General features: G+C 69.0%; 54 protein-coding genes (2 of these 54 running past the window's edge). 20 read left to right on the top strand and 34 right to left on the bottom strand.

The window, feature by feature from the left end; all coding sequences use genetic code 11:
• A protein-coding gene (locus tag LTV02_RS25765; RefSeq protein WP_233041709.1) for a 5-(carboxyamino)imidazole ribonucleotide synthase crosses the window boundary here: on the bottom strand, positions 1–94 show its beginning. The gene continues 1082 nt to the left of window position 1, outside the view; 94 of the gene's 1176 nt are visible here — the first part of the coding sequence; its start codon is at positions 92–94; its stop codon lies off the left edge, out of view.
• 125 nt (positions 95–219) lie between these two features.
• On the opposite strand from LTV02_RS25765, the gene LTV02_RS25770 reads away from it, so the two are divergent.
• Positions 220–762 (top strand): GtrA family protein, encoded by a 543-nt coding sequence (locus tag LTV02_RS25770; RefSeq protein ID WP_067720594.1) that lies wholly within the window; start codon positions 220–222, stop codon positions 760–762.
• On the opposite strand, the gene LTV02_RS25775 is transcribed toward LTV02_RS25770, so the two are convergent.
• From LTV02_RS25775 to LTV02_RS25800, 6 genes are all read right to left on the bottom strand, one after another.
• Positions 734–1996: a HAMP domain-containing sensor histidine kinase gene (locus LTV02_RS25775; RefSeq protein WP_233034427.1), complete on the bottom strand. Its 1263-nt coding sequence runs from the start codon at positions 1994–1996 to the stop codon at positions 734–736. The two genes, LTV02_RS25770 and LTV02_RS25775, sit on opposite strands and share 29 nt — an antisense overlap.
• On the bottom strand, positions 1993–2685 hold the full coding sequence (locus LTV02_RS25780) for a response regulator transcription factor (RefSeq protein WP_084535640.1): 693 nt from the start codon (positions 2683–2685) through the stop codon (positions 1993–1995). Before LTV02_RS25780 ends, LTV02_RS25775 begins: the two co-directional genes overlap by 4 nt.
• 38 nt (positions 2686–2723) lie before the next feature.
• Positions 2724–3098 (bottom strand): hypothetical protein, encoded by a 375-nt coding sequence (locus tag LTV02_RS25785; protein WP_233034429.1) that lies wholly within the window; start codon positions 3096–3098, stop codon positions 2724–2726.
• Between the two features lie 125 nt (positions 3099–3223).
• Positions 3224–4543, bottom strand: coding sequence for a sensor histidine kinase (locus tag LTV02_RS25790; protein ID WP_067720598.1), 1320 nt, complete (start codon positions 4541–4543; stop codon positions 3224–3226).
• An 84-nt stretch (positions 4544–4627) separates the two neighbouring features.
• Complete coding sequence (locus LTV02_RS25795; RefSeq protein ID WP_067720599.1) at positions 4628–5305, bottom strand: response regulator transcription factor; 678 nt, start codon at positions 5303–5305, stop codon at positions 4628–4630.
• A gap of 9 nt (positions 5306–5314) precedes the next feature.
• On the bottom strand, positions 5315–5863 hold the full coding sequence (locus tag LTV02_RS25800; protein ID WP_233034431.1) for a PH domain-containing protein: 549 nt from the start codon (positions 5861–5863) through the stop codon (positions 5315–5317).
• 164 nt (positions 5864–6027) lie between these two features.
• Here LTV02_RS25800 and LTV02_RS25805 point away from each other — a divergent pair, with 164 nt between their 5' ends.
• The 3 genes from LTV02_RS25805 to LTV02_RS25815 all read left to right on the top strand — a co-directional run bounded on the left by LTV02_RS25805 (position 6028) and on the right by LTV02_RS25815 (position 9872).
• Positions 6028–6981, top strand: coding sequence for an acyl-ACP desaturase (locus LTV02_RS25805; RefSeq protein WP_233034432.1), 954 nt, complete (start codon positions 6028–6030; stop codon positions 6979–6981).
• A 59-nt stretch (positions 6982–7040) separates the two neighbouring features.
• A complete protein-coding gene (locus LTV02_RS25810) occupies positions 7041–8321 on the top strand; it encodes a serine/threonine-protein kinase (protein ID WP_233034433.1) in 1281 nt (426 codons plus the stop codon).
• A 120-nt stretch (positions 8322–8441) separates the two neighbouring features.
• Entirely contained in the window at positions 8442–9872 is a 1431-nt protein-coding gene (locus LTV02_RS25815; RefSeq protein WP_233034434.1) for a serine/threonine-protein kinase, read from the top strand.
• A gap of 33 nt (positions 9873–9905) precedes the next feature.
• Here the strand turns inward: LTV02_RS25815 and LTV02_RS25820 are convergent, their stop codons facing one another.
• From LTV02_RS25820 to LTV02_RS25840, 5 genes are all read right to left on the bottom strand, one after another.
• The gene (locus LTV02_RS25820) at positions 9906–10703 is read right to left on the bottom strand and encodes a biotin--[acetyl-CoA-carboxylase] ligase (protein WP_233034435.1); all 798 of its coding nucleotides are present in this window, start codon (positions 10701–10703) and stop codon (positions 9906–9908) included.
• Between the two features lie 62 nt (positions 10704–10765).
• Positions 10766–11113, bottom strand: a complete 348-nt coding sequence (locus LTV02_RS25825; protein ID WP_233034436.1) for a hypothetical protein — start codon at positions 11111–11113, stop codon at positions 10766–10768.
• Positions 11113–11517 carry a DUF1707 SHOCT-like domain-containing protein gene (locus tag LTV02_RS25830; RefSeq protein WP_067720605.1) on the bottom strand — a complete coding sequence of 135 codons (405 nt, stop codon included), beginning with the start codon at positions 11515–11517 and terminating at the stop codon, positions 11113–11115. The genes LTV02_RS25825 and LTV02_RS25830 overlap by 1 nt, the downstream gene beginning before the upstream one ends.
• A gap of 125 nt (positions 11518–11642) precedes the next feature.
• A complete protein-coding gene (locus tag LTV02_RS25835) occupies positions 11643–13439 on the bottom strand; it encodes an ATP-binding protein (RefSeq protein ID WP_233034437.1) in 1797 nt (598 codons plus the stop codon).
• Positions 13440–13621: 182 nt separating this feature from the next.
• The gene (locus LTV02_RS25840; RefSeq protein WP_233034439.1) at positions 13622–14521 is read right to left on the bottom strand and encodes a sulfurtransferase; all 900 of its coding nucleotides are present in this window, start codon (positions 14519–14521) and stop codon (positions 13622–13624) included.
• A gap of 174 nt (positions 14522–14695) precedes the next feature.
• Between LTV02_RS25840 and LTV02_RS25845 the strand changes: the two genes are divergently transcribed.
• Positions 14696–15532: a helix-turn-helix transcriptional regulator gene (locus LTV02_RS25845; RefSeq protein WP_233034440.1), complete on the top strand. Its 837-nt coding sequence runs from the start codon at positions 14696–14698 to the stop codon at positions 15530–15532.
• Here the strand turns inward: LTV02_RS25845 and LTV02_RS25850 are convergent.
• From LTV02_RS25850 to LTV02_RS25875, 6 genes are all read right to left on the bottom strand, one after another.
• A complete protein-coding gene (locus LTV02_RS25850) occupies positions 15461–16111 on the bottom strand; it encodes a Maf family protein (RefSeq protein WP_067720607.1) in 651 nt (216 codons plus the stop codon). The two genes, LTV02_RS25845 and LTV02_RS25850, sit on opposite strands and share 72 nt — an antisense overlap.
• Before the next feature lie 5 nt (positions 16112–16116).
• Positions 16117–16431, bottom strand: a complete 315-nt coding sequence (locus tag LTV02_RS25855) for an acyl-CoA carboxylase subunit epsilon (protein ID WP_233041710.1) — start codon at positions 16429–16431, stop codon at positions 16117–16119.
• A 215-nt stretch (positions 16432–16646) separates the two neighbouring features.
• On the bottom strand, positions 16647–18284 hold the full coding sequence (locus LTV02_RS25860; protein ID WP_067720609.1) for an acyl-CoA carboxylase subunit beta: 1638 nt from the start codon (positions 18282–18284) through the stop codon (positions 16647–16649).
• A gap of 160 nt (positions 18285–18444) precedes the next feature.
• Positions 18445–19638 carry a YVTN family beta-propeller repeat protein gene (locus LTV02_RS25865; protein WP_233034441.1) on the bottom strand — a complete coding sequence of 398 codons (1194 nt, stop codon included), beginning with the start codon at positions 19636–19638 and terminating at the stop codon, positions 18445–18447.
• A 175-nt stretch (positions 19639–19813) separates the two neighbouring features.
• On the bottom strand, positions 19814–21154 hold the full coding sequence (lat, locus tag LTV02_RS25870; RefSeq protein WP_233034442.1) for an L-lysine 6-transaminase: 1341 nt from the start codon (positions 21152–21154) through the stop codon (positions 19814–19816).
• Positions 21155–21219: 65 nt separating this feature from the next.
• Positions 21220–21672: an Lrp/AsnC family transcriptional regulator gene (locus LTV02_RS25875; RefSeq protein WP_067720610.1), complete on the bottom strand. Its 453-nt coding sequence runs from the start codon at positions 21670–21672 to the stop codon at positions 21220–21222.
• A 58-nt stretch (positions 21673–21730) separates the two neighbouring features.
• Here LTV02_RS25875 and amaB point away from each other — a divergent pair, with 58 nt between their 5' ends.
• Complete coding sequence (gene amaB, locus LTV02_RS25880; RefSeq protein ID WP_233034443.1) at positions 21731–23260, top strand: L-piperidine-6-carboxylate dehydrogenase; 1530 nt, start codon at positions 21731–21733, stop codon at positions 23258–23260.
• Positions 23261–23488: 228 nt separating this feature from the next.
• Here the strand turns inward: amaB and LTV02_RS25885 are convergent, their stop codons facing one another.
• The 3 genes from LTV02_RS25885 to LTV02_RS25895 form a co-directional block, all read right to left on the bottom strand.
• Positions 23489–24340 (bottom strand): SDR family oxidoreductase, encoded by an 852-nt coding sequence (locus LTV02_RS25885; protein ID WP_233034444.1) that lies wholly within the window; start codon positions 24338–24340, stop codon positions 23489–23491.
• Entirely contained in the window at positions 24337–25296 is a 960-nt protein-coding gene (locus LTV02_RS25890) for a patatin-like phospholipase family protein (protein WP_233034445.1), read from the bottom strand. The genes LTV02_RS25885 and LTV02_RS25890 overlap by 4 nt, the downstream gene beginning before the upstream one ends.
• A gap of 78 nt (positions 25297–25374) precedes the next feature.
• Complete coding sequence (locus LTV02_RS25895) at positions 25375–25920, bottom strand: histidine phosphatase family protein (protein WP_233034446.1); 546 nt, start codon at positions 25918–25920, stop codon at positions 25375–25377.
• A gap of 325 nt (positions 25921–26245) precedes the next feature.
• On the opposite strand from LTV02_RS25895, the gene LTV02_RS39755 reads away from it, so the two are divergent.
• From LTV02_RS39755 to LTV02_RS25910, 3 genes are read left to right on the top strand one after another with little or no spacing between them, the layout of a single operon-like run.
• Positions 26246–31657: an Lhr family ATP-dependent helicase gene (locus tag LTV02_RS39755; protein ID WP_233034448.1), complete on the top strand. Its 5412-nt coding sequence runs from the start codon at positions 26246–26248 to the stop codon at positions 31655–31657.
• Positions 31658–31672: 15 nt separating this feature from the next.
• Complete coding sequence (locus tag LTV02_RS25905; RefSeq protein WP_233034450.1) at positions 31673–32473, top strand: DNA-formamidopyrimidine glycosylase family protein; 801 nt, start codon at positions 31673–31675, stop codon at positions 32471–32473.
• Positions 32474–32484: 11 nt separating this feature from the next.
• Entirely contained in the window at positions 32485–33126 is a 642-nt protein-coding gene (locus tag LTV02_RS25910) for an NADPH-dependent F420 reductase (RefSeq protein WP_233034451.1), read from the top strand.
• Between the two features lie 48 nt (positions 33127–33174).
• On the opposite strand, the gene glpD is transcribed toward LTV02_RS25910, so the two are convergent.
• Positions 33175–34914, bottom strand: a complete 1740-nt coding sequence (glpD, locus tag LTV02_RS25915) for a glycerol-3-phosphate dehydrogenase (protein ID WP_233034453.1) — start codon at positions 34912–34914, stop codon at positions 33175–33177.
• A gap of 133 nt (positions 34915–35047) precedes the next feature.
• Here glpD and glpK point away from each other — a divergent pair, with 133 nt between their 5' ends.
• A complete protein-coding gene (glpK, locus tag LTV02_RS25920; RefSeq protein ID WP_233034455.1) occupies positions 35048–36544 on the top strand; it encodes a glycerol kinase GlpK in 1497 nt (498 codons plus the stop codon).
• 101 nt (positions 36545–36645) lie between these two features.
• On the opposite strand, the gene LTV02_RS25925 is transcribed toward glpK, so the two are convergent.
• From LTV02_RS25925 to LTV02_RS25940, 4 genes are all read right to left on the bottom strand, one after another.
• A complete protein-coding gene (locus LTV02_RS25925; RefSeq protein ID WP_233034457.1) occupies positions 36646–37827 on the bottom strand; it encodes an aminotransferase-like domain-containing protein in 1182 nt (393 codons plus the stop codon).
• 156 nt (positions 37828–37983) lie between these two features.
• Positions 37984–39288, bottom strand: coding sequence for a hypothetical protein (locus tag LTV02_RS25930; RefSeq protein WP_233034458.1), 1305 nt, complete (start codon positions 39286–39288; stop codon positions 37984–37986).
• A gap of 79 nt (positions 39289–39367) precedes the next feature.
• A complete protein-coding gene (locus tag LTV02_RS25935) occupies positions 39368–40573 on the bottom strand; it encodes a hypothetical protein (RefSeq protein WP_233034459.1) in 1206 nt (401 codons plus the stop codon).
• A 197-nt stretch (positions 40574–40770) separates the two neighbouring features.
• A complete protein-coding gene (locus tag LTV02_RS25940) occupies positions 40771–42171 on the bottom strand; it encodes an NAD(P)H-quinone dehydrogenase (protein ID WP_233034460.1) in 1401 nt (466 codons plus the stop codon).
• Positions 42172–42397: 226 nt separating this feature from the next.
• Here LTV02_RS25940 and LTV02_RS25945 point away from each other — a divergent pair, with 226 nt between their 5' ends.
• Both LTV02_RS25945 and LTV02_RS25950 read left to right on the top strand, forming a co-directional pair.
• On the top strand, positions 42398–42877 hold the full coding sequence (locus LTV02_RS25945) for a gamma-glutamylcyclotransferase (RefSeq protein ID WP_067720621.1): 480 nt from the start codon (positions 42398–42400) through the stop codon (positions 42875–42877).
• Between the two features lie 143 nt (positions 42878–43020).
• Positions 43021–43431 (top strand): PPOX class F420-dependent oxidoreductase, encoded by a 411-nt coding sequence (locus LTV02_RS25950; RefSeq protein WP_233034461.1) that lies wholly within the window; start codon positions 43021–43023, stop codon positions 43429–43431.
• Positions 43432–43502: 71 nt separating this feature from the next.
• Here LTV02_RS25950 and LTV02_RS25955 read toward each other — a convergent pair whose 3' ends face one another.
• The 3 genes from LTV02_RS25955 to LTV02_RS25965 form a co-directional block, all read right to left on the bottom strand.
• Positions 43503–44651 carry a M20 family metallopeptidase gene (locus LTV02_RS25955; protein WP_067720653.1) on the bottom strand — a complete coding sequence of 383 codons (1149 nt, stop codon included), beginning with the start codon at positions 44649–44651 and terminating at the stop codon, positions 43503–43505.
• Positions 44652–44758: 107 nt separating this feature from the next.
• Positions 44759–45946: a M20 family metallopeptidase gene (locus LTV02_RS25960; RefSeq protein WP_233041711.1), complete on the bottom strand. Its 1188-nt coding sequence runs from the start codon at positions 45944–45946 to the stop codon at positions 44759–44761.
• Positions 45947–46228: 282 nt separating this feature from the next.
• Positions 46229–46933, bottom strand: coding sequence for an enoyl-CoA hydratase-related protein (locus LTV02_RS25965; protein ID WP_233034462.1), 705 nt, complete (start codon positions 46931–46933; stop codon positions 46229–46231).
• A 148-nt stretch (positions 46934–47081) separates the two neighbouring features.
• Between LTV02_RS25965 and LTV02_RS25970 the strand changes: the two genes are divergently transcribed.
• From LTV02_RS25970 to LTV02_RS25980, 3 genes are read left to right on the top strand one after another with little or no spacing between them, the layout of a single operon-like run.
• Positions 47082–47864 (top strand): purine-nucleoside phosphorylase, encoded by a 783-nt coding sequence (locus tag LTV02_RS25970; RefSeq protein ID WP_233034463.1) that lies wholly within the window; start codon positions 47082–47084, stop codon positions 47862–47864.
• Positions 47865–47873: 9 nt separating this feature from the next.
• Positions 47874–49472 (top strand): phospho-sugar mutase, encoded by a 1599-nt coding sequence (locus tag LTV02_RS25975; RefSeq protein ID WP_233034464.1) that lies wholly within the window; start codon positions 47874–47876, stop codon positions 49470–49472.
• Positions 49473–49480: 8 nt separating this feature from the next.
• Entirely contained in the window at positions 49481–49717 is a 237-nt protein-coding gene (locus LTV02_RS25980) for a hypothetical protein (protein WP_067720626.1), read from the top strand.
• A gap of 5 nt (positions 49718–49722) precedes the next feature.
• Here LTV02_RS25980 and upp read toward each other — a convergent pair whose 3' ends face one another.
• Positions 49723–50346, bottom strand: a complete 624-nt coding sequence (gene upp / locus LTV02_RS25985; protein WP_067720627.1) for a uracil phosphoribosyltransferase — start codon at positions 50344–50346, stop codon at positions 49723–49725.
• Positions 50347–50487: 141 nt separating this feature from the next.
• Here upp and LTV02_RS25990 point away from each other — a divergent pair, with 141 nt between their 5' ends.
• The 5 genes from LTV02_RS25990 to LTV02_RS26010 all read left to right on the top strand — a co-directional run bounded on the left by LTV02_RS25990 (position 50488) and on the right by LTV02_RS26010 (position 54139).
• A complete protein-coding gene (locus LTV02_RS25990) occupies positions 50488–50829 on the top strand; it encodes a type VII secretion target (protein ID WP_233034465.1) in 342 nt (113 codons plus the stop codon).
• A 193-nt stretch (positions 50830–51022) separates the two neighbouring features.
• Positions 51023–52192, top strand: a complete 1170-nt coding sequence (locus LTV02_RS25995) for a C40 family peptidase (protein WP_233034466.1) — start codon at positions 51023–51025, stop codon at positions 52190–52192.
• Complete coding sequence (locus tag LTV02_RS26000; protein ID WP_233034468.1) at positions 52189–52533, top strand: hypothetical protein; 345 nt, start codon at positions 52189–52191, stop codon at positions 52531–52533. Before LTV02_RS25995 ends, LTV02_RS26000 begins: the two co-directional genes overlap by 4 nt.
• Positions 52530–52859: a YbaB/EbfC family DNA-binding protein gene (locus LTV02_RS26005; protein WP_233034470.1), complete on the top strand. Its 330-nt coding sequence runs from the start codon at positions 52530–52532 to the stop codon at positions 52857–52859. Before LTV02_RS26000 ends, LTV02_RS26005 begins: the two co-directional genes overlap by 4 nt.
• A 26-nt stretch (positions 52860–52885) precedes the next feature.
• Positions 52886–54139, top strand: coding sequence for a primosomal protein (locus tag LTV02_RS26010; protein WP_233034472.1), 1254 nt, complete (start codon positions 52886–52888; stop codon positions 54137–54139).
• Between the two features lie 59 nt (positions 54140–54198).
• Here LTV02_RS26010 and LTV02_RS26015 read toward each other — a convergent pair whose 3' ends face one another.
• The 4 genes from LTV02_RS26015 to LTV02_RS26030 form a co-directional block, all read right to left on the bottom strand.
• Entirely contained in the window at positions 54199–54675 is a 477-nt protein-coding gene (locus LTV02_RS26015; protein ID WP_233034473.1) for a hypothetical protein, read from the bottom strand.
• 118 nt (positions 54676–54793) lie between these two features.
• Positions 54794–55885, bottom strand: coding sequence for an adenosine deaminase (locus LTV02_RS26020; RefSeq protein ID WP_233034474.1), 1092 nt, complete (start codon positions 55883–55885; stop codon positions 54794–54796).
• A gap of 112 nt (positions 55886–55997) precedes the next feature.
• Complete coding sequence (locus LTV02_RS39515; protein WP_332909533.1) at positions 55998–56270, bottom strand: excalibur calcium-binding domain-containing protein; 273 nt, start codon at positions 56268–56270, stop codon at positions 55998–56000.
• Positions 56271–56353: 83 nt separating this feature from the next.
• Positions 56354–57056, bottom strand: partial view of a thymidine phosphorylase gene (locus LTV02_RS26030; protein ID WP_408639261.1) — the 3' portion only. The gene runs 626 nt beyond the window's last position; 703 of the gene's 1329 nt are visible here — the last part of the coding sequence; its start codon lies beyond the right edge, outside the window; it ends in the stop codon at positions 56354–56356.

Genomic DNA, 57056 nt, shown 5'->3' on the forward strand with positions numbered 1-57056 from the left:
CCGCCAGTACGCGCAGCCGCTGGCCCAGTGCGATGGCGGCCTGGTGGGTCATGCGCGCGAGCTGACCGCCGCCGATCATGGTGACGGTGGGCATCGCGGAGGAGTCGAAGGCACGGGCGCTCACGTTCGACAATGTTGTCATGACACCCACCGGGGGTTATCGTCGGTGCCCCAGTGCGGGTTGCTCACGGCGCCGAGAAGAGCCGTAGACTCGCCTTCGTGTCATTTGTCGACGACGTGATAAACGTCCTGCCCAAGCCGTTGCGGGACCTCGCAGACCGCCATTCCGAACTGCTCAAGTTCGCGATTGTCGGTGCGACCACGTTCGTCATCGACATCGGCATCTTCTATCTGCTGAAGTGGACCATTCTCGACACCAAGCCGACCATCGCGCGGATCATGTCGGGCGTGATCGCGGTGATCGCGTCCTACATCCTGAATCGCGAATGGACCTTCGACAAGCGGGGCGGGCGCGAGAAGCATCACGAGGCGCTGCTGTTCTTCGCCGTGAGCGGCGTGGGCGTGCTGCTGGCTTCGCTGCCGCTGTGGGTGTCGAGCTATGTGTTCGACCTGCGGCAGCCGAATGTGAGCTTCACGGTCGAGAACATCGCCGACTTCTTCAGCGCGTTCATCATCGGCAACTTGCTGCAGATGGTGTTCCGGTTCTGGGCCATGCGCAAATGGGTCTTTCCGGACGAAATGCAGGAGCTCCAGGAAGAATTCGAAGACCTCGTCAACGAAGAGCAGCTCGGACACAGCTGAGCGTCACGCTCAATCTCGCACCACCGAGCGGGGATTCGGTGATGCGCGCGGTACCGCCGTGCAGCCGCGCCTGCTGCGCGACCAAGGCCAGACCCAGGCCGTTGCCGGGTTCGGATCCGCCGCGATGGAAACGTTCGAAGACTTTCTCCCGCTGGGCTTCCGGGATGCCGGTGCCGTCGTCGTCGATGGTCAGGGTCACCAGATCGGCGGTCGTGTGCGCGGCGATCTCGATATGCCCGGCCCTGCCGTGCCGGATCGCATTGGTGATGGCGTTGTCGATGACCGACCGCAGACCTGCCGCGAGACCGTGCAATCGGACCGGTTCGACCGCTTCGGCGGAGATCGCGGTGTCCGGGTGGGAACGCCGGGCGTCCTCCACCACCTGATCGACCAGCTGCCCCAGATCCAGGTCTTCCCAATCGGATTCCGTGGTCAGATCGCCCATGGCGAGGCGCTCCAGCGCGTACAGCGTGGATTCGATGGACCGCTGGCTGCTCAGCACCTCGTCGAGGATCTCGTCGCGATCGGCGTCGGAGAGTTCCATGGACCGCAGCACCTGCAGATCGGTGCGCATGGCGGTCAGCGGGGTGCGCAGTTCGTGGGCCGCGGTGGCGGCGAAATCCCTTGCCGTGACCAGGGCTTCGTCGGTGTGGCGGCGCTCGGCGGCAATGCGGGTCAGCATGGTGTTCATGGCGTCGGCGAGTTCGCCGGTCTCGCTGGCCATCGGGCCGCGCGGGGTGCGCAGCGACAGCTCGTCCCCCAGATCGGCGGTGGCGGTGGTGAGCCGGCGCAGCGGCGCCACAGCGCGTGAGGCGAAGAACCAGCCCAGCACGGCGGCCAGCACGATGGCCGCGACCCCGACCAGCACGATCCGGATGCGTTGCTGGACAACCGAATCCGTCGCCACATCGTGCGGCACCGCGACCGTCACGGTGGTCCCGTCCAATGCCACGGTGCGCGAGAAGTCCATTTCCGGCTCATCCGGTGCGGTCCGGATGATGACGCCGGGCGATCCGGTCGGCAGCGCGGGCAGGCGTTCGGCGGGCCGCCCGTCCACCGTCGCGGGTTCCAGCGCGATGGCCTTCACCACCCGCCCCACCTGGTTGTTCGCATCGTTCGGCGCGACCGCGAACAGCACCGCGGCAATGGCGGCGACCACGATGGCAGCGGTCGCGGCACTGGCCAGCGCCACCCGGGTGCGCAGCGAGAACGGCCGCCCGGGCGCCCGCCTCACGGTTCGACCCGCAGGACGAATCCGACGCCGCGCACGGTGTGGATCAGCCGCGGTCCGCCCGATTCCTCCAGCTTGCGGCGCAGATAGGAGACGAACACATCGACCACCTTGGTCTGGGTCTCGAAGTCGTAGCCCCACACCCGATCCAGCAGTTGCGGCCGGGACAGCACCTGTCCGGGGGACGCGGCCAGGGCGGCGAGCAGATCGAATTCGCGTTTGGTGAGATCCACGGGGCTGCCGTCGAGCAGCGCGCGGCGCGCACCGGAATGGATGGTGAGCGGGCCGACCACGATGCGATCGTCGGCGGCGTGCGAGGGCGCGGGCGCGCGGCGCAGCATGGCGCGCAGCCGGGCGACCAGTTCGCCCAGGTCGAAGGGTTTGGTGAGGTAGTCGTCGGCCCCGGCTTCGAGCGCGTCGATGCGGTCGGTGACCTCGGAGCGGGCGCTGAGCACGCAGATCGGGATGTCGTTGCCGAGCGCGCGCAGCGCGGTCACCACGCCCACCCCGTCCAGATTCGGCATGTTCAGATCCAGCACCATGGCCTGCGGCGCACCGGCCGCGATATGCCGCAGCGCGGCGGCTCCGTCCGCCGCGGTCTCGACCTCGAAACCGGACATCCGCAGCCCCCGCGCCACCGACGTCAGCACCCTGACGTCATCGTCCACAACCAGAATCCGGGGACTCGTCACATCCACCGACGATACTGATCGCGGCGACCGGACAACTCTCAGCGAACCGGGCGCACGATCGTGACCTGCGGCGCGCCCGGTCCATCCGACACGCCAGGATCGCGCTGGATGATGACGCCGTCCGGCAGCGGGCGGCCCGGCTCCAGCGGAATCGCCGGCAGCGCCTGGACGCCGGGCGGCAGCTCACCGTCGCGGTACTCGGTGACCCGGCCGTCCCGATCCTGGATGACGATCCGGCCGTGTTCGGGTTCGGCGCGGCCGCCCGCGCTCCCGGTGTCCAGGCCGATCTCGGCCGCCGTGGCCGGGGCGGCCGGCTCGGCGGCATTGGCGGTGACCGGCAGCGCCAGCAGGGCCAGCCCGGTCGCTCCGATCAGGCCCGCTCCGACCACCCGGCGCACGGTGAACTTCGGCATAACCACTCCTGTCCTCGCGTCGAGGAGGCGCTCATCGCTCCCTCACAACGAAACCGACAGTAGGAAGCCACTTTTCAGCCAGAACTAGCCGATGGTTAAGGAATCGATAGAAGATCGCCGAGGTTTCAGCGCGGTTCGGCGGCCGGTCCGGCGGGCGGGCGCGACGGGCCGGCGGAGGAGCCCAGGAAGACCGCGAAGAGGGCGGGGCGGCGGCGTTGCAGTTCCAGGCGGCCGCCGTCGGCCTCGATGAGCGCGCGGGCCAGGGCCAGGCCGACGCCGGTGGAGCCGGCGGCCGAGAAACCGCGGTCGAAGATGTGCGGGGCGAGTTCGTCGCGGACGCCGTCGCCCTCGTCGGCCACCTCGACCACCACCAGCGGCTCGCGATCGTCGAGGCGGCCGCCGGTCACGGTGCGCACCGAGACCGTGCAGGTGCCGCCGCCGTGCATGAGGGCATTGTCGACCAGCACCGCGACCGCTTCGCGCAGCCGGGAACCCGTCACGGGCGCTTTCAAGGTCGGGTCGCCGAGCAGCACCAGTTTGCGGCCCGCCTCGGCGAAGGGGTGCCGCCATTCCGCCACCACGCCACGCAATTCCGCGACCACCGGCACCGGATCGCGTTCGGCCGCGCCCTCGTCCCGGGAGGCCCGCACCAGTTCGTCGATGGCGTCGGTGAGCCGATCCACCTGTGCCATGGCCTCTTCCGCCTCGTGCACCACTTCCGGATCGTTGTGCGTGGACAGTTCGTCCAGGCGTAGCCGCACCGCGGTGAGGCGGCTGCGCAGCTGATGCGAGACGTCGGCGACCAGGGCGTGCTCGCGTTGCAGGCGGCCCGCGATTTCGACTGTGGCGGAATCGAGTACGTCCGACACCCGGTCCAGTTCGGTAATGCCGTGCCGGCGCGAATCGGCGCGGAAATCGCCCATGGCCAGCCGGGCCGCGCGCGCCGCCACATCGCGCAGCGGATCGGCCACCCGCCGCGCGGTCACCACCGCCACCGCGATGCCCGCGCCGAGCGAGATGAGCACCAGTCCGACCACCGCGCCCAGCGCCTGCCGCTGCATCGAATGCATCGGCGCGGCAGGGGTTTCCAGGCGCAGCGACCCGGAGGTGCCCATCGCCAGCGATTCCACCAGCGGATCCGCCACCGCGTCCGGCCCGACGTCCAGGCGCGAGGCATTGTCCTGCGGCGTCGGATACACGATGGTCAAACGCCCGCCCGCCGGGATCAGCGGCCGCACCGACCGCAGATCCAGTTCGCCGTGCACCAGCCCGTCGTCCTTCTCCTGGGCCACCACCTCCACCGCGATCCGGTCCAGGCGATTGCGCAGTTCGTTGCGGGTGATGTCCTCCACCCACTGCCACGCCGTGAACGCCAGCGGCACGCCCAGCACCAGGGTGGTGAGGGTCAGCGCGGCCACCATGGACAGCAGGATCCTGCGTCTCATCGTCGAGATGCCTCGCTTCGCCGGGCTTTCGGGTGGGATACGCGCGCGGAACAGCACAGATCGATCGGTTCGAGAGCGGCCGAGCTAGTCGGTGTTGAAGCGGAAGCCTACGCCGCGCACGGTCACGATCCGGCGTTCGGCCACCGGGCCCTCGTCACCGATCTTCCGGCGCAGCCACGACATGTGCATGTCCAGGGTCTTGGAGCCGCGCAGATCGGCGTCACCCCACACCTCACGCAGGATGGTCTCGCGCGAGACCACCTGCCCGGCACGGTCGATGAGCACCTTCAGCAGCTCGTACTCCTTGTTGGCCAGGTTCACCTCGACGCCGTTCACCAGCACCCGGCGCGCCGCCGGCTCCAGCCGGATGCCGCCCACCTCGACCGCCTCGTCGCCGATTCCGCTGCGCCGCAACAGCGCCCGCACCCGGGCCAGTAATTCGGCGAGCCGGAAGGGCTTGCCCACGTAGTCGTCGGCGCCGGCGTCCAGGCCGACCACGAAATCGACCTCGTCGGTGCGCGCGGTGAGCATCAGCACGGCCAGATCGGCCCCGCGGGCGCGCACCTGACGACACACCTCCAGGCCGTCCATGCCGGGTAGGCCGAGGTCGAGGATCAGCAGGTCGTGACCGCCTTCCAGGGCCCGTTCCAGGACCGCGGGACCGTAGCTCTCCACGGTCACCGCATAGCCCTCGCGCCCCAGCGCCCGCGACAGCGGCGCGGCAATGGCCTCGTCGTCTTCGGCCAGCAATACGGCGGTCACGCAGTAAGCCTACGGGTAAGCGGCACCGGATCCGTAGTAGCCGCCGCCGTTGTTCGGATTGTTCTGCACCACATCGAAAACCTGGTGATAGAGCATGGCGTGCACCTGCTGCACGTACGGGATGTCGTCGTATTCGAGCGGATCCTCCGACGCCGATCCGATGATGAGCGTGCCGGTGCCCAGCATGCGGTCGAAGAGGCCATGGCGGAACTGCACATTCGAGATCCGGTTCATCGGAATGTCGATGCCCGTGTGGGTCAATACGCCTTGGCGAATCAATACCCGGCGGTCGGTGATGATGAAATGCGTCGACTTCCAACGGATCAGCGGTACCAGCGACCGCCACCACACGATCAGCAGCCACGCCACCAGAATCGCGAGCAGCAGCCCGGACCCCAGCCCACCTTCGGTATTGCGCGATGCGACCCCAGCGCCGAATCCGGCCAATGCGGTGATCAGGATGAAAGTCACGGCGGGCCAGAACAACATCTTCCAATGCGGATGACGGTGCAGGAGTAGTCGCTCCTCGGGCGCCAGCGCCTCCTCGGGATAACCCATGCGCATACGCTACCGCGCCGAGATGCCAGAATGCCTGACGCCGAGAAGCGGTGTGACGCACAATCGTGCGGCCCGCGCGTAACATCGGCGATCACGATCTGCCATCTTCGCCGAGCTGTCCCCGCGCAACACCATTCTTGCCCTGCATGACACAGGAGGCGTGTGTGACCCGAGAGTTGACCCAGCTGCAGATACTTCGAGAACTCGAGCCGGTGGCGGAGGCTAACCTCAACCGTCACCTGTCGATGGCCAAGGACTGGCATCCGCACGACTACGTGCCCTGGGATCAGGGCCGCAACTTCGCCGCCATGGGCGGGGAGAACTGGGACCCCTCGCAATCGCAGTTGAGCGAGGTCGCCAAGATCGCCATGGTCACCAACCTGCTGACCGAGGACAACCTCCCGTCCTACCACCGTGAGATCGCCGAGAACTTCTCCCAGGACGGCGCCTGGGGCACCTGGGTGGGCCGCTGGACCGCCGAGGAGAACCGGCACGGCATCGTCATGCGCGACTACCTGGTGGTCACCCGCGGCGTGGATCCGGTGGCCCTGGAAGAGGCGCGGATGATCCACATGACCAATGGCGCGCAATCGCCCGACGACTGGGGCGGGTTCCTGGAGAACGTCGCGTACGTGACCTTCCAGGAGCTGGCCACCCGCATCTCGCACCGCAATACCGGCAGGGTGTGCAACGACCCCATCGCCGACCGCATGCTGCAGCGCATCTCCGCGGACGAGAACCTGCACATGATCTTCTACCGGACGCTGTGCGGGGCGGGGCTGGATCTGGTGCCGGATCAGGCGCTGGAGGCCATCACCAAGGTGCTGACCAATTTCGTCATGCCCGGATCCGGGATGCCGAACTGGCGGCGCAACGGCGTGCTCATGGCCAAGCACGGCATCTACGACCTGCGCCAGCACATGGAAGAGGTCGTGAACCCGGTGCTGAAGAACTGGAACATCTTCGACCGCAACGACTTCGGGGCGCGCGGCGAGGCGGCGCGGGAGAAATTGGCCGCCTATGTCGCCAAGCTCGAACAGGACGTGCTCAAGTTCGAGGAGCAGCGCGACCGCCTGCTGGCCCGCGAAGCCGCCCGCGGCGAATTGCAAACCGTCTGACCGGTTCTATCTCTCGTGACGCTAGGGTGGGCCCCGGGTGAAACGAGAGGACTTCAGTGGTGGATGGCTACCTGGGCCGCTACCGCCTCGACGAACTACTCGGCAGCGGCGGTTCGGCACAGGTGTGGCGGGCGCACGACACCGCCACCGGCCACACCGTCGCGCTCAAGGTGCTCGCGCCGGTACTGGCCGGCGACCCGGAGTATCGGCGGCGCTTCGAACGCGAAGCCCGGGCCGCATCGCTGCTGCACGGTCCGCACGTGGTGGCGGTGCGCGCCTACGGTGAACTCGAAGGACGGCTCTACATCGAGTCCGAGTTCGTCGACGGGCTGGACGTCGAAGCACTGCTGGAATGGGAAGGGCCGCTCGCGCCCGCCGCCGCGGTCCGGCTCATCGGGCAGATCGCGGTAGCACTCGACGAGGCGCACGCGGCAGGGCTGGTGCACCGGGATGTGAAGCCGCAGAACATCATCGTCGCGCCCGACGAGACGGCGTACCTCATCGATTTCGGGGCGGCGCTCGAGGACGGGCAGGCGGCGGTCACGCGCACCGGGATGCTGGTGGGCACGCCCGCCTACATGGCGCCGGAACGGTATTCGGCGATCGCGACCGCGCGGTCGGACATCTACTCGCTGGCGTGCGTACTGTACGAGTGCCTCACGGGGCAGCGGCCTTTCCGGAGCGGGAACCCGGCGCAGCTGATGCGAGCGCAGCTGGAATCCGTTCCGGCCGCCGCATCCACGCTGGCTCCGGCGGTTTCCGCGGCGCTCGATCGAGTCATCGCGCGGGCCATGGCCAAGGATCCGGCGGAAAGGTATTCCAGCGCAGGTGAATTCGCCGCCGCCGCGGAGGCCGCGCTGCGAGCGGCGGAACCCGACAGCACGGCGGTGCTCACCACCGTCACGGGGCAGGTCATGTCCGCCGATCAGTGCAAACCCACCGTGGCGGCCATTGTCGCCACGGCCGTCGCGGTAGTGGCGCTGGCCGGCTCGGTCATCATGCTGATCATCGGGGTGGCGTGGTTCGCCGGGCATACCGCCTCGTCGACGCCGGAGCCGGTGCCGCAGGTCGTGCCGGCAGCGGAATCGCCTGTGCGCGAGAGCCTTTCTCCGGCCGCGTCGCTACCGGCCGTTACGCCGGAACCAGAGGCGCCAGGTGCTGGGCGTGGCGCGGAGCCGTCGGCCACGGAGCCGTCGAATCCCGTTGTCGTCCCCGCGCCGCCCGCGCCGATCCCCACCGACTCCGCACCCGGCCCGCGCGATTCGCCGGACGGCCCCGCGCCGAATCACCACGGTCACGGCAAAGCGCAGAAGCCGGAGAAGCCGGGCAAGCCGAAATAGCGCGGGGCCGTTCGCGGTACCGGTGTGCCGGCGGGAATCGGCCGGGCCCGGCCTGAGGACTTTCCGCGATCGGGGGTAGTACCTCAGGAGAAGCATCCGGGTACGAAAGGACTACTTCTCATGGGGGACGGGCAATTCGGTCCCTATCGGCTGGAGAAACTGCTGGGCAACGGCGGAACCGGGCAGGTGTGGCGCGCGCACGACACCCACACCGAACGGACCGTGGCGTTGAAGATCCTGGCGCCCGCACTGGGCGACGATCCGATCTACCGGCAGCGTTTCCAGCGCGAGGCGCGGGCCGCGGCACAGTTACGGGAACCGCACGTGGTGCCCATCCACACCTTCGGTGAATACGACGGTCGACTGTTCATCGATATGGCCTATCTGGACGGCACCGATCTCGGGCTGCTGCTGCGGGCCGGCGGCCCGCTCCCGCCGTCAAGGGCCGTGGACATCATTTCGCAGGCGGCGGCCGCGCTCGACGAGGCGCATCGGCGCGGCCTGGTGCACCGGGACGTCAAGCCCGCCAATATCGTGATCGCGCCCAACGGTTTCACCCATCTCATCGATTTCGGCACCGCGCAGCTGACCGGGCAAGCCACGCTCACCGGGACCGGGACCGTCATCGGGACACCGGCCTATATGGCGCCCGAACGGTTCAGCGGGGCGGCGGTTCCCGCGTCGGACACCTACTCGCTGGCCTGCGTGCTGTACGAATCGCTCACCGCGCGCAGACCTTTCCCCGCACCCGATCCGGCCGGGCAGATGCACGCCCATCTCACGGCCGAACCGCCGCGGCTGTCGGAATCGGATCCGGCGCTGCCCGCCGCTCTCGACGACGTGCTGGCGCGGGCGCTCGCCAAGGATCCGGGCGAACGCCATTCCAGCACCGGGGAATTCGCGATGGCGGCGCGTGATGCGCTGGACTCGGCGGGGACCGCGCCGACCACGCCGCTCGTCGCGGCCGGGGCCGCGCCCACCGCACCGCTGGTGGGGATTTCCCGAGGTCGCGCCGCCGGGACCGGAGTGCTCGCGCCGACCGTCGCGGATAGTGATGGCGCACAACGCAGGACACCGATCACGGCCGTGCCCGCGCCGGGCTTCCCGCGGCGATTCGCGGCGCTCGTCGCCGTCGCGGCCCTGCTCGCCGGGGCGGGAACGGGGTTCGCGGTGTGGCGCGCGGGGCAGGACTCGAATTCACCACCGAGCGACACGACTCCGGCTTCCGCGCCGCCGGGCGTGGCCGAACCGACTTCGGCCGCAACGGAAGCGCCCCGGGTCACGGGCAACGGGTCGACCCGTACCGTCAATCCCGCTCCGCCACCGGCCAGTTCGGAGACCGGTGGCCCGGAGACGACAGTGCCCACCACGACGCAGGTCACGATCCCGTTCCCCATTCCGAATCTGCCGACCGGGTCGGGGTATGCCGGGCCATCGACCGAGAACAGGCCCGGCAACAGCGGAAACGGCGGCAACGGGAACGGGGGCAACAACGGCAACGGGCAGGACAAGCACAATAAGCCGACCAAACCGAACAAGCCGAACAACTAGCCGGCGATCACCCACCGAAAGCCCTGCGCGAGATCAATATTCAGCGCGCAGATGCGTGACGTCACCCGCCGACACCGCGCGCTCGCCGATCAGCAGCCGGCCGAATTCATCCACCCCGGTGGCGATTCCGGTGAGCACCTCGCCGCCCGGAATCTCGGCCCGCACCTGCGCGCCGATCGTGGAACAACGCTCCTGATACGCGGCCGCCAGCTCGCCGATATCCCAGCCGCTCGCCTCCCACGCCGTGAAGCGCCGCGCGAACTCCCGCAGGATCGCCGTCACCAGCGCCGTCCGATCCGCGTCCGGCGCCCCGGCCAGCGTCAGCGAAGTCGCGTGCGGCACCGGCAGTTCCGCCTCGGTCAGGCTCACGTTCACACCGATCCCCACCACCACCGCCGGGTCCGCTCCCGCGGCCGCGATCTCGGCGAGGATCCCGGACAGCTTGCGCCCGTCCACCAGCACGTCATTGGGCCATTTCAGCACCGCGGGCACCCCGGTCTCGGCCCGTACCGCGTCCACCACCGCCACCCCGGTCAGCAGCGGCAGCCATCCCAGCACCGCCGGATCGATCCCGCGCGCCCGCACCAGCACCGACATGGCGATCTGCGCCCGCGCCGGGCTCACCCAGTGCCGTTCGTGCCGTCCCCGCCCCTTCTCCTGCGCCTCCGCGATCAATACGAGCCGATCCGCGTCCGAATCCATGGCCCGCGCCACCAGGTCGGCGTTCGTCGACCCCGTCGACTCCACCACGTCGATCCCGGAGAAGAACTTCTCCGGTCCCTCGACCACATTCCGCCGCAACAGTTCCGCATCCAGCGCAGCCCGCTCCATGCCCCGCACGCTACTCCCCCGCCCGCCCCGATCTCCGGCCGGCCGGATGGCCGAGAGCGTGTTCAGGAGGCGGCGTGCGGGGTCAGTCCGAGCGCGCCGGCGGTGAATCGGTGCACGGTGGGCAGGCTGTCCTCGAGCGCTTCGCGATAGCCGTCGCGGGCCCAGCCCGTCACCTCGGCGGTGCCGTCCGCGGCCGGCGTCACCACGATCTCGGCGACCAGTTCCGCCGTGGTGGGCACGCACACCGCCCACGAAAAAACCGTCTCCGCAGCCCATCCCGCGCTGCGCTTGCTCACGTAGTCCGGATCGGTGATGCCGCCGTCGGCGAGGGCCGGGCGATCGTCGATGCGCTCGTCGGCCCGCAGGGCGCGCAGATACCAGCTACCGGCATTGATCTCGATGGGTTCCACTACCGCTCCCGCCTGCGCTCGCGCCGATTGCCGCGCTGCCGCGCCTGATTCGCCCCGCCGAACAACACCGCGCCCGCCAGCGGAATCAACAGGAACACCCACCACTGATGGGTGACGAAGAACAGGATCACCGCCAGAATCGGCACCACCGGCATGATCCGCTCGGGCAGCCCGTTGAATCGCGACTCGCGCGGACGCTCCACCGCCTTGGCCATGGACACCGGCTCCGGCAGATCCACGAACACCTTGGCCAGATCCCCGCGCGTCAAGGCCGCCGCGACGACCCCACTGCGCTCGTCGAACTCCGCGACACTCAACCGGCCCGCCGCGAAATGATCGGACAGCCGCTGCATGGCGTCCTCACGCTCAGCGGTGCCGATACGAATCTCCGGTGGTTCAGCCATGATCCGACTTTATCGCGCCCGCTCGGGGCCCGCGTCCGCCGCGGTGCGTAGTGCCGCATACGCAACGGGCCGCTCACCGAAGTGAGCGGCCCGTTCGAAAGCGATTGCCGGAGAGCCGGTATCCCTTACTTGATCTCGGCGAGCACGGTGCCCTGGGTGATGGCCGCGCCGGCCTCCACCGCGAGACCGGTGATGACGCCGGCCTTGTGGGCGGTGACCGGGTTCTCCATCTTCATGGCCTCGAGCACCACGACCAGATCGCCGGCCTCGACGCTCTGGCCCTCTTCGACGGCCACCTTGACGACGGTGCCCTGCATGGGCGCGGTCACGGCGTCACCGGAGGCAGCGCCGCCCGCGCCGCCGCCACGCTTGCGCGGCTTCGGCTTCTTGCGGATGACGCCCGCGCCGTTACCCGCGGCAGCGCCCGCGCCGACCGAGAACTGGCCGGGCAGCGACACCTCGAGGCGACGGCCGCCGACCTCGACGACCACCTTCTGACGCGGCGCCTCTTCGTCCTCTTCGATGGCGACGCCACCGGTGTAGGGCTCGATCGGGTTCTCCCAGTCGTTCTCGATCCACTTGGTGTAGACGTCGAACTTGGTGCCGTCACCGATGAACGCGGGGTTCTCGACGATGTGGCGGTGGAACGGGATGACCGTGGCCAGGCCCTCGATCTGGTACTCGGCCAGGGCGCGGGCGGCACGCTGCAGCGCCTGCTCGCGCGTCTCGCCGGTGACGATCAGCTTGGACAGCATCGAGTCGAACTGGCCGCCGATGACCGAGCCCTCGACCACACCGGAATCGACGCGCACGCCGGGGCCCGCGGGCTCCTTGTAGACGACGACCGGGCCGGGCGCGGGCAGGAAGCCGCGGCCGGCGTCCTCACCGTTGATGCGGAACTCGAAGGAGTGGCCGCGCGGAGTCGGATCCTCCTTGATGGAGAGCTCGTGGCCCTCGGCGATGCGGAACTGCTGGCGCACCAGGTCGATACCGGCGGTCTCCTCGGTGACCGGGTGCTCGACCTGCAGGCGGGTGTTCACCTCGAGGAAGGACACGGTCTCGCCCTGCACCAGGTATTCGACGGTGCCGGCGCCGTAGTAACCGGCTTCCTTGCAGATGCGCTTGGCCGACTCGTGGATCTTGCCGCGCACCTCGTCCGACAGGAACGGGGCGGGGGCTTCCTCGACCAGCTTCTGGAACCGGCGCTGCAGCGAGCAGTCGCGGGTGCCGGCGACGACCACGTTGCCGTGCTTGTCGGCGATGACCTGCGCCTCGACGTGGCGGGCCTTGTCCAGGTACTGCTCCACGAAGCATTCGCCGCGACCGAAGGCGGCGATGGCCTCACGGGTGGCGGACTCGAACAGCTCCGGGATCTCCTCGATGGTGTGCGCGACCTTCATGCCGCGGCCGCCACCACCGAAGGCGGCCTTGATGGCCACCGGAACGCCGTACTCCTTGGCGAACGCGACGACCTCGTCGGCGTTCTTGACCGGGTCCTTGGTGCCCGCGGCCATGGGGGCCTGCGCACGCTCGGCGATGTGCCGCGCGGTGACCTTGTCGCCCAGGTCGCGAATGGACTGCGGCGACGGGCCGATCCAGATCAGGCCCGCGTCGATCACGGCCTGTGCGAAATCGGCGTTCTCCGAGAGGAAGCCGTAGCCCGGGTGGATCGCGTCGGCGCCGGCCTTGGCGGCGGCATCGAGGATCTTGTCGAACACCAGGTACGACTCGGCCGAGGTCTGGCCGCCCAGCGCGAACGCCTCGTCGGCGAGCTTCACGAACGGGGCATCCGCATCCGGCTCCGCGTACACGGCGACGCTGGCGATGCCGGCGTCCTTGGCGGCCCGGATCACGCGCACGGCGATCTCGCCTCGGTTGGCTACGAGGACCTTTGTGATCTGCGCGTTGGCATGGTTGGGCACTGAGCCTCCTGTGCTCTGAAAACTTCGTCTTGGGCAGTGTAGGCAGTCTGCCAACAACCACCGAACGGGGATAGGGCTACCGATCGGTAGCACCCAAGAGTGACCGAGGGCACTCTACAACTCTCGTAGCGTCGGCTGGAAGCCTAAAGGCACGCCCTCGAGTCCTGCTCCAGCGGAGGTCCCTAGGGGCGCACCAGGGATTCGGGGATGGCGCCCGGGCCCTCGCCGGTGACGATCGGAGCGCCGACCGCATTGGACCATTCGGTCCAGGAGCCGTCGTAGTTACGCACGCCGGTCACGCCGAGCAGATAGGTCAGCACGAACCAGGTCAGGGCGGACCGTTCGCCGATGCGGGAGTAGACCAGCGGGGCGATGCCCTCGCTCACGCCGCCGTAGATGACGTCGAGTTCGGCACGCGGGCGGAAGCGGGCGTCGGCGCCGACCGAGGAGGTCCACGGGATGTTCACGGCGGTCGGGATGTGCCCGGCCCGCAGCGCCTGCTCCTCGGGGCGGTCCAGCACCACGAGTTCGCCGGTGTACTCGTCGAATACGCGGGAGTCGATGAGCGGACGACCCAGGTGCGCCACCACGTCGCCCCGGAAGGCGCGGGCGGTCTTGTCGTCGCGATCGACCGTCGGGTATTCGCCGAGTCCGGCGGCGGGCACCTCGAAGGCGGTGTCGCGGGCCTCGGAGATCCACGCGTCCCGCCCGCCGTCGAGCAGGCGCACGTCCGGGTGGCCGAAGAGTTCGAAGACCCACAGCGTCGCAGCGGCCGTGCCATTGGATTTGTCGCCGTAGATGACCACCGTGTCGTCGCGTCCAACCCCCTTGACGCGCATGAGTTCGGCGAAGCGCGCCCCGTCCACCACATCGCGGGTGCGAGGATCGATCAACTCGGTTCGCCAATCGATCTTGATGGCGCCCGGGACATGGCCGATGTCGTATAGCAATATGTCTTCGTTGGACTCGATGATCTTGAGACCCGGCGCGCCGATGTTTGCCGACAGCCACTCTGTGGTTACTAGTCGTTCAGGATGTGCGTAGGAGCCGAACGAGTGATGTGGATCCGGAGCGACGGGCACGGTGTGGTCCTTAGCGCGTGGTTGGGTTGGCTGGATGGCATTCAGCGGTTCGAATCTCAACACCGATCGTAGGCAGATGGCGGTAACGAAACTCGTTTCAGATCACGAATCGGATGATTGGGCGAATTAAGCGCAGCTTCATCCGATAAAGTCTCCCGAGAGGAGGGGTGAGCTATGTCCGATTCTTGGCCGCGACGACGACTGCTCGCGATCCTACGCGGCGCCAGCGAGCCTCTCGACGCGCAAGAACTGGCGCGCGTCACCGGCCAACATGTGACTACCGTCCGTTTCCATTTGGATGTGCTCACCCGCGAATCCCTCGTCCGCCAATTCCAGCAGCCGCCGCGCGGCAGAGGCCGTCCGAGAATCGGCTATACCGCTGTTCAGCGATCCGTCGGTTATCAAGAATTGGCACAGGTCCTGGCCGATCAGCTCGGCAGTGATCCGCGCCGCCGCTCCGATGCCGCCGTCGCCGCGGGCCGGGTCTGGGGCGCGAAAATGGAATCCATCGATCAGCCGGTGGAAACCCTCGAAGACGCGAAAGACCTGACCGTCACGCTGATGTCGGAACTCGGATTCGCGCCCGAACGCGATCACGCCACCGAGACCGAGGAATCGGTCATGATCCGGATGACCGCCTGCCCGCTGCGCGAACTCGCCCGCACCCACTCCGAAGTGGTCTGCGGCGTCCATCTGGGGCTCATGCGAGAAGTCCTGGACCGCAACGGCGCTCGCGACGACGTCAGCGTCCGGCTGCACCCGTTCGTGGAACCCGAATTGTGCGTGGCGCGACTGGAATTGCTGAAAGCCCGTCCGGCGGAGGCACAGGCGAGCGCGGAACAGGCCGCGCCCACCGGCCCGGGCGAGGAGAACGGCGAACCGCGATTGGCGGCCTCCACCAATCGCATCGCGCCGCAGCTGCGCAGCGGCGATCCCCAATTACGGGGCGGGGACCCACAATTCCGCAATGCCGACGCCCACCTCGGCAAGCAGTCGACGAACCAGCGGTAGCCCGATCCCGATCACGCTGGACGGATCACCGTCGATGCGGTCCACGAACCAGCCGCCGCGGCCGTCCAGGGTGAACGCGCCGGCCACCTGCAGCGGCTCCTCCGACGCGATATAGGCGTCGAGTTCCGCGGGTTCGGGTTTGGCGAAATGCACGGTGGTGGCACTGCAATCGGCGGATTCGCCGACGATCGCGCCGTCGCGCAGGCGCAGCACCGAATGCCCGGTCAGCAGATCCGCACTGCGCCCGGCCATTTCGGCCCAGCGCGCGCGTGCCACCTCGGCGGTGTGCGGCTTGCCCTGCAGCACCCCGTCCACGAGCAGCATCGAATCGCAGCCCACCACAATGGAATCGGAGTAATCAGCGGCGGCGGGACCCGCGGCGGCGATGGTCGCCGCCACGTCCCGCGCCTTGGCCCGGGCCAGCTCGATCACGATCTGCTCGGGCGCGGTACCGGCGGGCAGTGCCGCGGCCACCGCGTCTTCGTCCACCTTCGACACCCGGACCACCGGCTCGATGCCCGCGTTGCGCAGCACACCGAGCCGTGCCGGGGACTGGGACCCCAGTACGAAGACCGTCACGCCCGTCAGTCGCGCAGGTGCGACAGCGCCGGGAAGGCGTACGGGGAGAACGGGGAGGAGCCGCGGTGCAGCAGCGTGGGGCGGCCCCACATATCGGCCGGGCCGTTGTCGGCGGGCGCACCGGTGCTCGCCGACGCGGCGGCGAACACGGCGACCAGCGCGGCGAGTTCGACATCGCTGGGATTGCCCTTGAGTACCTGGATGACCGGTCCGACGCTCGACGGTTCGGTGGTCTCGACGGCGACGGCGGCGTCCACCGCGTCCAATTCGTCGACCGCCAGATCCAATTCGGCGGCGCGCAGTACCTCTTCGTCAGCCATGGTCGTCACAGCGCCAGTCCTCCTGTCCAATCACCGCCGGGGCGGCTGGTCCGCGACCGGAAGATCTTCCCGGGTCCGCGAAACGGTATTCGTTACGGCCCTCGAAATCGAGGGCCATTCCTTTGACCATCTTTGCTCGGATGAGGCGTTCGTGCGCGGTACGAGACACATGTCCTATTGGACAGTGTGCGCCCCATGCCGCGCATATCGCTGAATCAGAGCGGAATGTTGCCGTGCTTCTTCGGCGGCAGCGAGACCATCTTGCGCTCCAGCAGCCGCAGCGCCGAGACGATCTGGCCGCGGGTGTGCGAGGGCGGGATGACCGCGTCGACGTAGCCGCGCTCGGCCGCCACGTACGGGTTCACGAGGGTGTCCTCGTACTCGTTCTGCAGCTCGAGGCGCAGGGCGTCGACATCGTTGCCCTCGGCGGCGGCGGTCTGCAGCTGCTTGCGGTAGACGAAACCGACCGCCCCGGACGCGCCCATGACGGCGATCTGAGCCGTCGGCCACGCCAGGTTCACATCGGCGCCCATGTGCTTGGAGCCCATGACGTCGTACGCGCCGCCGTAAGCCTTGCGGGTGATGATTGTGATCTTGCCCACAGTGGCCTCGCCGTAGGCATACAGCAGCTTCGCGCCGCGGCGAATGATGCCGTTGTACTCCTGGCCGGTGCCCGGCAGGAAGCCCGGCACGTCCACCAGGGTGATGATCGGGATATTGAAGGCGTCGCAGGTGCGCACGAAGCGCGCGGCCTTCTCCGAGGCGTCGATGTCCAGGCAGCCCGCGAACTGCGAGGGCTGGTTGGCCACGAAGCCGACGCTGCGGCCGTCGATGCGGGCGAAGCCGACGATGATGTTCATCGCGCGCTCGGCCTGCACCTCCAGGAACTCCTCGTCATCCACCAGGCGCTTGATCACCTCGTGCATGTCGTAGGGCTGGTTCGGCGAGTCCGGGACGATGGTGTCCAGCTCGATATCGGCCTCGGTGAGGTTCTCCTCGATGGCGCCCGCATTGGCGGTGGCAGGGAAGCGCGGGGCCTCGGCGCGGTTGTTGCTGGGCAGGTAGCTCAGCAGATCGCGCACGTAGTCCAGGGCGTCCTGCTCGCCGGAGGCGACATAGTGCGCCACACCGGACTTCACCATGTGGGTGTGGGCGCCGCCCAGCTCCTCCATGGTCACTTCTTCACCGGTGACGGTCTTGATCACGTCCGGGCCGGTGACGAACATCTGCGAGGTCTGGTCGACCATGACGACGAAGTCGGTCAGGGCGGGCGAGTAGACGTGGCCGCCCGCGGCCGGGCCCATGATCAGCGAGATCTGCGGGATCACGCCGGAGGCCTGGATATTGCGGTGGAAGATCTCACCGTAGAGGCCCAGGGAGACGACGCCCTCCTGGATGCGCGCGCCCGCGCCCTCGTTGATGCCGACCAGCGGACGGCCGGTCTTGAGCGCCAGGTCCATCACCTTGACGATCTTCTCGCCGTAGACCTCGCCGAGCGAGCCGCCGAAGACGGTCACGTCCTGGGAGAAGATGCAGACGTCGCGGCCGTCGATGGTGCCGTAACCGGTCACCACGCCGTCGCCGAGCGGACGCTGGTTCTCCAGACCGAAATTCACGCTGCGATGGCGAGCCAGCGCGTCGAGCTCGACGAAGGAACCCTCGTCCAGCAGGGCCAGAATGCGCTCGCGGGCGGTCATCTTGCCCTTGGCGTGCACCTTGTCGACAGCGGCCTCACCCATCGGGTGCTTGGCCTCTTCCAGCCGATTGCGCAGGTCAGCCAGCTTGCCGGCGGTGGTGTGGATATCAGGGGCGCCCGCCGACCCCGGCGTAGGCTGCTGCTGGACACTCGTCATGACGGGGAGTGTAACCAGTACCAGAGCCCCTTTGTAATCCCGCATCCGCTACTGGCGAGTACGGTTATTGGCTGCCCGCCAGTTAAAACGCCCTGGTAGAGCACCGAATCGGGGCCGGATTCACCCCGGTTCCAAAATGCCGCGTCCATCCTTGGAGCGTTCAGCGCATGACGCCGGTGTGGCCGGTGGAGTATCGGCCGGGCTGCGGCCAGACGGTCAGCCCGTGCGCGCCCTTGCCGACCTTGATGCGCGCCAAGAGCTTCCACTCCGCGATGTCGATGGCGTAGACCTCGCCGTGGTAGCGCCCCGACACCCAGAACACGCGGCCGTCGGCGGAGATATTGCCCATGTCCGGGCTGCCGCCGCCGGGGATCTGCCATTTGTGCACGAGCCGGTTCGCGGCGAAGTCCCAGACCGAGATGCTGCCCTCGTGCCGGTTGGTGATCAGCATCTGTTTGGAGTCACGGGTGACGTACAGCCCGTGGGTGCCGTGCCCGGTCTCCAGGAATCCGGTGTTGTCGAAGGTCTTGGCATCGAAGACATAGATGCCGTTGGCGACCATGTCCGCGACGTAGAAGGTGCGGCCGTCGGGCGAGAGCTTCACGTCCTGCGGCTTGCCGTTGCGCCCGCCGGGCAGATCGATCATGCGGACCAGCGCCAGGTTCGCGATGTCCACCACCGCCATCCGCCCGCTGAATTCGCAACTGGTGAGCGCGAACCGGCCGTCGGCGGTGAAGTCCATGTGATTGACCCCGCCGCAGTCCGGCACCGCGATGGCGTTCACCTTCTGCCAGCTGTGCGGGTCGTAGAGGTCGAGCGAACGATCGGCTTCGGCCACCACGAGTGCGTATCTGCCGTCGGGGGTGAAGTACATGTTGTACGGATCGCGGACCGGGATCGGCTCGCCCGCCTTGCCGGTGCGCGGGTCGATGGGCAGCAGGCTGCCGCTGCCGATGGGCAGGTCGTTATTGGCGTACAGCGTCTGCATGTCATAGGAGGGCACCACGTGCTGCGGCTCGTGCCCGCCGGCCGGATAGTTGTCGACGACCTCGAAGGTGGCCGGGTCGATGACGGTGATGGTGTTCGACTCGCTGTTGGGCACGTACACGCGCGGCAGATGATCGGCGACCGCCGGGCTGAGTTCGCGGGTGCCCGCGTAGACGTCGGTCGGCGAGAGCGGCGGCGGCATGCCGGGCAGCAGCGCGGGCTGTTCGGTCGTGGTGGCGGCCGCCGTGGAGGTGGTGGCCGGCGCGGCCGTCGTCGTCTTGTCCACGGTCCCCGCATTGCTTCCGGAGCAACCGGCCAGCAGCAGGAGCGAGAGGATCAGACCCAGCCGAGCACGATGCGCGATCACGCGGTGCACCGTGTCAGACCGTCATGGCGGTGAGCTGACATGCCGTCGAACTCTAAGCGGTGACATGGGATTCGGTGGCGGGTCGACGGAGTGTCGCCCGGCGGCACGCGGTTCCGGCGAATGCCGTATCCCGTGCAATCCGGGCGACTCCGTCACATACCGACTGCCTTGTGGCTCAGGGCAATACGCGCTCCAGCGCGTCCACCGCCTCGTCCAGTTCCGCCGTGGTTACCGTGAGCGGCGGCCGGAAGCGAATGCCCCGCTCCCCCGTGCCGAGCAACAGCACGTGCTCTTCCTCGCGCAGCGCCGTGACCACGCTGTCGCGCAGGCGCGCGGATTCGAGGGTGACCGCGCACATGAGACCGCGGCCGCGCGGATCGCTCACTTCCGGATGCTTCTCCGCCACCTCGGTCAGCCGCTGCAGCAGATGCGGGCCGAGAATGCGCGCCCGGTCCACCAGGTGCTCGTGCTCGATCACCTCGAACACGCGCCGGGCCCGGACCATATCGGCCAGATTGCCGCCCCAGGTGGAGTTGAGCCGGGAGCTGACCCGGAACACATTGTCGGGCACCTCGTCCACCCGGCCGCCGGCCATGATCCCGCAGACCTGGGTCTTCTTGCCGAAGGCCACCACATCGGGTTCCAGGCCGAGTTGCTGGTAGGCCCACATGGTGCCGGTCATGCCGACGCCGGTCTGCACCTCGTCGAGGATGAACAGCGCGTCATTGGCGTGGCACAGCCGCTGCACGGCCAGCAGGAACTCCGGCCGCAGATGCCGGTCACCGCCCTCGCCCTGAATCGGCTCGGCAATGAAACACGCTATGTCGTGGGGGTTTTCGGCGAAGGCGCGCTCGATCTGGTCCAGCGCGTGCCGTTCCGCGGCCTCGATATCCGGATGGTCCGGCCCGAGGTACGGCGTGTCGATGCGCGGCCAGTCGAACTTGGGGAAACGCGCGGTCTTCACCGGATCGGTGTTGGTGAGCGAGAGCGTGTACCCGGTCCGGCCATGGAAGGCGCCGGTCAGGTGCAGCACCTTGGTGCCGAGTTCGCCTGGGCGGCCGTGCATTTCATTGTGCCGGGACTTCCAGTCGAACGCGGCCTTGAGCGCGTTCTCCACGGCGAGCCCGCCGCCGTCGATGAAGAACAGGTGCGGTAGCCGCGGATCGCCGAGGACGCGCGCGAAAGTCTCGACGAAGCGCGCCATCTCGACGGTGTAGACGTCGGAGTTGCTGGGTTTGTTCAGCGCCGCGGCGGTGAGGCCGGACAGGAACCTGCGGTCCCCGGCCAGCGCCGGATGGTTCATGCCCAGCGCCGAGGAGGCGAAGAACCCGAACATGTCCAGGTAGGGGGTGCCGTCCCGCGCGTCCACGAGCCGTCGGCCGCGTGATTTGCGCAGGTCGAGCACCAGATCGAAACCGTCCGCGAGAATGCTCGCGGACAGGATGTCATGCACCCGGGCGGGGGTGATCAGTGGCGTTTCGGCAACCGCCCCGAGCCGATCGACTTCGAGCGTCACGCCGCCCAGCGTAAATGAATTTTTACGGGCACGCCCGGAAAGTCCGGAAAGATTACGAAGGTTGCCTACTTGTCATAGAATGTCTGCAGAATGATCGTGCTTCGAGTCCGGACATTTGCCGTCGCGCGGATCTCTTGCAACAGCTGTTCCAGGTGCCGGGGGGATGCCACCCGCACCAGCAGCATGTAGCTCTCGTCCCCCGCGACCGAGTGGCAGGCCTCGATGCCCGGAATGTGCTGCAGGAGCGCGGGCGCGTCATCGGGCTGCGACGGGTCGAGAGGAGTGATCGCCACGAATGCCGACAGCATCTGTCCGAGCGCTTCGGGATCTACATTGGCCGTGTAGCCACGAATCACGCCACGAGCTTCCAGCCGGCGCACCCGCGACTGCACCGCGGACACCGATAGGTTCGCTTTCTCGGCCAGATTCGACAGGGTGGCGCGACCATCGGCAATCAGCTCACGGATCAGCAGTCGATCGATGTCGTCGAGTACGGGTTTCGCCGGTGTATCCGCCATCAGCGAAGGCTAACGCAGCAAAGAGAACTCGTGGCCGGAACCCAGTCTGGAGCTGTCTATGACCAACACCCTGACCGCCCGTAACACCCGCGAATTGCACACGCGCACCGCCGCGCTGCTGCAGCGGCTGGGGGTGGAATCGCCCGAACCGGGCGCACTGTCGGTGCGCACGCCGATCACCGGCGGTGAGCTCGCGACCCTGCGCCCGGACACCGTCGCAGACGTGGACGCGGCCGTCGCCCGCGCGGCCGACGCCTTCCTCGCCTGGCGCACGGTGCCCGCGCCGCAGCGGGCCGCGGTGGTGCGCCGGCTGGCCGGACTACTGGTGGCGCACAAGGCGGATCTGGGCGAACTGGTCACCCTGGAAGCGGGCAAGATCGGGCCGGAAGCGCTCGGCGAAGTGCAGGAAATGATCGATATCTGCGAATTCGCCATCGGGCTGTCCCGGCAGTTATACGGCAAAACCATGCCTTCGGAACGACCCGGGCATCGGCTCATGGAGACCTGGCATCCGCTCGGCGTCGTCGGGGTCATCTCGGCGTTCAATTTCCCGGTCGCGGTATGGGCGTGGAATACCGCGCTGGCGCTGGTCTGCGGCGACACCGTGGTGTGGAAGCCGTCGGAGACGACACCGCTGACCGCCCTGGCCTGCCACTCGCTGCTGCGCCGCGCCGCCCAGGACGTGGGCGCGGATCCCGAAGTGCACCAGCTGATTCAAGGCGATGCGACGGTAGGCGAACGTCTGGTCGACGATCCGCGCGTGGCACTGGTCAGCGCCACCGGCTCGGTCCGGATGGGCGGGCTGGTCGCGCCCCGGGTGGCTGCGCGTTTCGGCCGCTGCCTGCTGGAGCTGGGCGGCAACAACGCGGCGGTGGTAACCCCCTCCGCCGACCTGGATCTCGCGGCGCGGGGCATCGTGTTCGCGGCGGCCGGTACGGCGGGCCAGCGGTGCACCACCCTGCGCCGGCTCATCGTGCACACCGACGTGGTGGGCCCACTGCTGGATCGGCTCGCTTCGGCGTATCGCCAACTGCGCGTGGGCAATCCGCTCGAGGACGGCACCCTGGTCGGGCCGCTGATCAACGAGCGGTCGTATCGCGCCATGCGCGACGCCCTGGATCGCGCCGTGGCCGACGGCGGTGAATTGATCTGCGGCGGCGAGCGGGTCGAGGGCTTCGGCGAGGACGCCTTCTACGTCCGCCCCGCCATCGTGCGTATGCCGGCGCAGACCGCGGTGGTCCGCGAGGAGACCTTCGCGCCCATCCTGTACGTGCTCACCTATCAGGAGCTCGACGCCGCCATCGCTATCCACAACGATGTCCCCCAGGGCCTTTCCTCCGCCATCTTCACCCAGAACCAGCGCGAAGCCGAACGCTTCCTCGCCGCCGACGGCTCCGACTGCGGCATCGCCAATGTCAACATCGGCACCTCGGGCGCGGAGATCGGCGGCGCGTTCGGCGGTGAGAAGCAAACCGGCGGCGGCCGCGAATCCGGCTCCGACTCCTGGAAGTCCTACATGCGCCGCGCCACCAACACCGTGAACTATTCGACGGAACTGCCGCTGGCGCAGGGCATCCGGTTCGAGTGAGGTGCGAGGCCCGAGATCGAAGCGGCGGCGGGCTCGTGAAACCTTGTCGCGTCTGCCAATTTCGCCACGCCGGTTCCGGGGAACCGGCGGCGGGACTCGAACCCGCAAGAACTCGCGTTCAATAAGGGTGAAGTAACCGCTGCCTGCGCACCGGGCGCTCGCGGGTTCGAACTCTAGCGGGAAAGCCGTACGGCCCCAACCCATTTTTCGGGTGGGGCCGGTACGGAGTCAGTCCTGCTTGTCGACGGCGATGGAGCGGATCTGCTCCTCGTACTTCGCGCGGGTGGACTCGTCGGCGGGGTGCAGGGCGCGGTCGCCGTTGAAGAGGCGGCGGACCAGGCGGACGGCCGGTTCGGGGGCGGCGGCGAGGGCCACGTCCAAGGGGGCGAGGTAGTTGGGGACGGCTACCTCGGCGCGGCGGGTGCGGACCGTCTGCACGATGGCGGCGGCCACGTCCTCGGGGTCGACGGTGGGCAGGCCATTGCCGAGTTTGAGACCAGAGGACAGCCGGGTGCGGACGGCGGAGGGCATGACGCAGCTGACGCTGACGCCGTGTTCGGCGAATTCGAGACGCGTTGCGGCGGAGAGCCCTACGGCGGCGAACTTACTGGCGTTGTAGACGGCCAGTCCGGCGATCGGGATCTTGCCGGCCAGCGAGGCCACATTGACGACATGTCCCTTGCCGCGGTCGATCATGCCGGGCACGACGGCGCGCATACCGTGGATCAGGCCCCAGACGTTGACGTCCATGGTGGTGTGGCCGGTGGCATCGGGTTCGTCGAGGAAGGCGCCGGCGGGCATGACTCCGGCATTGTTGACCAGGATGTCGATCCGGCCGAAGTCGGCGACGACCCGGTCCCACTGCTCACGATTGCGGACGTCCAATTCGAAAGCCTTGGCGCCCAACGCCGCCGCGGCGGTTTGCCCGGCGGCGACGTCCACATCGGCGATGGCGATCTCCGCGCCCTTGCTCGCGAACAGCTCCGCCGCCGACTGCCCGATGCCCCGGCCCGCGCCGGTGATGAGCACCCGCGCGCCGTTCAGATCGATTGCCGGGTAATTGTTTCCGAGGACGCTCATGCGAAGGCTCCCTGCTCCACTTGTTTGCGGACGCTGATCAGACTGTGTTCGAAGGTGGCGAGGCGGCGGCGGCCGTCCATGAAGTTCGGGCCCATGACGGCGAGATCGTCGGCGGTGGCGTCGATGCGCAGCACCTTGACGCCGGTGGCGCGGATCAGATCGATCTCGGCATCGAGCTTCTCGCTCATGCGGTTTCGCAGCTGCCGTTCGGCGAAATGCCCGGCGCTGGTGGCGGGCACGCGGCCGGTGGAGGCCATCGGGGCGATCACCACGACCTCGTCCAGATCGGCGGGAATGAGCAGGTCCACCGAGGCGGTGGAGGCGGCGCCGCCGTCGATGAATTCCCGGCCGTCGATGGACACCGCCGGGAGCCAGCCCGGTACCGCCCACGAAGCCCGCAGGGCCGCACCGATACTCGCGTCCGGCGCGGACGGTGAACCGAAGGCGACGCGTTCGCCGGTGGCGGCGTCCATGGCCACCAGCCAGGTGGCGGGATGTTCGACCCAGCGGCGGTTCGGGTTCAGGCGGTCGGCCAGCCGCTGCAGCCAGGCGGGGTCTCCGCTGCCCTGCGGGAGGAGGCCGCTGCCCGCGGTGAGCAGTGCGTGACCATTGCCCGGGCGGGCGAGCAGGGATCGCGCGGCCCGGCCCGGGGCGATCAGGCGCGGCCGGGGCAGCGGCGGGAAACGGCCCGGCTCCGAACGCATATGCGCCGCGAGCACCGGGTTGGTGGTGGTCCCGCGCTGCATGTCGACCAGTTCGTCCACACCGATGCCGCTGCCGAGCATGGTCAGCATCTCGGCGCCCGCGGAGGTGCCGATCATGACGTCGGCGGTGCGCGGGTCCCAGTCCAGTACGTCGCGGGCCGCGGCCAGCGCCGCGACGATCCACGCCGCGCCGACCGTACCCCCGCAGCCGATCGCCAGGCCACGTCGCTGTGACCCGTTCCTGTTACTCATGGTTTCGAACACTACCGGCTGAAACGGCCCGCGCATAGAGTTCGGATACCACCAGTATCTGGAAAAGATCTCGCTTCCTCAGGCCCGGAAGTGCAGGGTCCATTCGCCGCGATAGTGCAGGCGCGTCACGCTGACCGGGGGAATGTCGATGCGCCAGAACGATTTCGCCGGGGCATCGAGGGTGACGAGCAGGGCCGCGCGAATCACCGCCGGATGGGTGATGGCGATGGTGGGTTCGCCCTCGACGGCGATATCGGCCAGCCATTCCCCCGTGCGCTCGATGACATCGACCACGGCTTCACCACCGTGACCCCGATAGGCCGGGTCGGTGAGCCAGAGGTAGAGATCCTCCTTGGGCACCGACATGAGTTCCCCGCCGCGCCAGGCCCCGGCGTCGAGGTCGCGTAGTCGGTCGTCCTCCTCGCCCATCAACCCCATGAGCGCCGCGGTTTCCACGGTCCGGCGTTCGGGGGCGGTGAGCACGCGGGCGGCGTTCAAACGGCCGATAGCGGAGACGGCACGGCGGCCGGCCTCGGTCAGCGGTTCGTCGACCGGGAATCGTGCTTTGCGCATCGCCTCGGTCATTCCATGGCTGACCAAGTCGAGTCGGAGCACCTTCTGCACGGATGGAAGCGTACGCGCGGCGTGGGCGGGCGTATTCCGATTGCCCGTCCTTCGCCCGAGGGGCGCACGGGGCCCCCTCGTTTCGCCCCGGCGCTGCCGGCGATGCCCCGCACCGCCTCAGCATTGATGCCCCGAGGTCGGGCGGGCCAAACCTGGAATTCCCGATCGGGGTGCGGGCCGGGAGGTTCGCGGCACCGATGCGGCCCGCAATCCGGACAGTCGGTTCCCCCAATGACCTCGAAGACCACCCGGAATCGGACATGGGTGGGCGCTCCGGCGGCGGCATCCGGCGATCGTGTCGGTGCCCGGGTGCAGACTGGGGAACATGGATCGGTTCTCCCCCGCCACCCGGGCCTGGTTCGAGGGTGCGTTCCCCGCGCCGACGGCCGCGCAGCTGGGGGCCTGGGAATCGATCGCGGCGGAGCAGCACACCCTGGTCGTCGCGCCGACCGGATCGGGCAAGACGCTGTCGGCGTTCCTGTGGGCGATCGACCGGCTGGCGACGCGGGAGGCGGTCGAGGGGCCGCGCAAGACGTCGGTGCTCTACATCTCGCCGCTGAAGGCGCTCGCCGTGGACGTGGAGCGGAATCTGCGCGCGCCCCTGGTCGGCGTGACGCAGACCGCCAAGCGGCTGGGCGTGGACGCGCCCGAGATCCGGGTCGGGGTGCGGTCGGGGGACACCAGCGCGGCGGATCGGCGCGGGATGCAGCGGACGCCGCCGGACATTCTCATCACCACGCCGGAATCGCTGTTCCTGATGCTCACCTCGGCGGCGCGCGAGACCCTCGACGCGGTGCAGACCGTGATCGTGGACGAGGTGCATGCCATCGCGGGCTCGAAACGCGGTGCGCATCTGGCGCTTTCACTGGCCCGATTGGACGTGTTGCGGGCCGCGGCGGGGTTCGAGCGGCCCGCCCAGCGCATCGGGCTGTCGGCGACGGTGCGGCCGCCCGAGGAGGTGGGGCGGTTCCTGGTCGGGAGCGCGCCCATCACCATCGTGTCGCCGCCCGCGCCCAAGACGTTCGACTTGTCGGTGCGGGTGCCCGTCGCCGATATGACCGAACCCGATGCGGGCGCGGAGGATTCGGACCAGCCCGGGTCGATCTGGCCGCACGTGGACGAGGCCATCGTGGATCTGGTGCTCGAGCATCGGTCCTCGATCGTGTTCGCCAATTCGCGGCGGCTGGCCGAACGGTTGACGGCGCGGTTGAACGAGGCGTACTCGGCCCGTATCGGCGAGGCGGTGGACACCGAGCACGCGCCGCCGGCACAGCTGGGCGCGTCCACCGAGGTGATCCACGGGGCGACAACGCTGTTGGCGCGCGCCCACCACGGGTCGGTGAGCAAGGAGCAGCGCGCGCTCATCGAGGACGATCTCAAGAGCGGACGGCTGCGCTGCGTGGTCGCCACCTCCAGCCTCGAACTCGGCATCGATATGGGCGCAGTCGAACTGGTCGTGCAGGTCGAGGCCCCGCCCTCGGTGGCCAGCGGCCTGCAGCGGGTGGGCCGCGCCGGGCACCAGGTCGGCGAGATCTCGCGCGGCGTCATCTTCCCCAAGCACCGCACCGACGTCATCCACTGCGCGGTGGCCTCGCAGCGCATGACCACCGGCCAGATCGAGGAACTCCAGGTCCCCGCCCACCCCCTCGACATCCTCGCCCAGCAGACCGTGGCCGCCTGCGCCCTCGAACCCTTGGACGCCGACGCCTGGTTCGAAACCGTCCGCGCCACCGGCAGTTACGCCGCTCTCCCCCGCTCCGCCTACGAATCCGTTCTCGACCTGCTCGCCGGCCGCTACCCCTCCGACGAGTTCGCCGAACTGCGCCCACGCATCGTCTGGGACCGCGACGCCGGCACCCTCACCGGCCGCCCCGGCGCGCAACGCCTGGCCGTCACCTCCGGCGGCGCCATCCCCGACCGCGGCCTGTTCCCCGTCTTCATGGTCGGCGAAAAAGCCTCCCGGGTAGGCGAACTCGACGAGGAAATGGTCTACGAATCCCGCGTCGGCGATGTCTTCGCCCTCGGCGCGACCAGCTGGCGCATCGAAGAAATCACCTTCGACCGAGTCCTGGTCACCCCCGCCTTCGGCCTCCCCGGCCGCCTCCCCTTCTGGCACGGCGATTCCCTCGGCCGCCCCGCCGAACTGGGCGCGGCCCTGGGCGAATTCGTCCGCGTCGCCGGGCAAGCGGTGGAACAGCACCGCGACCTCCGCGAGCTCGGCACCCGTACCGCCGCTCGCACCGGAACGGACCGCGCCCCGGTCGAGTTGGCCACCGCGCTGGCCGAATTCGCGGATCAGGATCTCGACCCCATCGCTTCGGACGCGACCGGATCCGGTGGCACAGGCACCGGAAAAGGCAGCCCGGCCGGCCGAACGCGGGGCGGCGGCAAGTCCGCACCCGCGCCGGGCTCCCGCGACGCCGCCGTGCACGGCGCGCAAGCGGATGCCGGTACCGCCGACGGTGTGGAGGGCGTGCGCGATTCCGACGGCCTGGCGGAATCGATGTCGGCGCGGACTGCGAGGCCGGGTGGCGGGAACGGAGGAACCGCCGGCGGGAAGGGCAAGGAGCGCGGTAAGAAATCCGGTGCGGCGCAGCAGGTTCCGGAGACGGAGCTGGAGCGGGTGGTGCGGGCCGCGGGGCTGGATGCGAATGCCACCGGGAATCTGGTGTCCTTGCTGGCCGAGCAGCGGGAGGCCACGGGGCAGTTGCCGACGGATCGGACGCTCGTGGTGGAGCGGTTCCGGGATGAGCTCGGGGACTGGCGGGTGGTGCTGCATTCGCCGTACGGGCTGCCGGTGCATGCACCGTGGGCGTTGGCGGTGGGGGCGCGGCTGCGGGAGCGGTTCGGGGTGGATGCGGCGCCTACGCCTTCCGATGACGGGATCGTGGTGCGGTTGCCGGATACGACGGACGATCCGCCGGGGGCGGAGCTGTTCGTATTCGAGACCGAGGAGATCGACGATCTGGTGACCGAGCAGGTCGGTGGGTCGGCGCTGTTCGCTTCGCGGTTCCGGGAGTGCGCGGCGCGGGCGTTGCTGCTGCCGCGGCGGGATCCGGGGAAGCGAGCGCCGCTGTGGCAGCAGCGGCAGCGGGCGGCCCAATTGCTGGATGTGGCACGGAAGTTCCCGGATTTCCCGATCCTGCTGGAGACGGTGCGGGAATGCCTGCAGGACGTGTACGACCTGCCGTCGCTGCGGGATCTGCTGGGGCGGGTGGCGCGGCGGCAGGTGCGCCTGGTGGAGGTGGAGACCGCCACGCCGTCGCCGTTCGCGAACTCGCTGCTGTTCGACTACATCGGGCAGTTCATGTACGAAGGCGACAGCCCGCTGGCCGAACGGCGCGCTGCCGCACTGTCTCTGGATTCGAGCCTGCTGGCCGAGCTGCTGGGCAGGGTCGAGCTCCGGGAACTGCTCGATGCGGCGGTACTGGAGCAGACCGAGCGGGAATTGCAGCGGCTCACGCCGGAACGGCAGGCCCGCGATATGGAAGGACTGGCGGATCTGCTGCGGCTACTCGGGCCGGTGACGGCCGCCGAGGCCGCCGAGCGCAGTACCGAAGATCCCCGGGAGTGGTTCGCCGAGTTGGTGAAACGGCATCGCGCACTGGAGGTTTCGTTCGCCGGTTCCCGGTGGTGGGTGGCGATCGAGGACGCCTCACGCCTGCGCGACGCCCTCGGCGTCCCACTCCCCATCGGCGTCCCCGCGGCCTTCATCGAACCGGTCGCCGACCCGCTCGGTGATCTCGTCGCCCGCTACGCCCGCACCCACGGCCCCTTCACCCTGACCGCGGTCGCCCACCGCTTCGGCCTCGGCTCGGCGGTAGCCGCCACCGCCCTGCACCGTCTCGCCCTCGAAAAGCGCGTCGTGGAAGGCGAATTCACCCCCGGCTCCGCCGGCACCGAATGGTGCGACTCGGAAGTCCTGCGCCGCCTGCGCCGCCGTTCCCTGGCCGCCGCCCGCAAGGAAGTAGAACCGGTCGCCACCGCCGCATTGGGCCGCTTCCTCCCCGCCTGGCAGCACATCGGCACCAATGAGCTGCGCGGCGTGGACGGCGTCGCCGCCGTGGTGGAACAGCTCGCGGGCGTGCCCATTCCGGCCTCCGCCTGGGAATCGCTCATCCTCCCGCTCCGCGTCCGCGACTACACCCCCGCCATGCTCGACGAACTCCTGTCCACCGGCGAGGTCATCTGGTCCGGCCACGGCTCCATCACCGCCAAGGACGGCTGGATCGCCCTCCATCCCGCCGATCAGGCGGGGCTCACCCTCCCTCCGCCCGACCCCCTGGACCTCACCGAAACCCACATCAGCCTGTTGATGGCCTTGGGCGCCACCGTGATCGGAGGCCCGTCGGCGGTCTCGGCTCGAACGGCACGCGGCAGGTCCGAACCGGCGAACCCGTCCGACCGGGTGGGACAGCGCGGCACCGCGACCACGCCCGCCTCCGGCGACACCGACGGCCTGGCGACAACGACCTCGAGCAGCCACGACTCACCCGGCACCGGTCAGGATCAGCACAACTCACCCAGTACCGTTCGGGACCAGCACAACCCACCCGGCACCGGCCCTGATGGGCATAACCCACGCGGTAACCGGACGCCGGCGCCGTTCACCGAACCCGCTACCGACGGCACGGCGCGCCATGGACGGGGTGCGAGCGGTTCCGGGCAAGGCGCGATCAGTGGTGAGCCCGGCTCCGCTTCGGACGCGAGCACCACACACTACGAGGTGGTTTCACCCGTGGGCGGCGGTGCGTACTTTTTCCGGCAGCTCGCCGACGCCGTGGGCGTCGAGGACGAGGCGGCGGTGGTCACCTCGCTGTGGGAGCTGGTGTGGGCCGGATATGTCGCGGGTGACACCTTCGCGCCGGTGCGGGCTCTGCTCGCCGGAACCACGCGGACGACCACAGCGCATCGCACACCGCGCCGGGCGCCGCGCGGGCGAATGTATCTGCCACGCACCAGCACTCCGGTGCGTACGAGTCCGCCACAGGCCGCCGGACGCTGGTCCCTGCTGCCCGATCGGGTCGCGGATCCCACGATTCGCGCCCACGCGACGGCCGACGTGCTACTGGAGCGGTACGGGGTACTGACGCGGGGGTCGGTGCAGAGCGAGGGCGTGCCGGGCGGGTTCGCGCTCATGTATCGGGTGCTCACGGAGTTCGAGGACCGGGGCCGATGCCGGCGAGGCTATTTCGTGGATTCGCTGGGCGGCGCACAGTTCTCGACCACGGACGTGGTGGATCGGTTGCGCTCGTTCGACACCGACAAGGCGACCGGCCCGGTGGACGACCCGTTCGGCGGAGCCGCCGATGGGTGGCAACCGAGGGCGACCACCAGCCGCTCCGGGAGCCGGGACGGCGGGCGGGCGATCGCGCTGGCGGCCTGCGATCCGGCGAATCCGTATGGCGCGGCGCTACCTTGGCCGAAGGCGGCCGCGGAAGGCGCCGGACATCGCCCAGGACGCAAGGCCGGCGCGGTAGTCGTGCTGGTGGCCGGTGAACTCGTGCTGTACCTGGAACGCGGCGGCAAGACCCTACTCACCTTCACCGAAGATTCGAACACCCGGACGGACGCGGCGGCGGCTCTGGCCGGCTTGGTCCATGACCGCCGCGTCGATTCCTTGGTCATCGACCGCGTGAACGGCGAGTCCGTACACGGCAACACCTTCGCCGAATTCCTCACCGGAGCCGGCTTCGCCGCCACCCCCAAGGGTTTCCGCCTCCGGAGCAAACCGTGACGACACCGTCCAGTCATGCCTGAGGGCGACACCGTCTACCTGGCCGCGGCGCGGCTGCGACGCGCGCTGGCCGGGAAGACGCTGACGCGCAGTGACTTCCGGGTGCCGAAGTACGCGACGTTGGATCTGCGGGGGCAGGTTGTGGAGAGCGTGGGCAGCTATGGGAAGCACCTTTTCGTGCGGACGCCGGAGTTGAGCATTCACACCCATTTGAAGATGGAGGGGGTGTGGCGGGTGTACGAGCCGGGGCAGCGGTGGACCAAGCCCGGGTTCACGGCGCGGCTTGTCTTGGGCACGGATGACGCTGAGGCAGTGGGGTTTTCGCTGGGGCTGGTGGAGGTTTTGCGGCGCGAAGACGAGCATCTGGCGATCGATCATCTCGGGCCGGATCTGCTCGGGCCGGACTGGGATGCCGGGGAGGCGGTGCGGCGGTTGGCGACGCGACCGGAGCGGCCGATCGGGTTGGCGTTGCTCGATCAGCGGAATCTGGCGGGGATCGGCAATATCTATCGGAGCGAGGTTTGTTTTCTGCGGCGAGTGCATCCGGCTACGCCGGTCGGCGAGATCGAGGATCTGGCGGGACTGGTCGACGAGGCGCATCGGGTGCTCGGGGAGGCCGCGCGCAAACCGCCTCGGCGGGTGCTGGTTTACGGGCGGCAGCGCAGGCCGTGCCCGCGGTGCGGGACCAATCTGGTGGTGCGGCTGCTCGGGGACGACGGGGACGGGACGCGGGCCGATCGCGGGATCTATTTCTGCCCGAGGTGCCAGGTTCGGCCCACAGTGAACGGTGTCGCGGAACCGGGCGGACCGGCCTAGCCTCGCTGTTTATGAAAATCGGAATCCTCGGCACCGGCAATGTCGGCCGCACCATCGCGGCCCGGCTGGTCGAACTCGGCCACGACGTGGTCATCGGCACGCGGGACGTCGCGGCCACCGCGGCCAAGGCGGAGGAGCCGTTCCCTGCGACGCTGGTCACCGCCCCGGAAGCCGCCGCGCACGGCGAGCTGGTGATCAATGCGACCGCGGGGCAGGCGAGCGTGGCCGCGCTGCAGGGCGCCGGCGCGGAGAACCTGGCGGGCAAGGTCCTCGTCGACATCTCGAATCCGCTGGACTTCTCCCACGGTTTCCCGCCCAGGCTGTCGGTCTGCAATACCGATTCCATCGGTGAGCAGATCCAGCGCGAGTTCCCGGCGGCCCGCGTGGTCAAGACCCTGAACACGGTCACCGCCGACGTCATGGTGTACCCGGGCAAGCTGGCCGACGGCGATCACACCGTCTTCGTCTCCGGTGACGAGGCCGAGGCGAAGGCGATCGTCTCGGCGCTGCTGCGCGAATTCGGCTGGCGCGACATCGTCGACGTCGGCGACATCACCACCGCGCGCGGCACCGAAATGCTGCTGCCGCAATGGGTTCGGTTGATGGGCGCACTCGGCGGCACCGCACAGTTCAACTACAAGCTCGTCCGCTGACGAGAAGCGCCCCGCATCCGAGGACGCGGGGCGCTTTCCAGCCGAATCTCAGTCCGGATTGCTCGTCACCGGATCCAATACTTCGCGCCGCGCTTCCGGCGCTTCCAGCCGCAATGCCTCGGCCGAGGCGTCATCGGCCTGGGTCTGGGATTCGATCTCGGCCTTGACCCGCGCCGTGTACACCGACACCTCGCGCGCGATATCGGCATCGGACCAGCCGAGCACCGGCGCCACCAGCCGCGCCACCTCCTCCGCGGATTCCACACCGCGATGGGCGTATTCGATGGAGATGCGGGTGCGCCGGGCCAGAATGTCGTCCAGATGCAGCGCGCCTTCGGCCGCCACCGCGTACACGGCCTCCACGCGCAGATAGCCCGGCGATCCCGTGATCGGTTCCAGCAGTTCGGGTTTGCCCTCGGCGAGACCGATCACCTCGTCGATCAGCGAACCGTACCGATTCAGCAACTGCTGCACGCGGTACGGATGAATGCCGTACTTCTCGGCCAGGTGCGGCGTCTGGTTCATCAGCGCGTAGTACCCGTTCGCCCCCAGCAGCGGCACCTTTTCCGTGACGCTGGGCGAGACCCGGCGCGGAATGTCCTGCGCCGCTTCGTCCACCGCGTCGTAGGCCATCACCCGATAGGTCGTGTACTTGCCGCCCGCGATGGCCACCAGCCCGGGCGCGATACGCGCGACGGCATGCTCGCGCGACAGCTTGGAGGTCTGATCGCTCTCCCCCGCCAGCAACGGCCGCAGCCCCGCGTACACGCCGCTGATATCGGCATGCGTGATCGGCGTGACCAGCACCTTGTTCACATGCTCGAGCAGGTAGTCGATATCGGATTTGGTGGCCGCCGGATGCGCCAGGTCGAGGTTCCAGTCGGTGTCGGTGGTGCCGATGATCCAGTGATCGCTGCTCCACGCGATGACGAAGAGCACGCTCTTCTCGGTGCGCAGAATGATCGAGGTATCGCTGGCGATGCGATCGCGCGGCACCACGATATGCACGCCCTTGGACGCTCGCACATGGAATCGCCCGCGCTGATTCGCCAGACCCTGGAGCTCGTCGGTCCAGACGCCGGTGGCATTGATGACCACGCTGCCGCGCACCTCGGTGGTGCGGCCGTCCTCGCTGTCGCGCACCTTCACCCCGACCACCCGATCGGCCTCGCGCAGGAAGCCGACCACCTGGGTCGAAGTGCGAATCGCCGCACCGTACTTGGCGGCGGTACGCGCCACCGTCATGGTGTGGCGGGCGTCGTCGACCACGGTGTCGTAGTAGGTGACGCCGCCGGTGAGCGCGTCGCGTTTCAGCCCGGGCGCCAGCCGCAGCGCCCCGGAGCGGGTCAGATGATGCTGTCCCGGAACCGATTTCGCGCCGCCCATGCGGTCGTAGAGCACCAGCCCGGCCGAGACGTAGGGCCGCTCCCAGCCCATATGGGTGAGCGGGTACAGGAACCGCAATGGTTTGACCAGGTGCGGGGCCAGCGTGGACAGCGCCAGCTCGCGCTCCTTGAGGGCCTCGCGGACCAGCCCGAATTCCATCATCTCCAGGTAGCGCAGGCCGCCGTGGAACATTTTCGAGGAGCGGCTGGAGGTGCCGGACGCCAGGTCGCGGGCCTCCACCAGGGCGACCTCCAGCCCGCGGGTGGCGGCGTCCAGGGCGATGCCCGCGCCGACCACGCCGCCGCCGATCACCACGACGTCGAAGGTGTCCTTACCGAACCGTTCCCAGGCGGCTTCACGCTGCTCGGGGCCGAGGAATAGCGACTGCGGTTTGTTCGTCATGCTCGACTCCTCCAGAGAGTGCGCGCTGGCTATCCGCTAGCAACCGTAGCCCACCCTAGCGTCCCCCGGTGCGACCCGCGATGCCGCGGTGTCATGGCCCCGGACCGGGACCCCGGTGCGCTAGCCTGCCGGAATGCGTCGCTATGTTGCCGCCATCGATCAGGGCACGACCTCGAGCCGGTGCATCGTCTTCGACCAGAACGGGAGGGTGGTCGGTGTCGCGCAACGCGAGCACGAGCAGCTCTTCCCGCAGCCCGGCTGGGTCGAGCACGATGCCGAAACCATCTGGCGCAATACCGAATCCGTGATCGCGGAGGCGCTGACGAACTGCGGGATCGGCGCGGCGGATATCGCGGCGGCCGGCGTCACCAATCAGCGGGAAACCACCGTGGTGTGGGAGCGATCGACCGGCAAACCCATCTACAACGCGATCGTCTGGCAGGACACCCGCACCGCGCAGCTCACCGAGGAGCTGGGCGGCAGCGAGGGACCGACCCGGTACGCCGATCGCACCGGCCTGCCGCTGTCCACCTACTTCGCCGGGCCCAAACTGCGCTGGATCCTGGATCAGGTGCCGGGTGCGCACGCCCGCGCCGAGGCCGGGGAGCTATGCTTCGGCACCATCGACAGCTGGATTCTGTGGAATCTGACGGGGCAGCACATCACCGACGTGACCAATGCCTCGCGCACCATGCTGATGGATCTCCGCACGCTGCAATGGGATCCGCAGATCTGCGCCGATTTCGGGGTGCCGCCGGTCATGCTGCCGGAGATCCGCAGTTCCTCCGAGGTGTACGGCGAGATCACCACCACCGCGCTGGCCGGAGTGCCGGTCGCGGGCATTCTCGGCGATCAGCAGGCCGCCACCTTCGGCCAGGCCTGCCTGTCGCCCGGCGACACCAAGAACACCTACGGCACCGGCAACTTCATGCTCATGAACACCGGCGCCACACCGGTTTTCAGCGAGCACGGCCTGCTCACCACGGTCTGCTATCGCCTCGGCGACGAACCGGCCGTCTACGCCCTGGAAGGCTCCATCGCCGTCACCGGCTCCCTGGTCCAGTGGCTCCGCGACAACCTCGGCATGATCGCCACCGCCGACGAGATCGAACCCCTGGCCCGCACCGTCACCGACAACGGCGGCTGCTACATCGTCCCCGCCTTCTCCGGCCTCTTCGCGCCCCGCTGGCGGCCCGATGCCCGCGGCGTCTTCGCGGGCCTCACCCGTTTCGTCAACAAGGGCCATATCGCCCGAGCCGTCTTGGAAGCCACCGCATTCCAGACCCGCGAGGTGATCGACGCCATGCGCGCTGACGCCGCCGCCCAGCGCCTCGACGTCGAGCAGGTGACCCTGAAGGTCGACGGCGGCATGGTCGTCAACGAACTGCTGATGCAATTCCAATCCGACATCCTCGACGCCCCGGTGATCCGCCCCGTCGTCATCGAAACCACGGCCCTCGGCGCCGCCTACGCGGCCGGCCTCGCCGTCGGCTACTGGGCCTCCACCGACGACATCCGCGCCAACTGGGCCGAGGACAAACGCTGGACCCCCACCATGACCGCCACCGACCGCGACCATCTCATGCACGAGTGGAACAAGGCGGTCGAGCGCACCTACAACTGGGTCTGAGTGCCGCTGCCCCGCAACAGCACTCACCGAACTAAGTGAGATTCCGGCCGGAAGCATGCCGGAATGACAGGCGGGTGCTTCACCGCGGCCGCGTTCCCCGGTCAGGATTCGGCGTGGGCCTTCGCCAGGCGATCCACGGCGGTTTCCAGGGCGGTGGTGTCGGAGGTGGTGAAGCACAGGCGCATGGAGTGGGTGTAGTCGGTGGAGACGGCGAAGGCGTTGCCGGGGACGTAGGCGACGCCGGCTTCGAGAGCCCGGGGTAGCAGCGCCTGGGTGTCGGTGCCGTCGGTGAAGTCGACCCACACGAACATGCCGCCGGCGGCGTCGGTGCTGACGACACGATCGCCGAAGCGGGTGCGGACGGCGTCGACCAGAGCGCGAGCGCGGGCGCCGTAGACGGTCCGGATCGAATCCACGTGGGCCGTGAGCCAATCGGTGTCGGCGAGGAGGTCGGCGGCGATCTGCTGGGTGAAGGCGGAGCCGCACAGGTCGGCGCCTTGCTTGAGCAGCTCCACCGCCCGGCACACGCGGGTGGGAGCCACCATCCAGCCGGCGCGGAGGGTGGGGGCCAGGATCTTCGAGGTGCTGGAGAGGCGGATCACGTTGGGCGAGTAGGTGGCGACGGGAGCCGGGGACGGCTGGTCGAACCAGAGTTCGCCGTACGGGTCGTCCTCGATCACCCAGAAGCCGTAGGCGTCGGCGAGGGCGCCGAGTTCCGCGCGGCGCTGCGGGCTCATGGTGACGCCGCCGGGATTGTGGAAGTTGCTGACCGTGTGGACGACGGCGGGACGCTCACCGGCGGCGAGCAGCTCGCGCAACGCGTCCAGCCGCATGCCCTCGGAATCCAGTGGGACGGCGACGATTCGGGCGCCGGCGGCGTGGAACACCTGCAGCGCACCGACATACGCCGGATCCTCCACCACGACCAGCGCGCCCGGATCGAGCAGCACCTCCGCCAGCAGCGAGAGCGCCTGCTGCGAACCGTGCGTGACGAACACCTCGTCGACGGCGACGGTCCGGCCCATGCGGGTCGACTCTCGCGCCGCCAGTACCTCGCGCAACGGCCCCCACCCCGGCGACTCCGTGTACTGCAGCCGCGACCGGTCCGCCAGCGCGGCGTCGGCGGCCACCGCGATGCGGTCGCGCGGCATGAGTTCGGCGTCCGGCAGACCGCCGGCCAGGCTGATGATGTCGGCGCGCGCGGTCAGCTTGAGCAGATCGCGAATGGCCGAGCTGCGCATGCCGTCGAGCCGCTTGGCCAGCGGCGGAGTGGGCTGCGACATGGAACACCTCCGAGGTAAACCGGGGTACGCGAAATTCCACTGTGTCACAATGCGACCAGAATATGAAATCGCATTCCCATATCCTGAGACTCAGAGAAGTGGCGCCGAACCGCCGGTCCCGACCCGATGGCGGTCAGGACCGGCAGCTCCGGGTGCTCAGGACTGGCGTTCGTCGATGGTCGAGATCAGATGCTTGCCGTCCCGGTTGACGGTGACGATGCGCTGCCGGTAGACGGCGGTGGTGCCGTCGGGCGAATGAACCGTCAGATCGGCGTCGTAGGTCTCCGGACCGACCTCGACAATCCGCACGCAGTAGCTCGTACCGGGCGGCGTCTTGTCGATGCCCTCGCTCTGAATGACCGGGGCCTCGGACACGGCCTTCGTCTCGGGATCGACGAAGGAGCGCGCCTTCACCCCGCTCCGGTCGACATAGAAGCCGTGCTGGAAGCCGAGGATGGCCTGCGCGCCGGAATCGGTGCCGCCCGCGCCATTGCCGATGGTCAGCGCGCCGTCCCGCTTGGCCGGGCAGCTCAGCTGGGCCACCGTGGTGGACACGCCGGGCTTGCCGGCGGTGGTCGCGCCCGCGAGCGGCGATTCGTCGGAGTCGCCGCCGCTGGTGACGGCGACGATGACCACGGCGACCAGCGCCACCGCGGCGATCGCGGAACCGGCGATCAAGGCGATCCGTCCCCACGGCTTGCCCGGCGGTTTGACCGGCGCGGCAGCGGGTTTCGGCGCGAGGCGCTTGGCGATGGGGTCGTCTGCCCACGACAGCGATTCGCCCTCCGCGGCTTCCACCGGCGGCGCGGGCGGGAAACCGGAAGGCGTGGAGCGCCACCAGGATCCGGTGGTGGTGGCCGCCGACTCGTCCCAGCCGCCGGGCGAATTCGCTTCGCCCGCACCGGATTCGGCCGGGTTCTCCCCCGCCATCGGCGCGTATCCCCCCACCGCGTCCTGCGGAGTCCAGGAATCCGGCGCGCGATACTGCGCCGGCGGCGGCTGCACCTGCGGCGTATCCGCGGGCTGCCAGGCCAGGTTCGGGTTCGCCGCGCCGGAATCCGCGGGCTGCCAGCCGAATTCCGGATTCGCCCCGGCCGCGGATTCCGCGGGTTCCGCCGGCCGCCACGCCAGCCCGGAGCTGCCCGGCGTATTCCCGCCCGGATCCGCCGGCCGCCAAGCCAATTCGGGACTGGCCGCCCCCGGCGCGGGCGTCCACCCGGGCGCACCGGCGTCCGGCGCGGGCCCGAAGCCGCCGGTTCCGAGTTCGTTCATGGACGGCCCGAAGTCGTTGAGCGACGGACCGAATTCCGAAAGGGGCGGCCCGAACTCGGAGTCCGACTGCCCGTTCGCACCGGTCCCCTCGGCGGCGGTTCCCGGCTGCCCAGCGGGCTGTCCGGCATCGGCTCCGGGCGTGACCGCCGGGCCGGACCGATCCGCGGACTCGTCCTTGCCGGAATCCATCACCCGTCCTTTCGAGACACACGGGTGGGGCGGTCGCTCGACGACCGCCCCACCCGACGACTGTGTACTGCCAGCACGCTTAGTACTGGACGGTACCGCCTACCTGACCGGTCACACCGCCGACGTCGATCGAGTTGGAGGCCAGTTCACCTGCCGGGAGCTTACCAACCTGGGCCGCGGCCTCCAGGATGGTGGCGCCGCCGGGCATCAGGCGGATCCAGTTCTCCGCGTCCGCCTTGACCGCGTTGGCGACCGTGGTGTCGAGCAGGAACTCGATCTTCTGGTCCGCGCCCGCGCCGTTGCCGGAGTAGGCGGTCACCTTGATCTGGTTGCGCACCGTGTAGTCCAGCGCCACACCGGCTTCGCCGATACCGCCCGGCGTGGTGTAGCCGATGGTGCCGACGTAACCGTCGAGGTTGCTGAAGTGGTGGGTGTTGGCCGCGAACCCGGCCAGGATGGCGCCACCGTCGAGGTTGGCGCCGACCTCGGTGTGCGGGCCGCTCATCTCGACGACCGGCGCGGCGGGCGCGGCCTCGACGGCGGGCGCGGTCCAGCGCGGCTTCTCCACGGCCGGCTGCTCGCCGGTGAGGGTCTCGGTCGGCTTCTCCTCGGCCTGCGCGCCCTGATTCGCCTGCTGGCCACCCTGATTCGCCTGCGCGCCGCCCTGACCCTGGGTACCCGGCTGGGTCTGCGTGCCCGCCTGGCTGGCCTGGCCCTGCTCACCGTTGGTGCCCGGCTGCACCTGCACCGGCACCACCTGCGCGCCCTGCTGGCCCGGCACGGGCAGCGGCGCGACGCGCGGCGTGGACACGCCCGGCTGGGTCTTGCTCTTGGGGTCGTTGCCGGCCGGCTGGGTGTCGGTCTTGGGCTGCTGCGCGCCCTGTCCCGCACCGGTGTTCGGGTTGGTCACGCCCGGCTGGCTCGGCTGTACCTGAGTTCCGTTGCCCTGTGCGCCGTTCCCCTGCGTTCCACCACCCTGGGTGCCGCCCTGCGCGCCGTTCCCCTGGGTTCCGGGCTGCGCGCCGTTCCCCTGGGTTCCGCCGCCCTGGGTGCCGCCCTGGGCCCCGTTGCCGGGAATGACTTCGGTCTTGGTCTCCGGCGCCTGGCTCTCCTCGGTGGCCGCCGGCTGTTCGGCGGCGCCCGGCTGCTGCGGGGCCGACGGTGCCACGCTGGGCCCGCCGGGCGCGGCATTGGCCGGCGCACTCAGCAGGGTCACCACGGCGGCCGCGGCGGCCAAGGGTAGGGAGGTACTCGCCTTGATCCGATTCGGCTTGCGGTGCTTCACGTTTCGCTCTATTCCTTCGTCCTCATCGGCACGATCGAGCACGCGAGCTTCCGCGAGTGCGTAGCGGCTGTCGCCGGAAAGGGTTGACCCCCCGACACTCTCGCGACCGCCCTGCCGATCGCTGTCCCGCCGCGAAGTGAATCACACAAGGTGCATACCGGCAACCCGCCGGTATGCCCAGCACCGGAAATCAACTCTCAGTCCAGGTCGTCGTGCCGCATGAGCTGCCGCGCCGCCTCGGTCACCGAGCCGGTCAGCGACGGATACACCGAGAAGGTCTGCGCCAGATCGTTCACGGTCAGATTGTTCTGCACCGCAAGGGCGATCGGCAGGATGAGCTCGGATGCGATGGGCGCCACCACGACTCCGCCGATGACCACGCCGGTGGCGGGCCGGCAGAAGATCTTCACGAAACCGCGCCGCAGGCCCAGCATCTTGGCCCGCGGATTGGTGTTCAGCGGCAGCATCACCGTGCGCGCCGGCACCTCGCCGTCGTCGATGGCGGTCTGGCTCACGCCCACGGTCGCGATCTCCGGCCGCGTGAACACCGCGGAGGCAACGGTTTTCAGGCGGATGGGCTGCACGCCCTCGCCCAGCGCGTGGTACATGGCGATGCGGCCCTGCATGGCGGCCACCGAGGCCAGCGGCAGCAGGCCGGTGCAGTCACCGGCGGCGTACACGCCGGGCGCGGTGGTCCGCGAGACCCGGTCCACGCGCAGGTACCCGCCCTTGTCGAGTTCGATGCCGACGCGTTCCAGCCCGAGCTTGCCGGTGTTGGGGATCGAGCCGACGGTCATGAGCGCGTGGCTGCCGGTGATATTGCGCCCGTCCGACAGCTTCACCACGATGCCGTCCGCGGTGCGCTCCACGGCATCGGCGCGGGCGTGCTTGACCAGTTCCACGCCGCGCTCGGCGAGCGCGTCCTCGAGCACGAGCGCGGCGTCGGCGTCCTCGCCGGGCAGCACGCGGTCGCGGCTGGAGACCAGCTTCACCTTCACGCCCATCTCGGTGTAGGCGGAGACGAATTCGGCGCCGGTGACGCCGGAACCGACCACGACGAGGGTTTCCGGGAGCTCCCGGAGGTCGTAGAGCTGCCGCCAGTTCAGGATGCGCTCGCCGTCCGGTTCCGCGCCCGGCAGCACGCGCGGGCTGGCGCCGGTCGCGATCAGCACCACTTCGGCCTCGATGATCTGCTGGCCTTCGGGACAGGTGGCCTTCACCAGGTGGGTGGCCAGGCCCGGCGCTTGGTCGATGATCTCGCCGTAGCCGGCGATGACGTTCACGCCGGCGGTCTGCAGCTTGGCCTTGATGTCGGAGGACTGGGCCTGCGCGAGCGCCTTGACGCGGGAGTTGACCTCGGCGAGCCGCACCTGCGCCTGCGAGGGATGCACGGTGATGCCCAGGTCACGGGCTCGGCGCAGATCGGTGCGCACGCCCGTGGAGGCGATGAAGGTCTTCGACGGCACGCAATCCCACAGCACACACGCGCCGCCGATGCCGTCACTGTCGATCAGCGTGACCGGTGCGCCGTGCTGGGCCGCTACCAGGGCCGCCTCGTATCCGGCGGGCCCGCCACCGATGATCGCAATGCGGGTCATGTTCCCTCGCTTCTCCTCCGTGCTCCGGGGTCTCCGGCGCCACTCCTACAACGTTATCTTTCAGCGTCCGCACAGCTCCGACCGCATCGAGAGCGGACTTCGTCACAGCCCTGCACGGCGTGTCGAGATGTGACATGCGCGTGGATTGTGCGTTTTCGCTATAGCCGGACCCGCCCTGTGATCGGGATCGGGGATGGTTGCGGTGATTGTTCGATAGGCTTTTACGGTGCCGATTTACGCCGCCTACGGGTCCAACATGGATCCCGAGCAGATGCTCAAGCGCTGTCCGCACTCCCCCGTATACGGAACCGGCTGGCTGGAAGGGTGGCGCCTCACCTTCGCCGGGGACGATATCGGCTGGGAGGGACCGCTCGCGACGGTGGTCGAAGAGCCGGGCTCACGCGTGTTCGTCGTCCTTTACGACGTGCCCAGCGAAGATGAGCTGAGCCTCGACCGCTGGGAAGGTTCGGACTTCGGCATTCACAAGAAGATCCGCCTGCGCGTCACTCCGAACCAGGGCACGGGCACCGACCCGGTACTGGCCTGGCTGTACGTGCTGGACGCCTACGAGGGTGGTCTGCCGTCGGCCCGCTACATCGGAGTCATCTCCGATGCCGCCGAAAAGGCCGGTGCGCCGAACGAATACGTGCACGCGCTACGCACCCGTAACTCCAAGAACGTCGGCCCGGGCACCTTCGGGCTCTGACCGCCCCGGCGTTCCGCTCTTCACACCGGGCCGTACCCCGCCGCGGGTACGGTCCGGCGTTTTCCCGGCCGTGATCAGCGCGGAAGATCCGGGCCGCGCATACGTTGGTTATCGACGAAACATCTCCCGTCGAGAGGATCGCGATGTCCAACCCGCCCCTGCCCGCCGCCGTCGCCGAATTCCTGGCTCAGCCGAACCCCGCCGTGATCGCCTCCAACAAGCCGGACGGCCAGCCGGTGTCGGTGGCCACCTGGTACCTGTACGAGGACGGCCGAATCCTGGTGAACCTGGCCGATTTCCGCAAGCGACTGGATTGGCTGCGCGAGGATCCGCGGGTCTCGCTGACCGTGCTCGGTTCCGGGAACTGGTACAGCCACGTGAGCGTGCAGGGCCGCATCGTGTCCCTCGAAGCCGATCCCGACTCCTCGGTCATCGACCGCATCTCCCAGCACTACATGGGCGCCCCGTACGCCGTCCGCGACCAGAAGCGCGTCAGCGCCTGGATCGAGATCGACCACTGGCACGGCTGGGGCGAATACGCGCCCAAGAAGTAGTCCAGGCCCCCCGCATACGAATCCGGCCGCACCCGTCAGGGTGCGGCCGGACTTTTCATCGCTTTCACGCCTCAGCGCGCGTTCAGCACCAGGTTGGTGAAGACCCGCACGCCGGCGGCCAGCGCCCGCTCGTCGATGTCGAAGGTGGGCTGGTGCAGGTCGAGCTGTTCGCCCTGTCCCGACCAGACGCCGAGCCGCGCCATCGCGCCGGGGACTTCCTCCAGGTACCAGGAGAAGTCCTCGCCGCCGCCGGACTGCTGGGTGTCGGCGAGCGCATCGGGCCCGAGGCCGCGAATGGCCTCCTCGAACATGCGCACGGCCAACTCGTCGTTGACGACCGGCGGCACGCCGCGCTTGTAGTTGAGCTGGTAGCGGACGCCGGTCGGGGCGAGCAGCCCCTCGACGATCTCGCGCACCATCGGCTCGAGCAGCGACCAGGTGGCGTGATCGCCGGTGCGGACGGTGCCGGTGAGCATGCCCGTCTGCGGAATCGCGTTGGGCGCCTTGCCCGCCGAGACCGCGCCCCACACCATGACGGTGCTGGTCCGCGGATCGATGCGGCGGGAGAGCAGCCCGGGCAGCCCGGTGATGACCGTGCCGATGGCGTAGACCAGGTCGCTGGTCAGATGCGGCCGCGAGGTGTGCCCGCCGGGCGAATCCAGGACCAGTTCCACGGTGTCGGCGGCCGAGGTGATGGCGCCCACGCGAATCCCCACGCGGCCCACCTCCAGGCGCGGGTCGCAGTGCACGGCGAACATGCGCGACACGTCTTCCATCGCGCCCGCGGCGACCATGTCGATGGCCCCGCCCGGCATGACCTCTTCGGCGTGCTGGAAGACCAGCCGCACGCCGACCGGCAGCTGATCGGCGATCTCGGCCAGCGCGAGCGCGGTGCCGAGCAGAATGGTGGTGTGCGCGTCGTGCCCGCAGGCGTGCGACACGCCGGGCACGGTGGAGGCGAACGGTAACCCGGTGTACTCCTGCAGCGGCAGCGCGTCCATGTCGGCACGCAGTCCGATGCGAGGTCCGTCCGGGCCGATATCACAGATCAGGCCGGTGCCGCTCGGTAGTTTGCGGGGCTCGAGCCCGGCTTTGACCAGCCAGGACTCGATGAATTCGGTGGTGCCGAACTCGGTGCGGGACAGCTCCGGGTTGGCGTGGATGTGACGGCGCCACGAAATCAGGTCCTCCATGTGCTCCTCGAGCCATGCCTCGACCATCTCGTGTCCCGTCGCCGGTTCCATTGCGACGCTCGCGGGGCTCTGCGTGGAAACGCAGGACGCCGCCATTGGTCCGGTACTTCGCGCCGCGGACCGGCCGGTTGTGCTCACCGAATGTCCTCCTGTCGCTGAAACTGCCGTTGGGTAACGCGTTCCGACAACCTGTCCCTATGAAATTGATCGCCTGCGATGGTTATCGCGGTGCGAGCCAAAGCCGTTGCCCCGTCCAGGACGGCGCGATCGGCGGAGGCGTTCACGGCCGCCGCCGCGAACGCGGGCTGGTGCGTCACCGCGCCCCCGGCATCGATGCCGATGACCGGGTGGATGCCCGCGATGACATTGGTGACATTGCCCATGTCCGTGCTGCCCAGTGGCCTCGCGGCCTCGAGTTCCGGTGCGATGGGCTCGCGTCCGAGACGGCGGATCTGCTCGCGATAGGCACACAGTAGTGCGCTGTCCGGAGTCAGCTCCGTATATGTCGGCGCGAGCTTCCGGATTTCGTGTGTACATCCGGTCGCCAGGGCACCTGCCTCGAAACACGCCGATGCGCGTTGCATCAGATCTTCGAGAGCCGCGGAGTCGACTGCCCGTAGGTAATACAGCAGTTCCGCGTGGCCGGGCACGATATTGGGGGCCACACCGCCCGACCCGACTATACCGTGGAGTTGCTGTCCGGGCAGTAGATGTTGCCGTAGCAAACCGAGAGCGACTTGCGCGACGGTAATGGCGTCGAGTGCGTTTCGCCCGTATTCCGGGGCGGCGGAAGCGTGCGATTCCCGACCGTGGAAAACAACGGACAAATCGGCGAGGGCGAGGGAGCGCGCGCCCACGATGTCCTCGGGACCGGGGTGCACCATCAGCGCCATGGCGAGATCGTCGAAAACGCCGCGGTCCAGCATGAGGACCTTGCCGCCACCAGATTCCTCGGCGGGCGTGCCCAGCACCTTCACGGTGATGCCGCAGGCGTCGGCCACGGCGGCCAGGCCCAGCGCGGCGCCGACGGCGGACGCGGCGATGATGTTGTGCCCGCAGGCGTGGCCTATTTCCGGTAGTGCGTCGTATTCGGCAAAAATACCGACCGTTAGGTCTCCGCTGCCGTATTCGGCGGTGAAAGCGGTGGGTAGATCGGCGACCCCGGAATTGATCTTGAAACCGAACTCGCGCAGGGGTTCGATCGTCTTTGCGACGCTGCGGAATTCCTCGAAGGCGAGTTCCGGCTCGCCGTGAATCGAATGCGAAAGTGCGATCAGCTGATCGCGATTCGCTTCGATCGCCTTGTCCGAGGCCGCGAGCAAGGCCGGATCGGGCGTCGTCGGGGCAGCACCCAGCGCCGACACGTTTGAATCGTGCCGACTGATCGGTTTCAAAGGCTCCGAATCATCGCCGCCGCGCGATGGAGGCATGGAACACAGTCTTGCACTCGCCGGGCAAGCGCGCGCACCCGGCGACGCGAAAACCCCCGGATGTTGCGGGGGAAGGGGATTCGGGGGTGCGTCCCCGAACCCCCACACGGGGAATCACCGCCCCGCCCCCGCCCCTTCCGGGGGCGCCGGGCCGCAGCCCAGGGGGTGGAATCGTCAGATGCTGAAAGCCAGGTTCTCCGGGGTGGTCTCCACCGCGAGGCCGGCCAGCGCGCGCTGATGCAGGGCGCGCTTGATCACGGGCAGGTTGGGCTTGCGATTGCCCTTCAGCTCGTCGGCGCGGGCCACGGCGGTGGCGAGCAACGACTCGGCATCCGTCTTGCCGTCCACGATGCCCGCGGCGATGGCGTCATCGGCGGCGTAGCGGCGACCGGTCGTCATGGCCTCCACCGCAACCTGATTGGTGAGGCGCTCGGTGACCAGAGCGTTCATGGCGACGGTGAACGGCATGCCCAGGTGCACCTCGGGCAGGCACCAGAAACCGCGGTCCGCGCGCATGATGCGGAAATCGCAGGAGGTGGCCAGCATGGCGCCGGCGCCGAAGGCGTGCCCGTTGACGGCCGCGATCGTCGGCATCTGGAAGCCCAGCAGGCGGGTGTAGAGAGAGTGGACGCGGTCCAGGTACCAGCAGTTCTTGTCGAAATTGCCGAACAGCCATTCGGTGTCCAGGCCATTGGAGAAGAACTTGCCGTTGGCGGTCACGACCAGCGCGGCCGGGCCCTCGGACGCCTCGACCTCGTCGAGCAGCGCGTGCACCGACTCGATCCAGTCCGGATGGAATCGGTTGTCGCTGTCGATGTCCTGGCCCTCGGTTCCGAGGTACAGCACGAACACGTCCCCATCACGCTTCAAGTACGGCATGGGGGAAGCGTAGCGGGGGCCGGTCGCGCTACCTACCGACGGGTAGCTCTTGCGTAGCGGTGGCGCGGGCCCAGCGAAAAAAGGGCGAAACCGGCAGGTCGGCGGCGTGCCCGAGCACGCTAGATCGCCTGCGACTAGGGTGGCGGACATGCTAGCCGAACAGGCCGCCGCGCAGGCGATCGCCGAACGTACGGGAGTGCAGAAACACCGGGTCGCGGTGATCCTCGGATCCGGCTGGCAGGAAGCCGCCGCTCAGATCGGGGAACCCGACCATACGATTCCCATGGCCGAAGTGCCGGGATTCGGGTCGCCCACCGCCCAGGGGCATCAGGGCACGATCGTTTCCGTCCACGTGGACGAGTCGCCGGTGCTGCTGCTCATGGGGCGCCAGCACCTCTACGAAGGGCACGAGCCGGCGCAGGTCGTGCACAACGTCCGCACCGCCGTGGCCGCGGGCGCGGACACCGTTCTGCTCACCAATGCGGCGGGCGGGATTCGCGAGGGGCTGCGGGTCGGCGAGGCGGTACTGATCAGCGACCATCTCAATCTGACCGGGCGCACGCCGCTGACCGGCGCGAACTTCGTCGATCTGGTCGATGCCTGGGATCCCGAATTGCGGGCGCTGGCAAAGGAAATCGACCCCACCCTCACCGAGGGCGTGTACGCGGGGCTCACCGGCCCGCAGTACGAGACCCCGGCCGAAATCCGCATGCTCCGGACGATGGGCGCCGATCTGGTGGGTATGTCCACCGTGTTGGAGGCCATCGCCTGCCGGGCCGCGGGCGCCCGCGTGCTCGGCATCTCGCTGGTCACCAACCTCGCCGCCGGCATGACCGGCGCGCACCTGTCCCACGCGGAGGTGCTCGCCGAAGGTCACGCCGCCGCAACCCGATTGGGCAAACTCCTGCGCGGCGTGCTGGAACGACTCTAGGAGACGCGCATGCTGCGCTTCGGCACCGCCGGACTGCGCGGTCCGCTGCAAGACGGACCGGACGGAATGAACGTCGAGACGGTGTCGCGCGCGAGCGCGGGCATCGCCGCCTGGTTGCGGGACCGCTGCCTGGGCGGCGGGCTGGTGATCGTCGGCTACGACGCCCGCCACGGCTCCGTCGAATTCGCCGTGGCGACAGCGGAGGTCTTCGCCGCGGCGGGCTTCTCCGTACTGCCCCTCCCCCGCCCCCTCCCCACCCCGGTGGTGGCCTACGCGGTCCGCGCGCTGGGCGCGGTCGCGGGCGTACAGATCACCGCCTCGCACAACCCGGCCACCGACAACGGCTACAAGCTCTACCTCGACGGCGGCTCCCAGCTGGTCCCGCCCGCCGACGCCGAGATCGAACGCCACATCGACGCCGTGCACGGCCGCATCCCCCGCAGCGATCCCACGCCGGGCGCCCCGAAACCGAGCCTGCTCGACCTCCCGGACGAGACCTCGGCCGAGGCGATGGGTGAGGAGATCGTCCGCCGCTACCTGGCGCGGGTCGCGGTGCTGCCCGAGACTATCGGCGGCGAGGCGAACCGGGAGCCGGGCGAAGAACTCGGCGGGCCGTTGGGCCGGATTCCCGCGGAGCGCGGCGATATTCGGATCGCGTTGACGGCCATGCACGGTGTGGGCGGCGAACTCGCGACCGCGGCGCTGCGGAAGGCCGGGTTCTCCGACATCGTCGTGGTGACCGAGCAATTCGCGCCGGATCCGGATTTTCCGACGGTGGCGTTCCCGAATCCGGAGGAGCCGGGGGCGTCGGATCTCTTGCTGGAGTTGGCGGAACGGCTCGACGCCGATATCGCCATCGCGCTGGATCCGGACGCCGACCGGTGCGCGGTGGGGGTGCCCGGGCCGGACGGATGGCGAATGCTGCGCGGGGACGAAACCGGGGTGCTGCTCGGGGATTTCGTATTGCGCACGGCCACACCGGATTCACTCGTCGCCACCACGATCGTGTCGTCGCGGCTGCTGAGCAAGCTGGCTCCGGCGCGCGGGGCGCGGTACGCGGAGACGTTGACGGGGTTCAAGTGGCTGGCGCGGGCGGGCGAGGGGCTCGTGTACGCGTACGAGGAGGCGATCGGGCACTGCGTGGATCCGTCGGCGGTGCGGGACAAGGACGGGATCTCGGCGGCGGTGCTGGCGGCGGACCTGGTCGCGCAGTTGAAGGCGGCCGGGCGGACCGTGGACGACGTGCTCGATGCGTACGCGGTCGAGTTCGGGGTGCACGCCGGGGATCAGGTGTCGTTGCGCCTGGCCGATGCCGAGGAGGCCGCGGCGGTGGTCGCGCGGTTGCGGGAGACGCCGCCCACCGAGATCGCGGGAGAGGCCGTCACGCTCACGGATCTGGCGGCGGTGCGCGGGCCCATGCGGACCGATGCGCTGATCTTCGAAGGCGAATCGCTGCGGGTGGTGGTGCGGCCCTCGGGGACCGAACCGAAGCTCAAGTGCTACCTGGAGGTGTTCGAGCCGGTGATCTCGGATGCGGCAATCGCGCCCGCGAAGGCCGCTGCCGCACTTAGGCTTTCCTATATCCGGGAGTTCTGCGAAAAGCTGTGAGGTGGCCCGTGAGCGATCAGACCTGTACGCACTGCGGAAGCTCGGATCTGGAAACGGGATTTCTCGACGACTCCGGTGACTCCTCGGCCGGGTACACCAGGTGGATTCCGGGACCGCTCGAAGTCGGCGTGTTCGGCGGCGCCAAGCGCATGGGCAAACCGCGCTTCCAGGTGCATGCCTTCCGCTGCAAATCCTGCACCCACCTGGAACTGTTCGCGCCGCAGGCCTGGCGGCCGCGCCGGTAACCCGCTCAGCGCGGCCCGAATTGGCGGTCGCCCGCGTCGCCGAGCCCGGGCACGATGTAGGCGTCCGAGTTCAGCCCGCGGTCGATCGACGCGGTGAAGAACCGGTTGGCGAGCCCGGACTTCTCCAGTGCCGCAATGCCGTCCGGGGCGGCCACCACGCTCAGCACCGTGATGTCCCGCGCGCGCCGGGTGGCCAGCAATTCGAGGGTGTAGACCATGGACCCGCCGGTGGCCAGCATCGGATCGAGCACGAACACGGGCGTGTGCGACAGATCCTCGGGCAGCGATTCCATGTAGGGCGTCGGCTGATGCGTCTTCTCGTCGCGCGCCACCCCCACGAACCCGATCCGGGCGTCCGGAATCAGATTCTCGGCGGTCTCCACCATCCCCAGCCCCGCGCGCAGCACCGGCACCAGCAGCGGCGGCGCGGCCAGCCGGATGCCCTCGGCCGCCGCGACCGGCGTGGCGATCGGGAAGGTGGCGATCGGCGCGTCCCGCATGGCCTCGTACACCAGCATCCCGGTCAGCTCCCGCAGCGCCGCCCGGAATGTCGGATTCGGGGTGCGCTCATCCCGCATGGTGGTCAGCAAAGCGGCAGCGAGCGGATGGTCCACGACGTGAGTGCGCATAAGAAAACGATAGGTCAGAGAACCGGACCAAGATCCCCACCGGTCAGATTTCCCGGAATCGGTGGAACCGCTCCCCCGCCCCGCGCGTCCAACCCCACACAGGACCCGACCACCCAGCGACCGGCCACCACGGGGGCACCCATGCACCGAATCACGCTCGACCCCAACGCCATTGCCGCCTACGCCGCCACCGCCCACACCATGGCCGCCACCCTCGCCGCGACCGCCGCCCGCACCGCGGCCGCCGACCCCCTCCTACTCACCCCCGCCTTCGGCCTCATCGGCGCCGACTTCCGCACCGCCTTCACCGCGGCCCTGACCACCCACACCACCACCCTCACCGACCTAGCCGCCGTCCTGACCAGCCTCGGACTGGCCACCACCGGCGGCGCCACGGCCTGCACCACCATCGACGACACCTACGCCGCCGCCCTGCGAATCAGCACCGCCGAGGCCACATCCAACCCGGAGCAGAGCGCATGACCACCCGAAAAACCGCCGCGAAATCGGGAAACCCGGCTGTCAGCAGTTCAGCTCGCATCAGCCGGGCAGGTGACGCCCACGCGTCGCGCGGGCGCAGCGGCAGCACGGCGTCACGCAACGCCGCCCCTGCCCTGTCCGGCTGTCGTCACGCGAACAACCGCCGGCTCGCCACCCTCCGGACGGGGGTCGACGCATGAGCGGGTTATTGGATGTGGGGGCGCTGGCGCGGCCGATCGAGGCGCTGGGGGCGAGTTTCGGGGCCGGTGGGGCATCCGGATCGGCGGCGCTGCTGCGGGAAGGCTCGGCGACGATCGACGAGGTGCACGCGGCGGGGCGCGGCGGGATCAACGGGTTGTACGCGGGGTGGCAGAGCCGGGGCGGGGATGCCGCGATGGACAAGGCGCTGCGGGTGCAGACGAGCGCGGTCACCTTGTCCGACCGGGGGACGGCCATGGCGGCCGGGGTGGAGCGGGTCGAGGCGGCCATCGCGCAAGGGCGGAAGGAGCTGGAGAAGATCCTGCGGTCGTTCCTCGACTCGGTGGAGCTGCTCGGGGCGACGGCGGTTTCGCCGGCGGGGATCACGGCGATCGTCGGTTCGGCCGTCGACCATCTCGGGCGAGCGGTGCGGGTGGTCGAGCGGGTGCGGGGTGAATTGGCGGGTGAGACGGCGGCGATGCGCGAGTTGATCACGCCGATTCCGGCGCCCGCACCGGCGGGGATTCCGGTGGCGGAGGCGGGCGGCGCGGTGATGCCCGCCTCGGTGACCACGGCGGCGAACAGTGATGTGGCGCAATCCGGTTCGACGGTGTTGTCGAGCGGCGGGAAGGTGGTGGAATCCGGGGCATCGATGGTGAGTGGGCTGATGACCACGCCTGCCTCGTCGACCGGTGCGCGCGGGCGGGACGGCCAGTCCGCCGGCCGGGGCGGAACGGCGGGAGCGGAGCCACGGACGAGCCCGGCGGGAACCGGGGTGCAGGTGACGCTTCCGGATGGCAGTACCGTGGTAGCGCCCAACCAGCAGGCCGCGGACGCGGTGCGGAATGCGCTGAGTGCGGTGGGGACGCCGTACGTGTGGGGCGGCACGACGCCCGGTGCGGGGCTGGATTGCAGCGGGTTGACGCAGTGGGCTTACGGCGAGGCCGGGGTGCGATTGCCGCGGTTGGCGCAGGAACAGGGCGACGGGCATCTGCGCGTGGGTCCAGGGGACTTGATGCCCGGGGATCTGGCGGTGTGGGACGGGCACGTGGCAATGGTGATCGGGAACGGGCAATTGGTCGAAGCAGGTGATCCGGTGCAGGTCGGCGCGATCAGGACGGAGAACAGCGGTATGCGATTCCTCGGGTTCTACAGGCCGACCGCATGAGTGGGCCGGATGCTGTTCCGAAGGTGACGGTGGCCGCGAGCGCTAATCGCGCCGGGACCGTCACGGTGCACGCGACCGATCAGGGCATGCCGGTGGAGATCCGGTTCGAGCGCGGCGAATACCGCTACGGCGCACAGGCTCTCGCCGACGAGGTGCTGCGGCTGACCCGGCGGTCGGCGATCGTGGCGAAGTCGCGGCGGCGCGAGATCCTGGCCGAGGCGGGCATGCCGGACGAAGCGCTCGACCGGCTCGGGCTGCCCACCCGCCGGGCCGCGGCCGACGAACTCGATCGCCTCGACGATCAGGACACCGGCCCCACCAGCTGGACGCGCAACGCATGAGCGGGGAGATGGACGCCCTGGTGAACGGGGCCGCGAACCAGCTGGAAGCCCTGGAATCCACGCTGGCGGGGCTGCGGAATCTCCGTGCCCGCTACACCTCGGAAGACGGTTCCTGCACCGCCGAGGTGGATGGGGAAGGCGCGCTGACCGGCTTGTGGCTGGCCGAATCGGTGACTTCCCGGCCGCCCGCGGAGGTTGCCCAGTTGATGCTGTGGACCGCCCAGCAGGCCGCCGCCGCGGCCACCGCCGAACGCGCCAAGATCCTTGCCGAACTGAACAAGTCGTTCCCGGCCGGAAATGTGAGGGGCGGCCCGGATAGTGCCTGAGGCGGGCACTAGATAGGCTTCCGGTCATGGCTTCTGGAGACATCGTCCCGATCGCGCTCGGCCTGACCAAAGGCGATCTCGTCACCCTGTGGGCACCGCGCTGGCGAGACGGTGACGATGAGTGGCAGGCATTCCTCGGTCACGAGGAAGACCTGTACGGTTTCGAGTCCGTCGCGGAGCTGGCCGCGTTCATTCGCACCAACTCCGACAACGATCTCGTGGACCATCCGGCCTGGAAGATCATCGCTGGTCTGTCCGCCGCCGAACTGGAGCCCGAGGAGCAGTTCGTCTTCGATCTGGTCGGCGTGCCCGAGCTGGCCGCCGAGGACCCGGACCCCGAGGTGGTGTCCGAGCTCGAGGAGACCCTCGATATCGTCCGCAATCTCGGTGACGTGTGCGAGCTCGACACCGTCATCAAGTTCTTCGGCTCGCACCCGGTGCTGGGCGCGCTGCCCGCGGGCGTGAGCGCCTTCGCCGGCCAGGAGGGCGAGGAACTCTGGAACCAGATCGGCGCGGCCATCGCCAAGGACTGGGACGCGGTGCTGGACGCCGTCGACTCGGTGGTCTCGCTCCCGGAGGTGGACGCCGACGCGGTCGCCGTCGCGGAGGCGGAACTGCTTGCGGCGGAAGAGAATGTCGTGGATGCCGAGGACGCGGCGGACAGCGACGAGGAGTCCGAGTTCGAGCCCGTCGATCTCGATGAGGACGACGAGGACGAGGACGACGAGGACCTGTCGTTCTGGCACGAGATCGGCATCGACCCGGTCAAGATCGTGACCTCGGACGGCACCTTCTTCACCCTGCGCTGCTACGTCGACGACGAGCCCATCTTCCTGGGCACCGACGGCAAGATCACCGTCTTCGGTTCCGAGCGCGCCCTGGCCCGCTACCTGGCCGACGACCACGAGCACGACCTCGCCCGGGTGAGCACCTACGGCGACGTCCAGACCGCCGCCGTCGACGGCTCCCTCGAAGTCGAGGTCGACGACGAGAACGTCTACGTCCTCCCCGGCCTGGCCGACGATCTGGCCGAAGGCCCCCAGGCGGTCGACACCGACCAGCTCGACCTCGCCGTCGAATTGTTCACCGACGCCGCCGATTACGCCGACGACGACACCGTCGAAGCCGCCCTGGCCGTCTCCACCCCGCTCGGCTGGTACGTCTCCTACCTGCTCAACCCGGACCCCACCCGGATGGCCCCGAACCCGCCGTTCCAGGCCGAGGCCGAGGCGTGGAAGGTGCTCCAGGAAGCCTTCGAAACCCGGCTCAACAAGGCGTGATCCCCGCGCCGTGGCCGTAATCCGTTGCGGCCACGGCGAATACCTTCGGGCACGCGCGTCTAGCGACTGCTCCCCTGCGACGACATGGTCGATGAATCCACCGAGCCGAGATTCACCAGGAGCGCATCCAGAATCGGGACGATCACTCGCTGCGGATGCCAGCCGACATCGCCGGGCAGCGTCAGGGTCACCGATTTCGTCGAGGAGCCCTGGGTAGCGCTGATCGTGTGAGCACCGTTGGCCTGAGGCTGCCAGAAATGGACCACCACCGAACTGGTGGACGTGACGGCCGGGGCTACCCGATCCAAAACCACCACGCCGTCGATCGTGAGGGTCACCGGGTCCTTCCGGTCGAAGCCGAACGTCTCGACGGTGATGCGGCAGCTTTCCCCGACCTCGCAGTTCTGCGGGACGTCGTGGCCGACCGTCACCGAGATCGCCTCGACCCGAGCTGACGCGGGACCGGCCAGTAGCGCCGGCGCGGTGAGGGCAGCGAGCAGGGCGGCGGCCAAGCCGCCGATCAGTCGTTTCGTCATGCGGTGCGGTCATCCTTCCGGCGGCCCACTTGGCCGCCGGTTCGAATGTTATTGAAACACCATTATTTCACTAGCGGTATTTCCTTGGGCTGCACCACATCCGGCGACTGTGGAACGCTCAACCGAGCAGTACCGCGTACCCCGGCTTGATCACCTCGTCGATGATGCGCAGCCGGTCCGGGAAGGGGATGAAGGCGGACTTCATGGCATTGATGGTGAAGCGCTCGAGGTCGCTCCAGCCGTAGCCGAAAGTCTGTGAGAGCTTGAGCATTTCCTGGCTCATGGAGGTGTCGCTCATCAGCCGGTTGTCGGTGTTGACGGTGACGCGGAAGCGGAGCCGGGCAAGCAGGTCGAAGGGGTGCTTGTCGAGCGAGGGCACGGCGCCGGTCTGAACGTTGGAGCTGGGACACAGTTCGAGCGGAATTCGCATGTCCCGCACGTAGTTCGCGACCAGGCCGAGCTTCGGTCCGTCGGCGGAGTCGGTGATGTCGTCGGTGATGCGCACGCCGTGGCCGAGCCGGTCGCAGCCGCAGAAGGCCAGGGCCTCGTGGATGGAGGGCAGGCCGAAGGCCTCGCCGGCGTGAATGGTGAAGTGGGCGTGGTTGGCCCGCATGTAGTCGAACGCGTCGAGGTGGCGGGAGGGCGGGTAGCCCGCTTCCGCGCCGGCGATATCGAACCCGCCGACGCCGCGATCGCGCCAGCGCACGGTGAGTTCGGCGATCTCCCGCGAGCGTGCGGCATGGCGCATGGCGGTGAGCAGGCAGGTGACGCGAATGGGTGTGCCCGCGGCGGCGGCCAGGGCTTCGCCTTCGCGGAATCCGGCGATGGTGTGCTCGACCACCTCGTCGAGGGTGAGCCCGTTCTCCAGGTGCTGTTCGGGCGCGAACCGCACCTCGGCGTACACCACCCCGTCGGCGGCCAGGTCCTCGGCGCATTCGCGCGCCACCCGCCGCAGCCCTTCGGGGGTCTGCATGACGGCCACGGTGTGGGCGAAGGTCTCCAGGTACCGCTCGAGCGATCCGCTGTCGGCGGCGTCCCGGAACCAGTTGCCCAGGGTTTCGGCATCGCCTGCCGGTAACTGGTCGTACCCGCAGTCGCGGGCCAGTTCCAGTACCGTGGCGGGTCGCAGGCCGCCGTCCAGGTGGTCGTGCAGGACCGCCTTGGGCGCCTGGCGGATCGAAGCGAGGGTCAGCGGCGTCGGTCCAGTCATGTAGAAACGGTAGCCGCATTCTCGTTCTGCGGCATGACAGTTCGCCTGTGTCCACTCGCACGTTGGCGTGTCGTTGCCCACGCGTTGCTGGGATCAACGCGATCGTCACCTGCTAGCCGCAGGCCACACCGTTCCCGTCGGGGTCCAGATAGGCCGTGTAGCCGGGTTGACCGGCGTACAGCGGGGCCTTGCCCTTCGAGCGCACCTCGGCGCAGCTGGAGTAGTACGGATACGGCTGGGCCTTGGAAGTTTGGGGCGGGTTGATATCGATGCGCGGTTCGGCGGCGGCCTGGGTCATGGTCAGCGGCAGCGCGATGCCCAGCGCCAGCGCGCCCAGGCCCGCCGCGACCGTCCCGCGTAATCGGCGTTCGTTTCTGCGATTCACCTTCTCCAGGCTAACCGCGCCCGAGAAGTGAGATCCCGGCCGAAAGCACGCCGGGATGACGAGCGGGCAGCCGCCGAGGCCAGTCAGTCGCCGATGCGGTCGAGGATCACCTGTCCGGCCGCCACCTGGCCGAGCTCGCCGACGGCGTACGCGCCGTCCAGGGCAGCCAGCGCCGCGGGGAACGCCTCGGGCGTGTCGGTGTGCAGCGTCAGCAGCGGCTGCCCCGCCGCCACCGGATCGCCCGGCTTGAAATGCATTTCGATACCGGCCCCGAACTGCACCGGATCCCCCTGCCGCGCCCGCCCGGCCCCGAGCCGCCAGGCCGCCAGCCCGACGCCCATGGCATCGAGCCGGGTCAGCACCCCGGTGGCGGGCGCGCGCACGATCTCGGTGTGCGCGGCCTGCGGCAGCGGCGCGTCCGGATCGCCGCCCTGCGCCGCGATCATGGCCCGCCACTGGTCCATGGCCCGCCCGTCGGCCAGCGCGTCCGCGGGATCGATGCCGTCGATTCCGGCCTGCGCCAGCATTTCCCGGGCCAGCGCCAGGGTGAGGTCGACCACGTCGGCGGGCCCGCCGCCCGCCAGCACATCGAGGGATTCGGCGACTTCCAGGGAGTTTCCGGCGGTGCAGCCCAGCGGCGTGTCCATGGCCGTGAGCAGGGCCACGGTCTTCACCCCGGCGTCGAGCCCGAGTTCGACCATGGCGGTGGCCAATTCGCGCGCCTGGTCCAGCCGTTTCATGAAGGCCCCGGACCCGACCTTGACGTCGAGCACCAGCGCCCCGGTC

It is taken from the genome of Nocardia yamanashiensis (assembly GCF_021183565.1).
In the GTDB taxonomy this organism is placed as follows: domain Bacteria; phylum Actinomycetota; class Actinomycetes; order Mycobacteriales; family Mycobacteriaceae; genus Nocardia; species Nocardia yamanashiensis.

Bases quoted from the DNA above. Each gene is read 5' to 3' on its own strand.
- LTV02_RS25860 (WP_067720609.1), bottom strand. From the start codon at position 18,284: ATGACGAGTGTCCAGCAGCAGCCTACGCCGGGGTCGGCGGGCGCCCCT.
- LTV02_RS25955 (WP_067720653.1), bottom strand. From the start codon at position 44,651: ATGGTCGAGGCATGGCTCGAGGAGCACATGGAGGACCTGATTTCGTGG.
- LTV02_RS25785 (WP_233034429.1), bottom strand. From the start codon at position 3,098: ATGCCGAAGTTCACCGTGCGCCGGGTGGTCGGAGCGGGCCTGATCGGA.
- LTV02_RS25830 (WP_067720605.1), bottom strand. From the start codon at position 11,517: ATGGCTGAACCACCGGAGATTCGTATCGGCACCGCTGAGCGTGAGGAC.
- LTV02_RS25990 (WP_233034465.1), top strand. From the start codon at position 50,488: ATGCACCGAATCACGCTCGACCCCAACGCCATTGCCGCCTACGCCGCC.
- LTV02_RS25975 (WP_233034464.1), top strand. From the start codon at position 47,874: ATGCTGCGCTTCGGCACCGCCGGACTGCGCGGTCCGCTGCAAGACGGA.
- LTV02_RS25815 (WP_233034434.1), top strand. From the start codon at position 8,442: ATGGGGGACGGGCAATTCGGTCCCTATCGGCTGGAGAAACTGCTGGGC.
- LTV02_RS25970 (WP_233034463.1), top strand. From the start codon at position 47,082: ATGCTAGCCGAACAGGCCGCCGCGCAGGCGATCGCCGAACGTACGGGA.
- LTV02_RS25790 (WP_067720598.1), bottom strand. From the start codon at position 4,543: ATGAGACGCAGGATCCTGCTGTCCATGGTGGCCGCGCTGACCCTCACC.
- LTV02_RS25905 (WP_233034450.1), top strand. From the start codon at position 31,673: ATGCCTGAGGGCGACACCGTCTACCTGGCCGCGGCGCGGCTGCGACGC.
- LTV02_RS25820 (WP_233034435.1), bottom strand. From the start codon at position 10,703: ATGGAGCGGGCTGCGCTGGATGCGGAACTGTTGCGGCGGAATGTGGTC.
- LTV02_RS26000 (WP_233034468.1), top strand. From the start codon at position 52,189: ATGAGTGGGCCGGATGCTGTTCCGAAGGTGACGGTGGCCGCGAGCGCT.
- LTV02_RS25845 (WP_233034440.1), top strand. From the start codon at position 14,696: ATGTCCGATTCTTGGCCGCGACGACGACTGCTCGCGATCCTACGCGGC.
- LTV02_RS26010 (WP_233034472.1), top strand. From the start codon at position 52,886: ATGGCTTCTGGAGACATCGTCCCGATCGCGCTCGGCCTGACCAAAGGC.
- LTV02_RS25995 (WP_233034466.1), top strand. From the start codon at position 51,023: ATGAGCGGGTTATTGGATGTGGGGGCGCTGGCGCGGCCGATCGAGGCG.
- glpK (WP_233034455.1), top strand. From the start codon at position 35,048: ATGCGTCGCTATGTTGCCGCCATCGATCAGGGCACGACCTCGAGCCGG.
- LTV02_RS25800 (WP_233034431.1), bottom strand. From the start codon at position 5,863: ATGGGTTATCCCGAGGAGGCGCTGGCGCCCGAGGAGCGACTACTCCTG.
- LTV02_RS25875 (WP_067720610.1), bottom strand. From the start codon at position 21,672: ATGGCGGATACACCGGCGAAACCCGTACTCGACGACATCGATCGACTG.
- LTV02_RS39755 (WP_233034448.1), top strand. From the start codon at position 26,246: ATGGATCGGTTCTCCCCCGCCACCCGGGCCTGGTTCGAGGGTGCGTTC.
- glpD (WP_233034453.1), bottom strand. From the start codon at position 34,914: ATGACGAACAAACCGCAGTCGCTATTCCTCGGCCCCGAGCAGCGTGAA.
- LTV02_RS25925 (WP_233034457.1), bottom strand. From the start codon at position 37,827: ATGTCGCAGCCCACTCCGCCGCTGGCCAAGCGGCTCGACGGCATGCGC.
- LTV02_RS25930 (WP_233034458.1), bottom strand. From the start codon at position 39,288: ATGGATTCCGGCAAGGACGAGTCCGCGGATCGGTCCGGCCCGGCGGTC.
- LTV02_RS25910 (WP_233034451.1), top strand. From the start codon at position 32,485: ATGAAAATCGGAATCCTCGGCACCGGCAATGTCGGCCGCACCATCGCG.
- LTV02_RS25965 (WP_233034462.1), bottom strand. From the start codon at position 46,933: ATGCCGTACTTGAAGCGTGATGGGGACGTGTTCGTGCTGTACCTCGGA.
- LTV02_RS25950 (WP_233034461.1), top strand. From the start codon at position 43,021: ATGTCCAACCCGCCCCTGCCCGCCGCCGTCGCCGAATTCCTGGCTCAG.
- LTV02_RS25940 (WP_233034460.1), bottom strand. From the start codon at position 42,171: ATGACCCGCATTGCGATCATCGGTGGCGGGCCCGCCGGATACGAGGCG.
- upp (WP_067720627.1), bottom strand. From the start codon at position 50,346: ATGCGCACTCACGTCGTGGACCATCCGCTCGCTGCCGCTTTGCTGACC.
- LTV02_RS25890 (WP_233034445.1), bottom strand. From the start codon at position 25,296: ATGAGTAACAGGAACGGGTCACAGCGACGTGGCCTGGCGATCGGCTGC.
- LTV02_RS26020 (WP_233034474.1), bottom strand. From the start codon at position 55,885: ATGACTGGACCGACGCCGCTGACCCTCGCTTCGATCCGCCAGGCGCCC.
- LTV02_RS26005 (WP_233034470.1), top strand. From the start codon at position 52,530: ATGAGCGGGGAGATGGACGCCCTGGTGAACGGGGCCGCGAACCAGCTG.
- LTV02_RS26015 (WP_233034473.1), bottom strand. From the start codon at position 54,675: ATGACGAAACGACTGATCGGCGGCTTGGCCGCCGCCCTGCTCGCTGCC.
- LTV02_RS25885 (WP_233034444.1), bottom strand. From the start codon at position 24,340: ATGAGCGTCCTCGGAAACAATTACCCGGCAATCGATCTGAACGGCGCG.
- amaB (WP_233034443.1), top strand. From the start codon at position 21,731: ATGACCAACACCCTGACCGCCCGTAACACCCGCGAATTGCACACGCGC.
- LTV02_RS25855 (WP_233041710.1), bottom strand. From the start codon at position 16,431: ATGGCTGACGAAGAGGTACTGCGCGCCGCCGAATTGGATCTGGCGGTC.